Origin of the sequence: Paenibacillus sp. MMS18-CY102, from assembly GCF_009789195.1 — a bacterium.
Taxonomy (GTDB): Bacteria; Bacillota; Bacilli; order Paenibacillales; family Paenibacillaceae; genus Paenibacillus_T.
The window spans coordinates 1-57,671 of record NZ_WSTC01000007.1; the positions used below are offsets into that span (position 1 = coordinate 1).

Sequence of the window (57,671 nt, forward strand, 5' to 3'; positions counted from 1 at the left end):
CGGGGCCGCAGCATCGCCAGCCGTTGCGTCGCTGCGCGACGGCGCGGCCGCGGGCTGCGCTGCGCTGGCGGAAGCGCCTGCCGCGTGCAGCGTGGCGGAGCCGCCAGCGCCCGAGCGCTCGCGGTCGCCGCTTCGCGGCGCAGCTTGGGCGCTGGCGGTGAGCGGCGCTTGCCAGACGCCGGCCAACAGCGCTTGCGCCTTGGCCGCGGCGCCTTTGGCCGCCTTCGCCCCATCGATGATGGGCGAAGACACTTTCGTTGCTGGCGCATAGTCATTCGTTACGAGCGATAGCGCTTCTATTTCGCTGCGGCCCTGGCCGCCTGCTGGCTTGCGCTTGCGGTAAAAGCCTTGGCCGCTTTTTTCGCCCAAACGCCCTTCCGCCACCAACTGCTCCAAAACGGCTGGACGTGCGAAAACGCTAGCGTCCTCAGGATCATCGCTCCGCTCACGAACGTTGTCGACCACATGCAGCAGCGTATCTAAGCCAACGAGGTCAAGCATGCGAAACGTCGCCGTCTTCGGCCTTCCTAGCGACGGTCCAGTCAGGGCATCCACTTCCTCCACCGATAAGCCGAACCGTGACATCTCCTCAAGCGTGACGAGCATGCCGTACGTACCGACACGGTTAGCGATGAAATTCGGCGTGTCTTTGGCAATGACGACGCCTTTGCCCAACTGCCGCTCGCACACCTCGGACAACCTGCCCAGTGCAGCTGCATCCGTGTCCGGCGATGCTACGAGCTCAACCAGCTTCATATAGCGAGGCGGATTAAAGAAATGCGCAGCCAGAAAATGCTTTCGAAAGCTCTCGCTTCGCCCCTCAGCAAGTGCAACAACGGATAGCCCTGACGTATTCGTGCTAACGATGGAATCCGGCGCACGATGCTGCTCGACCAGATCCAGCACGGACTTCTTCACATCCGGCCGTTCGGTCACCGCCTCCACAATCCACTCGGCTTCCCCCAGCTTATGTGCATCGTCAGTGAGGCAGCCTGGCGTTATGCGGCTAGCAAATGACGGATCGTAAAGCGGCGCTGGCTTCGACGATTTGAATTTCTTAATTGCAGCAGCCGCCAGCCTGCGCCTCACTTCTGGGCGGTCCAGCGTTAAACCTGCCTTCTCCTCCTCAGCCGTTAATTGGCTAGGCGCGATGTCGAGCAACGTAACCCGTATGCCTGCATTAGCCAAATGCCCGGCGATCGCGGCGCCCATGACGCCAGACCCGATAACCGCCGCTTGGCGGACCGGTCGATGGGATTGACCCACACGAATCCCTCCTCCATAGTGCTAGATAGTGATACACGCTCGCTTCATCCAAACACCGAAACAGCAAGCAGCTCCGCGACATCGCGTGCCGACGTGTTTTCTTGTTCCAAATGGCGCAAGCCATCCTCCATCATCGTCAAGCAGTACGGGCAGCCAGAACCGATAACCGTTGGCTCCTCCGCTAAAGCCTGCGTCACTCTCGCCACGTTCACGCGTGCCCCCGCCCGCTCCTCCATCCACATCAGCCCGCCGCCTGCGCCGCAGCACATGGCATTGCGCCCCGAGCGTTCCATTTCAGCAAGCTGCAAAGCCGGAATAGCCCGCAATATGCGCCGCGGAGCCTCGTAAGCGCCGTTATAACGCCCCATGTAACAGGAGTCGTGATAAGCAACCTTTTCTTGCACAGGGTGAACCGGCGTTAACCGCCCTTCATCTAACAGCCGGGCAAGCAGCTCCGTATGGTGGACAACTTCCGTTTCGGGCGACAGCCCAAAATCAGGATACTCATTGCGCATCGCATGGAACGTATGCGGGCATGCGGTCACGATCCGCCGGATGCCATACCGCGTAAGCGTTGCAATGTTGTCCGCGCACAACTCTTGGAACAACAGCTCGTTGCCAAGCCTGCGAGGCGTATCGCCAGAATTCCGCTCCTCCGCGCCGAGCGCTGCGAACTGCACGCCCGCTGCATGAAGCAGCCGAACGAGCGCGAACAGCACCTTGCGGCTGCGCGTATCGTAAGCGCCCATCGAACCTGCCCACACGACCCATTCCGGCCGCTGGCCACGAAGCGCCATGTCCTGAACAGACTCCACCGCTATGCCAGTTTGCTGCTCGCACGCTTCGATCCAAGCAACTCGTTCTGCACGCGGCAGGCCCCACGGATTGCCCTGCCGCTCGATATTTTGCATCGCGCGCTGGCCCTCCGCTGGCATCCGTCCCTCCATGAGCACGAGATGGCGGCGCATATCGATGATTTTGTCCACATGCTCATTGCCGACGGGGCATTGGTCCTCACAATTGCGACAGGTTGTGCAAGACCATAGCTCTGCCTCCGTCATGACGCCCCCGATAAGCGGCGTCTCCTCTGCGGCCGAGCCCCCATCCTCAGGCAAAGCCCTTTGCCAGGCCTCCGCCTGCGCCTCCATCGTCGGGGCAATCGATGTATCCGCCGCGCTTCTCCCACCGTTCCATACCGGAACCGATGCCCCCATCGCATGCGCGCCTCCACCCGTTTCCCCTTCTTTGCCCCACAGCCATGCTGGCGCATTTGGCCGTTGTTTCGTGACAACCGCCCCCTTCTCCGTAAGATGGTCCCGCAGCTTCACGATCAAATGCATAGGCGACAGCAGCTTGCCGGTGTTAGAGGCTGGGCATACATTGGTACATCTGCCGCACTCCACGCAGGCATACAGATCAAGCAGCTGCTTGCGCCGAAAATCTTCAACACGCCCTACGCCGAACGACTCCGCTTCCTCGTCCTCCAGATTAATAGGCTCCAGCCTGCCCGGTTTTGCCCCACGCCGCAGCCAAAGGTTGGCAGGTGCCGTCAGCAAGTGAAAGTGTTTGGACTGCGGCACATAGACCAGAAATCCAAGCAGCACAAACAGATGCAGCCACCAAGATGATTCGTAGCCAGACGCTGCCGCCGTTGGCGTGACGCCAATTGCGGTTAAGAGTGAAGCGAATGCCGCTGATATTGGCGCATGCGCTGCCGCATGTGCAGCTTCCGGTTGCGCAATGCGTTCAAAAGAGAGCGTCAGCAGCACCGTTGCGCAAATGCCTCCGATGAACAAGGACACAATCGCCGGCTTCCAGCCGCGCTTCAGCCGCTCGACCCGCTCCCCATACCTGCGGTACACGCCATAGAGCACGGCAATGAACACGATGAACACCGTCATTTCCTGTACGAAGGGGAACCAGCCGTTACGGGCATAAGGAAGCGCGTGGCCCGTCAAGCCTTTCCAGATCAAATCCAACGCGCCGAACTGCAACACAATAAAACCGTAAAAAACGAGCAAATGCATGACGCCGCTTCGCACATCGCGCAGCAGCTTGCGATGGCCGAATACTTGCGCGCCAACGTCTCCGGCTTCCTTTACAAGCGCACGCTTTGCCAGCTTTGGCGGCGCTTCTGGCGTTGGCTTTTCCCCATTGGCGGGTTGAAGGGCTGGCGGCGGACGGAAAGTGCCTTTGCCGAGCCGCATATACGCAACCCGGCTGAAGACCGCCTGCACAAACCATCCCAGCCCTATGCCTGTTACGCATGCAAACAATAGCCATTTGACCGCCTTAACTGCCCATTCCTCTGTCAACGCAGCACCGCCCCTTTGCTCATGTCCCCAGATGGGACAAGTTGTTGAAGCGCTTTCACAACTGCGCGTTGTTCCCAGTATATGAGGCCCCCTACGCGAACATGCCGCCTAGGAGACGGCGCGGCTAAGCACCGCTAAGCAGTGGATTTTCGGGAATAAGACCCGAGCAGAAATGATAGGCAAGCACATGCCGATCAAGCCTTTGTAAGGCCAGGCGGTAGTCTAATCACGGGAAAAAGCTCATATCGTAGCACTGACGGACACGCGCCATTATGGAAAGAAAGTGAATGATTGCTGGCATTATTCGCACTGAGCCGAGGAGGCGAAAAACGTTATGAACATCGTTGTGCTGGTTAAGCAGACGTTCGACACGGAGGAAAAAATCGTCGTGCGCGGGGGGCAAGTTTCTGCCGAGGGCGTGAAGCACATTGTGAATCCTTACGACGAATATGCGCTGGAGGAAGCGCTGCGCATACGCGAGCGTTTGGGCGGCAGCGTCACAGCCATTGCATGCGGGCCTGAGCAAAGCGCCGAAGCACTGCGCACCGCCCTTGCGATGGGCGCGGACGAGGCGATTCGGATCGAAGCTGCCGCTGGTGACGATAGCGGGACCGTCGCCGCGGCAATCGCCGCCGTTGTCCAGCCACTGGCGCCGGACCTGGTGCTTGCAGGCTTATTCGCTGTTGACACCGGGTCTGGCAGCGTCGCCCTTCAGGTGGCGCAGCGGCTCGGTTTGCCCCACGTCTCCGCAGCGGTAAAACTCGACATTGCCGGAGGAACCCTCATCGCCGAGCGAGACGTTGAAGGGGATGCCGTAACGGCAGAGGTTCCCCTCCCCGCCTTGGCCACCGCGCAGCAAGGGCTGAACGAACCGCGTTACCCTTCACTGCCCGGCATTATGAAAGCAAAACGCAAGCCGCTTCGCGTCGTCAGCCGCAGCGAGCTAGGCTTAAACGCGGATGCCACTTCGCCCAAAGCTGTGCGAATGGCAGTCGATGCGGCTGCAGCGCGTGCTCCGGGCAAGCGGATTGCAGGCGACCCGGGGACGCAAGCGGCGGAGCTCGCCAAGCTGCTCCATAGCGAAGCTAAAGTGCTTTAGGGATGCGGACGAGGAACTTACCGTGCTGCTGCCTGGGATGGCTGCCCTTCGAGGCTTAGTGCTTCAGAATCTCTTCTACAAAAGGAGGATACACCCCCTATGAGCCTAACCTGCTTGGTCTACGCCGAAAGCAAAGACGGCCGGCTTCGCCGCGTAACGCTGGAGGCGCTTGGCGCAGCCAGGCTGCTTGCCGGCGACGGCGGCACGGTGCACGCCGTCATCGCCGGCACCGATAGCGCAGCGCTCGCCGAGGCTGCCGCGGAGCTGGCTGCGCGCGGCGCGGCCGTCGTCCACATTGCCGACGACCCCACGCTGCATGGCAGCGCGCCCGAGGCGGTGCAGGCTGTGATCGCCGCCGCCATAGAGGCGGTGCAGCCGAGCGCAGTGCTGCTCGGCCACACCGCCTTGGGGCGCGAGGTCGCGCCCCGCGTGGCCGCTGCCATCGGCGCGGCCCATATTGCCGACGTCACCGCCATCGAGCATAATGGCGATGGCGGTGACGCCGTATTCGTGCGGCCGCTCTACGCCGGAAAAGCCGTCGAGCGGCTGCGCATCATGCCGGGCGCACCAGCGGTGCTGTCGGTGCGCCCGAACAATCTTCCGCCGGCGGAAGTTCTTCCGCCCGGCGTTCCGCAAGGCAGCGTGGCGCCGCTTGCCTACCGGCCGCCGACGCTGTGGACGGTCGTCCGCTCCGTCGTTCGCAAGGCGAGCGGCGGCGTCGATCTTGCCGAGGCCGACGTCATCGTCTCCGGCGGCCGGGGCGTCCGCAGCGCCGAAGGCTTCGCGCCGCTGCAGGCGCTTGCCTCCCTGCTTGGAGGCGCAGTTGGCGCATCCCGCGGCGCATGCGACGCGGGCTACTGCGACTATGCGCTGCAGATCGGGCAAACCGGCAAAGTCGTAACCCCGCAGCTCTATATCGCATGCGGCATCAGCGGCGCAATCCAGCATCTCGCCGGCATGAGCAGCTCGCGCGTTATCGTCGCGGTTAACAAAGACGCCGAAGCGCCAATCTTCGGCATAGCCGACTATGGCATCGTCGGCGACCTATTCGAAATCATACCGCTGCTTACGGCGGAATTCAGGAGATCGCTGGGCAATGGGGCAAGCTAAAGCAGCTTAGAACCAAGCTCTAAACTTCTGGGATCGCACCTTCACTTAAACAAAATAAGTACAAAAAAGCGTTGCAGAGTTTCATCTGCAACGCCTTTTTACTGCTCCCCCTGTGCCCTCCCTCTATCCCACCAATAGAACAGGTTTCTCTTCCCTATCCCCCATGCCTGCCCGCTTTCATCCACCTACTCTCTTCCCCCGAAAAAACGCTTGCATTCCCTCACCCAGCTCTGCTATGATCTTCTTCCGCGCTCTACGCACTTTCACCTAATGAAATGTTTGGTCGGAGGTGTTACATGCTTTTCTACGTTTTGGCCCGCAAAAACTACGCCCGCAATCGGCAATACCGCGGCGCGCATCTGATCCACAACATCGCAAGTGCATTATTCGGTTTCATCTACATCTCAATCTGGACGGCAATTGCCGCTGGCCAGCCGCTTGGCGATTACGGCACTGCTGGCATCGTCAGCTACGTCGCATTTAACCAATGTTCCTTATGGGTCGCCGCCTTCCTAACGAACGGGCTTGGCATTGAGCAATCCGTTCGGACCGGGCAAATTGCCTTGGAACTCATGCGCCCGGCTAATTTGTTCTACCAACTGATGAGCAAGGAATGGGGGCAAGTCGCCTATCAATTCGTGTACAAATTCATCCCTCTTTACGCCTTGTACGCGCTCATTCTGCCCCTCTATCAGCCGCGATTATGGCCGACCTACGTTTGGACCGCGATCGCTTTGCTGATTGCCGCCTACATCTCCATCTGCCTAAATTACTTGATCGGCGCTTTCGCCCTCTGGTCGACGGAATCGCGCTGGCTATACTGGGTCAACTATGCGCTCAGCATGCTGCTATCCGGCTTTATGATTCCGCTCGAATGGCTGCCCGAGCCGCTCGCAACGATCGCACGTTATTCTTTTTACCCTTATCTGCACTACGTTCCTGTTCGCATTTATCTGGACATGGCTCCACGCAATGAGCTCATCGGTTCACTGCTCTGGGCGGCTGCACTTACGGTTGTTTGCTTGGCGATAACCAATGTCATGCGGCGAAAAGTGGAGGTGCAAGGCGGATGAACGGGCTTCGCATGTACGGATTGCTTGTCGCTGCAAGCTTTCGCAGCCGAATGCAGTATCGGTTTAACTTCTGGTTCTCGACAGCAATGTCTGCTTTAATTAATGCCGTTGAGTTTCTCATGCTCGCTGTTATTTTGCTAAAATTCGGCCACATTCAAGGCTGGAGCCTATCTGAAGCCGGCTGGCTCTATGCCGTATTAACCTTGTCCAAAGCGTTATACCGCACCGTCGCCTCTGATGTGCACAACATCGAGAGCTATCTGGTGAGCGGCGAACTCGACTCCCTGCTGCTTCGCCCCGTGCCAGTGCTCGTTGCACTTATGTCGCGAAATATATCGATTCGCGCAGGCGAACTCATTCAAGGCATTGCGATCCTATCGCTCTCCCTCTCCTCGCTGCTGCAGGAAGGCCAGCTCGGCTGGATTGCGATTCCATTATCGGTCATCGTCATCCTCTCCGGCGCCGTACTGCTCTTCGCAATTGGGTTGCTCACTGCAACCGTTGGCTTCTGGCTCACCCGGATTACGGAGCTGCAAAACATTACCGAGGATGCTGCGAGGACTGCCGCACAATATCCGATGTCGATTTATCCAAAGTGGCTGCAAGGGCTGCTGCTCGGCGTCATTCCGGTCGGTTTCGCCAACTATATGCCGGGCTTGTTCGTGCTGCGAGGGGAAACGGGCTGGTGGATGCTGCCGCTTGCCGCTGCTATTGCAGGCGTTTTGCTCGGACTATCGCTATTGTTCTGGCGGCTGGGCTTAAGCCGTTATCAAAGCACAGGCAGCTAATCGAATAAGCGTATGCTTTCGATGTGTTTTTGCTGTACAAAAACTTTAGCGTATGCTTTCGATGTGTTTTTGCTGCACAAAATCGTTAGGAGGTTTCCCATCCCGTGATCACCGTTTCTAATTTACATAAAAGCTTTCGCCTTCCCGTCGTGGCGCCGGAGGGTCCGTTCCGCGGCTTTCGCTCGCTTCTATCACGCCAATACGCGATGAAGCATGCAGTTAGCGGCGTTAACTTTACGATTGAATCCGGCGAATTCGTCGGCTATATCGGTCCCAATGGCGCAGGAAAATCGACGACAATCAAAATGTTATCCGGCATCCTGCACCCGACCTCCGGCGAAGTTCGCATCGACGGGCTCAACCCGCACCGCGACAGGCGGCGTGTTGCAAAGCGCTTAGGTGTGTTGTTCGGCCAGCGCTCCCAGCTATGGTGGGACTTGCCCGTTCGCGATTCCTACGACATTCTAGCCGCGATGTACGGGCTAACGCCTACTGCCAAAGCTAGCCGGATGCAAGAGCTGGCGAAGCTGCTGCAGCTGGACGAATTTATGGATACGCCCGTCCGCAAGCTATCGCTGGGCCAGCGCATGCGTGCGGATCTCGCAGCAGCCCTGCTGCATGATCCCGATATTTTGTTTCTCGACGAACCAACAATTGGGCTTGATGTGATCGCCAAGCGAAGCATTCGCGAGCATTTGCGCGATATTAATGCCACAATGGGCAAAACCATTCTGCTTACGACGCATGACATGGATGATATTGAACAGCTCTGCAGCCGAGTAATCGTCATTAACCAAGGGACGCTCGGCTTTGATGGGACGATTGACGAGCTGCGCCGCCGGATCGGCTTGCCGACCATCATACGCCTCACCTACCAGCAGAAGCCGTCACTGCCCGAGTCGCTAACTGCCAATTGCATGAGCATGCATGGCAATCCTCCCGGCTCTCAGGCCCAATCGGCATCTCCACCCCATCCCGCTGCATCTGCAGCCCCTTATGCCGAAGCCAGCGCACTGCAGCTTCTCGCCTTCGAAGGCCGTACAGTGACTATAGCCTGCAATCGCGACGAGCTCAGCGCCATGGATGCACTCCGTTTGCTGGAGCAATACGGCGAGATCGAGGATGTCCATATGGACGAGCCGAATTTTGAAGATATCATTCATACCATCTATTAATTGCACGAATCATTTACATGCTAAATCAAAAAAAGCACTGCCCTTCGCCACCAGCGAAAAACAGCTGTGGCGGGTGAGCAGTGTTTTTTCATGCCATTATAAGGAGGCTCACGCGGCTTGTAAATATATGCATTTGCTTGAATAGCTGCGCTCCTTGCTGCATATCGTTCAACGATAGGCTATCACTCATGTCCATCATAAAAAGGAGAGGATAAGTCATGTATCCTGGCCAACTGTCCAGAGACGACCGGTTGTACGGCATGCTGTGCCATTTGCTCGCTTTGGTTGGCATTATCATCCCGCTCGGTTCGATTCTTGGACCGCTTGTTATCTGGCTCATTAAGAAGGATGATTCCCCTTATGTAGACGCACAAGGCAAGGAATCGCTCAATTTTCAAATCAGCATGGCGATCTATGGCATCATATCCGCCATCCTCATCACGATCGTAATTGGCATTCTCACGTCCATTCTGCTCGGCATCGCTTGGATCATCCTCACGATTATCGGCGCTATTCGAGCCAATGACGGCAGCCATTACCGTTACCCGCTTACGATTCGTTTCCTCAAATAACCTGCCTTTCACCTTAGGGAGGGCAGACGCATAGGATAGGTGCAGACTCTACCCTATAGATGAGGTGCAGCTATGTTTATGCCTTCCCCTGGCGGGATGCCCGACACTACTTCCTTGGAGCAAAAAGCAAGCCTTCTCATCGGCCGCCCTGTCGGCGTGTCCATGCGCAACGGCAACGGCGTGACTGGCGTGCTATGCGCCGTCCAGAATGGCGAGATCTTCCTGCTTCAATACTTGTACCACTCGCAATTCGCAACGTTCCATTATCCGCTTATTCAAGTTGCAGATATTTTGGCATTCCCATCTTGCCGTTAACGGCAAACCCTTGCCAAACAACGAACAGGGCTGTCCCTATCGTCCATCTACGACGAAGGGGCAGCCCCGTTATACATATGGCTTATTCCGATTAGTTCGGCAGCGCAAGCACGTCTTCGATGCGGCGCAGCTCTTCTTCCGTAAACGCCAGGTTGTTCAGCGCTGCTACGTTATCGTCGATTTGCGAGACGCGGCTTGCGCCGATCAGCGCCGACGTTACGCGTCCGCCGCGCAGCACCCAAGCGAGCGCCATCTGTGCGAGTGTCTGGCCGCGCTCTTGGGCGAACTCGTTCAGCTTGCGAACCTTCGCCATTTTGGCCTCGGTCAGGTCGTTCGATTGCAAGAACACGCTTGCCCCTCCCGCACGGGAGTCAGCCGGCACGCCGCCGAGGTAACGGTCCGTCAAGACGCCACCCGCCAATGGCGAGAAGACGATCGAGCCGATGCCCTCTTGATCGAGCACATCTTGCAGCCCGTCCTCGATCCAACGGTTGAGCATCGAATAGGATGGCTGATGGATGAGGCAAGGCGTGCCAAGGCGTTTCAAAATCGCCGATGCTTCAGCCGTTTGCTCCGCAGAGTAATTCGAAATGCCGACATACAATGCTTTGCCGGAGCGAATGATCGCATCCAAAGCGCCCATCGTTTCTTCAAGCGGCGTGTTCGGATCTGGACGGTGGTGGTAGAAAATATCGACGTAGTCGAGCCCCATCCGCTTCAAGCTTTGGTCGAGGCTTGAAACCAAATATTTGCGCGAGCCCCATTCGCCGTAAGGGCCTTGCCACATATAATAGCCCGCTTTCGTCGAAATGATCATCTCATCGCGGTATGCTGCCATGTCTTGCGACATGATGCGCCCAAAATTTTCCTCTGCGGAGCCCGGAGGCGGACCGTAGTTGTTCGCAAGGTCGAAGTGCGTAATGCCCAAATCGAATGCATGGCGAACCATGGCACGGCCATTCTCGTACTTGTCCACGCCTCCAAAATTGTGCCACAGGCCCAGCGATAGTGCGGGCAGCAACAGGCCGCTGCGGCCGCTGCGGTTATATGTCATAGAGTCATAGCGTTTCTCATTAGCTGTATATGCCAAAATGTTCAGCTCCTTGTCCGTGATGGACTCATTGTAGCACTGCAAGTCATGTATTCCCAATGACAGAATGACTGCACTATATGGTATAATGTCAGAATATTTGAAAGCGCGTATTCTTCGAAAAATAGAAGCAGGTGAAGCAATTGAGCACAAAACGAACCAACGGCAGCATCCGAAATAAGCCTGCCGCACCCGCTGCCGCCCATGATTTGCAAATGATTTATTGGGGGGCGCAAGCCAACACGCCCGGCCAAAGCTGGGGACCTGGGGTCAAGGATCACCATAAGCTTTATTTTGCCCGGTCAGGCAAAGGCAGCCTTACTTATCGTGGACAAACCTATTCGGTCCATAGCGGACAAGGGTTTTATGCGCCGCCTAACGAGGTCTATTCTTATGCAGCAGACATGGATGACCCGTGGAATTATAACTGTATCGCCTTTGTCGGCGACCAGGCAGATTTGGTGCTGGAGCGCACAACCTTAACAGCCCAGCCGGTATTTGACCAGCCTGCGGAGATGGATAATAGCTGGTTTGCCCGATTAGCGGAAACAAGCGAGCGCCCTGGAGGCGACTTGCTGCAGCAGGCAACCTTGTATGAGCTGCTTGCAACCCTCATCCGTATTGCACCAGCTACCCAACAGGAGCCCGACGCGCGCAGGCCACGTGAGGAATATGTACGGCAAGCCGCTGACTTCATCCATCGCCACTACGACGAAGAGGTGACGATTCGCCAATTGTCCGACTATCTCGGGCTGGACCGCAAATATGTCGCCACGCTCTTCCGCGAAGCGCTCGGCATGCCGCCGCAGCAATATTTGCTCCACTATCGCATGAACAAGGCCAAGGAGCTGCTGCGCAGCACCGCGTTATCGGTTACAGAGACAGCCCGTTCCGTCGGCTACAAGGATGCGCTGCTGTTTTCCCGCATGTTCAAAAAAGTGGTCGGCGTAGCGCCCAGCCATTATGTCCAGCAACTAGTTAAGCTTTAGCACTCTGCCTCTCTTGGCCTGATTGCCCTTCATGGATGTGTACATGATCCTCGCGGCGAGCGCAATGCCTGCACCGTCGATAAACATATCAATCATCCGGCCGTCGCGCCCGAAGTACAGCTGAAGCACTTCCGTCAGCACTGCATATCCAGCAGCTAGAAGGACGCCCCTGCGAATAGTATGCAGTTGGCGGCCTCCAGCCGATATGATCAGCATAGTGAGAACGAAGAAGCCTGAAAAATGGCCGATTTTTTGCAGCAAATAAAGCTTGCTAGTCAGCCATACATCGTTCATTCGGAACAAGTCGCCAAGGTTTGGGTTCGAGTCCCAACGAAATTCAATGATAAAATGCTGCAACAGCAGCTTAAAGCTCATCGTACAGGTGCAGACGAATAGGACAGCACACCATAAAAGTGGAATGATTACCCTCATAAACCTACCTGCTTTCTAGCCGATCCCGGAATACAATGATCGGCTTCTTTACATTATGGCCTAGTTATCCGCCCTCTTAACCTCCAGTCCTCCCGGCGCATTGGCGTTCACACCACCATCACCTACGCACGCAACTGCATCCTCACAATCCCATTGCATTTCGTACAATGGGAACTCGTTCAACCCTCTCAGAAACATCTTATCATTGTAGTTCATGCAATGAGATAAGTCCCATAAGCATGTTTAAAGCAAATTTCGCTTAGATTCGAACTTTCCCATTGTACGAAATGCAGTAGGAGCAGCTTACAGCGCATTAAACTTAGTTGCCATTGTACGAAATACAATAGCATCGCAGAACAGCTCAGCGTTTCAGCGCCCCACAGCACAGCAAAGCCCCGAGCAAAGCTTCGCCCGGGGCCGATAGAAATGCTATGCCTACACCGAGCCGAACTTCAGCTCCATCACACAATCCGGCTGCTCGTACTTGACGTCGCTAACTGCATTTGTAACAGGGAACGAACGCAGCTGGAAAGGCTCCAGCGGCTGAATGTATGTACGCAATTCTGCAAAATCCGTTACCTCCGGATTCATCCAACGCTCGATGCCTTCCTCATCAAGGACAACGGGCAGGCGCTGCTGCCACGCGGCCATTGGGCCAGAGGAAGGGACCGTTAATATGGTGAACGCCCGCTCCTCTTTGCCCTGCGGATTAATCCAGCTATCATAGATGCCCGCCATGCCGAACAATGGCCGCCGCTCTACGATGATATGCATCGCGCGCGGATCACGCTCAAGCCCCTCCTGCTTCCAGCCGTAAAATCCAGTGCTTGGCACGATACAACGGCGGCTTTTGAGCATCCGATAAAAATGGCTCTTGGAGCCGATCCGTTCCCCGTCTGCATTAATAGAATCCTTCGCCCAGAATGGAAACAGCCCCCAACGCGCCTCATCGACCATCCGATAACGATGGCGGTCATTCATAACGATCGACACGCGCTGCGTCGGCGCAATATTAAATCGATTCGCTAAGCAGCTTCTCACATTCCACACCTTAAATTGGCCAACCACATCATGAATATCTGACTTTAACGCGAATCGCTCCACCCTCATACGCCTGCCTTCCAATCGAGATACGGTAGTATCTGGCATCGAAAGGGAATTTATGCAAATCAGGTGCAGCATTCTTAGTTAGCCTGTAAAACGCTTGCGGAATCGCAGCGGCGATAACCCTGTATGCTCCGCGAACAAGCGGGAAAAATGCGGCGTTTGCTGGAATCCCGTCTCCTCCGCCACTCGGGCAATCGGCCAGTCCGTCTTAATAAGCAGCAGCTTTGCTTGGTCTAGCCGATAATAGAGCAAAAATTGCTGTGGCGTACAACCAAACACTTCCGTCATGCAACGCGCAATATAGTTCGAATGAAGCCGCAGCGCTTCGCTAAGCATTCGATTGCTGATCGGTGTCCGGTAATGCAGCTTCAAATAGGCTGCTGTCCGCTCCGCGACCGATACCGCAGCCTTTGCTTCATCCGAGCGCCAGCCCTCATCGAGCATTTGCAACAGATGAAGAAACCGCTGCTGCCGATCCCAGAACGCCGCATGGGAGGAACCGCTTGCCGCTTCATGCAAGCCGGCAAACATCTCGCGTGCTTCCTCTGGATAGGATAGCGTCATATGCTTAGGCAGCCGTATTGCATAGGTATAGTAATCGCCCCGCAGCGTCCCCGGCTGGGAGCTATCCGTCTCCTCCCACTCGCCTGGCGCTTGGAAGTGGATCCAGTCGAAGACGGTCTCTTGCTCGCACGGCTTTACGGAGTAATGCCACCGATCCGGCCGAAGAATTAAAATTTGGCCAGGGCCAAGCGACCATTGCTTATCTTCTTCCCCAATGTAGAGCGTCCCCTCATGCAGGAACAGCATATCGAATACGCCGATATTCGAGCGGTTCGGATGCTCCTCTCCCACCGAATAGGTCACGCGATTCGATTCAATGAAATATGGAAGCGGCGGTGAACGAAAGGTGAGCAGCTGCTGGTTCGTCATGTCGGAGCAATCTCCTTCGCTGTGTGTAAATATGCAAAATATAGGATGAAATAATTACTATTTTATTATCATTCTATCAAATTAAAAAAGGTTGTAAAGGTGATAATCTTGCAAAATCGATCGATGGAAAGGACAGATCTATTAACCGCCTAAACATGCCTCCCCTGAGTTAGACAAAAAAAAGAACCTGCCAGCATAAACCGGCAGGCGAGGCCGCGTCGCGGCACATAAACGCCGCAGCCTACTCAAGGAAGGGGGTGTAGCAGTAATGCGAAATCACGATGATGCCTGAAAAGTGAGAGATTAGCGATTCTGCCTAGATCCGCTCATCGGCAATTAAGCCATTCACATGTCACAGCCTGGCAAACACGTTGGTGGAATAACCTTAACGGCACGCGCTCCTTCAAGCCAGGCAGTCGCCTCTGAGGGGGCAGGTGCGGCATTCGGCCACATCGCCCGATTTGCGTATGCCGCCCTCATCCATTTCGAATGAGAGCAGCAAGCGCAAGTAATCGACCGACGCACACACGCCTGCGGCGTCGGGCTGCCAGCTCTGGACGGTTCCGTCCAGCATGGCATGCACTTCAATTCGCGATGGCACCTGGCCAAACGCATAATAACAAAACACGGTTACGAGATGGCGAAACGCTTCGCTAATGTCACGGTCCTCATTGACCGTATATTTGCGTATGACAAGCTCACGTCCGCACGTGTCTCCGAATACCGTATGAAAAATAACGGACAACGTCGTCCCTAGCGGCTGCACATAAGTCTCGAATCGCTCAAACGCTATAATTGGATCGCCATTGATCCCATTATGATTGCCGTTTTCGAGCAGCAAATCGTACAGGCGCACCTTCAGCAAAGCTTTCACATGCTCATACTGGGATGCCGATTCGAAGCGGTTCACCTTATTCGTCCAGCGGCTATCCAACAGCTGATCAAGCGCTTCGCGCTTTCGGGATTGCGGCGGCAGTTGGTAAAAGCCATCAACGGCATGGCTGATCGCATATTGTGCCAATTGGCGCCAATGCAGGCGATCGGCTCGGCGGTCAGATGCACGTTTTCGTGCATATCGATACGGACAGCGCAGCCAGTCCTCCAAGCGGTAATCCTCAAGCATCGCTTTGCCTGGCCGTTGTTCTGCCATCGCCCCGTCACCTCCATGCGTCCACTAAGCTTTAGCCTGCCTCGCCCCTATACGCTAGCTGCGGCGAGCTCTGCAAGCCTGCGGCCTAGCGCTCGGCATTGCTCTGTCTCTTCATTGGTCGGATTCAGCTCCACCTTAATGCTGTCAGCTGCAATGGCCGCTCCGCGGTCCTTCAGCTTCTGCTCCAGCGTATCGACTGCCCCGCAGAAAATATCATATGCTGAGTCGCCTGAGCCGAAGACCGCTGCTTGCTTGCCATTCAGGTCGAGCCCATCCATTGCTTCATAGTAATCAAGCATTTCGTCGGGCAGTTCCCCATCGCCCCACGTATATGCCCCTATAATAATCGCGTCATACTGTTCCAGCTGCGACGCTTCGGTGTCCATCACATTTTTCACAACAGGCTCCAAGCCCGCCGCTTTCACGCCTTCCGCAATGGCATCCGACAGTTCCTCTGTGTTGCCCGACATGCTGGCGAATACGATAATGACCTTAGCCATCCTTTACGATTCCTCCTCTTGCTCTCCAGCGAGCGGCATCGCCTGAATCCCTTCGAACAGCGTGGCCATCATCAAGTGCTTGCCGTCTGAGTCCACATCAGTAACAGGAAAACCAAGTTTAACTGCGAATAGCGTAATCTGCCCTCTCAAGTAGCCGATGCGGTACAAGCCTTTGTCCGTGCAGGCATACACATGGCCAGCTTTCTTCACTAGCGTGAATATGATCCGATTGTCGAAGCGCACAACATCGAATCCGCCGCGTTTGTTGCCAACAATCAGCTCACCGCCAGCGCCTGCCCCGAGCAGATGCCCGTGAAAGACCGCCAAGGACGTCACCTCAACTTGCAGATGGAACTGGCTCCACTCATCCACGAATCGGTCGTATATCGCGATGCCTTCCTCATGCCCAACAATGAGAAATTGCGGCAGGTTCAAAAAGTCATACACCTTATTATCCGGGCATGCGACCTTCTCCCAAGCGCCGCCGCACCGATGCCATAGCCCATATTCCGTAGCCGCCCATCCGCATTGGCCTGCGGCTTTGTACTGATAACAGGGAATTGAGCTTCCCGGATGATGCCATTGCCCTTCCTCGTACGTGAACAGCCCTTCGTTCGTACATGCATAGAGCTTTCCTTGTGCAAGCTGCAAACGATTAACGACGAGCTCAGGCGGCAATTCCTCGCTAATTAGCGTCCAATCGCTCACTGAGCTGCTATGGTAAATTCCATTGCCGGGAGACGCCGCATATACATTATCGCCATCCGTCTTGACCGCAGAGAACGGAAAGAGCATCCAGTTCCACGGCTTCTGCTTGCTGACCGCTTCTCCGCCCTTCATGCTAACGGTCTCCTTCCATTACGGTCCGCTTGCAGCAGCTCCCGCGTTTGTTGATGATAAGCAAGCGCTGATCCGACAGCCGTTGAGAAGCCTTCAGCTGCGCTCCGCTCATTCCCTTCGGCAGCATGCCCATCCTGATTCGCCGCTCCCGACTGGCTTACAATTAAATCGTATAACAAGCCCATTACATGAAAGCCCCCTTTGCTTCGAACGTTTCTTCTTCATTGCTATAGGTGTAGGCCGATTCGTTTCATCAAAAGACCGGCACGATAGGTTGTTTAGAGTTCTTGATAATGATTATCATTATCCCAATACATTGAATGATAACGATTATCAGTCGCATTGTCAACCACTATTTCCAATTCATATACAAAAAAGCTATCCCCCATTTCCATGCCTAAACGGCACCATAATAAGGAATAGCTTCAATTATCCTATTCGCATAGCAGATCCGCCATCTGGCGCACTGCTTCGGTTATGTTCCTAATGCGTCGATTGCCTCGCCAATGCGAATGGCAAGATGGCTGAGCAATGGAACGACAAATCCTGGATCATACATAAAGTCAAACGAGATATCCAAATAGCCAACAATTTCGCCAGCTTCTCCTGCCCGTACCGGGCAACATACGCAATTCCATAACACGAATAAGTTAACCGTGTGCTCATCGCCTCGAACGACGACCGTCCGCCCCGTTTCCATCGCCAAAGAAATCGCGTTTAGCCCAAGCACATGCTTGTCCATTAACAATCCGGGCACAAGCCCCGCCTGCCTTGGAATCTCTGTCATCGATGGCGGACACGAGCTGTGAAGGAGAATGCCTTCCGGGCTGTTCCATAGAAACAAATACGGGTAAGATATCGTCCCTTCAACTGACTTAATCTCTTCCAGAAACAATTGGATATGCTTCTCGCTTCTAGCTAATGCTTCATCAAATCTAGGCTTATCAGCATAAGCACCCGAGTGGTTGCCCTTGCCAGTAGGATCAGGTATAAAATCGCCGTCAATCGCTGAGCTGTGCATATTAAGAATAGTGGACGGTTCTAAATCAGAAACTTCGAGCCAAGTGCGATTCAAACGAATACCGCGAAACAAGTGACTAATCCCTCTCCCCCGCGCCAATCGGCGCTTCCATCTATGAGAGATTTTATCATATCTGCGCTAAGAGCGTCATTATTAGATTTATTAAATTAAGGACAGTTCCCAACAGCCGCAACGTCATCCCACTTCCTATTTTGGATAAAACTGCTTGAAGTGTATGACTACACGTGGTACACTCCTTTTAACAAGAGGTGTATGGTCCATAGCCACACACTTCAATTACTATGAAGGACGAGGTGATGCGATGCCACCCGACATCACATGGCAATTGCATGATTTTCAGATCGATCCCTCCCGTCCGCTATACGAACAATTCGTGGAGCAGATTCGCGCTATGATCGCGAAGGGGCAGCTCCCGCCTGGCACCAGGCTGCCTTCTGTGAGAGATACAGCGGCTTCCTTGCGCGTGAATCCGACGACTGTCATGAAAGCCTATCAGGAGCTGGAGCGCTTATCGCTACTGGTCACCTTTCGCGGGCAAGGCACCTTCGTCACCGATGCGCCGGACGCCATTCAACGTTCCCGCCGCGAGTTGGCAAGAGCAGCTGTGAGAAGCGCGGAAGAGCTCGCCGCCTCGATCGGGCTCACACTTAACGAATTGATCGCATTAGCACAAGAGGAGGAGTAATTTATATGTCATTCCCATCGATTCTGCCTGATAGCCATCCAATCATCCGCTGCGATCACATAAGCAAATCGTATAAGAAAAAAGCCGTGCTGCATAACGTCACCTTTGAAGCGGAGCAAGGCTCCATCGTCGGCCTGCTTGGCCCGAACGGCGCTGGCAAATCGACGCTCATGCGGATTTTGACCGGCTTGCTTGAGCCCAGTGCAGGCACCGTCGAGGTGCTCGGGAGCAAGCCGAGCGTACAAACCCTGGCGCAACTGGCTTTCCTGCCGGATCGCGGCCAGTTGCCGAACTGGTTAACCGCAGAGCAATGGCTTAGCTATGCTGCTGGCATCTACCCGGATTGGGATCGGGCACGGGAGCGCGACTGGATTCGCAAGCTGGAGATGGGCCGGAGCCTCCGCATCGCAACGATGTCCCGCGGGCAAGAAGCGCGCTTGCAGCTGTTGACCTGCTTGTCCAGGCGCGCGCCACTCGTCATTCTCGACGAGCCGTTCACCGGCGTTGACCTGCTTTCCCGCGAGAGCATTTCGTCCGCCATCGCGGACGAAACATCCACAGGCGATCGGACATTCCTCATTGCCACGCATGATATTCGCGAGATGGAGCCGCTGTTTGACCGTATCGTGCTTATCGGGGACGGGACAGTGAAGGGCGTGTTCGATACCGAGCTGCTGCGCGCAAACGGGAAGTCCGTGGAATCCTGCTATAGGGATGTGTTCGCATGATTCGCCCATCATCAACTGGTTCAAACCGATTGAGCCCGCTGCTTAGGTTGGAAATGAGCGGCTTCACCCGTTATTTTCCAACCTCGCTTCTAATGGCTGCCCGCTGGCTCGCTGGCATGTTGATCGCATTGGCTGCATGCCAGCTTGCTTTCAAGGACCATTACCCTCCCACATCCATCTATGTGCTGGGTGCCATGCTGTCATGGTTCGTCTCTCTTACTTTCGCAGTGATGCGTACGGCCATGCAATCAACGAACCCGTTCCGTGAATGGGCCCTAACCCTGCCCCAGCCACGCACAGCGATTGCAAGGGCAAGGATAGTCGCGGTATTGTCTCTAAACGGATTAATCAGTGGAGCAGTATGGCTTGTCGTTACCTTCCATGCCCTCTTATCCGCTGCTTGGACGGAATCCCCTTTCTATTCATCGCCGGGAGATATCTTGATCGCAGCAATTGCTTATGCAGCCGTTTATGCAGGCGTCACGCTGCTGCTCACCTCGTTAGGCATGCTCGTTGCTACGCTTATGCAGGGCTGGCGGCAACTGCTGCTATTGCTTGTTTTGATTTTGTGGAGCGTTCCCTTTAGCTTCATCGGAGGAATGGAAGGGCTTGATGCATGGGCGAATGATTGGCTTGATGCTCCTATGGCATTCCTATATGGCGCTGGCACGCTAGCTATTGGATGGCTCGCCTACCGGCTTGCGATTAGCCTTGTTGCCAAGCATGGCCTGCTTTGGGCCATTACAGCCCAAAACCGCTACAAGGATGCATCGAAGCAGCCTGCGCAAGCATCGGCTGCCGCTGCACGGGCTGGCAAGCGCCGCTTTGCCGGCGTCGGCATTCGCAGCTTCTACGAGCTGGAACGCTCCAAATTTAAGTTCGCCGCAACGATAACTTGGGTTCGCATCGTTTATGTATCGCTGCTGCTTATTTTGGCGGTAGGGGGTTATTTTGCTTTACCAGACAATAATTTGGTCCAAATGGTTAAATTTCTGTTCATCTTCGCAGGCATCGCAGCTAACACCGTACTGACGACCCAAAACACGATGGACATGTCCAGTCGCCGAATCGAATGGCTGTTCAGCTTTCCTTACTCCCGAGTCAAACTAATGTTAGTTAGGACGCTTGCAACATGGGTTTCAATGTTCGCATGGCTCACCGGCGCCTTGCTCGCCATCGCTTTTGGCGCAGCTGTACGATACGCTGTTAATCCACCGGTACACATCAGCAATTCATCGGCATGGGAAGCCCTTGCGTATCTCTGTCTTGCATTCTTCTTGTACACCGTAATCATTAGCCTGTTCTGCTTCATTCAATATGTTCCTTCCATTGGGTTACTGGTGCTTCCCGTCATAATTGGCGTTTATTTCGGTCCCCTGTACCTGATCGAATACGTATTGCCCGACAGCCTGCGGACTAGCGGCGTGTCCGATGCCCGCTGGATAGGTTTACTGCTGTTTGGCCTCATTGGGCTGCCCATTGCCTGGTTAGGGTTCATTGCAGGCGCGCGCAATAGCCAAGCGCATCTGCTTGGCCAACAGGATAAGCAAGCAAAAAAAGGCGGCAGCATCGCAGGATAATGCCTCATCTGGGCAATCGCCGCTTGACAAAAGGCCCGTTCAGGCGTATAACAATACCAAATCGTTACATTCCATGAAGGGAACACGCTCTTCGCACCGCATCCCACAGAGAGTCGGCAGACGCTGCAAGCCGATGTTTGCGAACGGATGAAGCATCCTCCCCGAGAAGCCGCGCCGAATCTTGCTGCTTTATAACAGCAAGCCATAAGCGCAGACGGCCGTCCCCCGTTACCGGGAACGCGTATGAACACGTACGCGACAAAGCGCTATCGTCTAGCTGGCAACGCCGTACACCGCACTGATGCGGACGGTCCGGATGCACTTCCGCTGCCGGCCATTCGATAGAACGAGGGTGGTATCGCGAGTCTAATCTCGTCCCTATGAGGGACGGGATTTTTTTGTGTACAATGCTTATATCTATATTTGCCGATGGAAAGGATGTCCGCTCATGGCTACAACTAACCGGAATGAATCGCGCCGCGTCACATTAGAAGAAATCATGTTGGCCCAATTGCACCTGAAGGAAGTCGTCACGCGTACGCCTTTGCAGCATAGCCGCGTTCTATCCGAACGGTTCGAATGCGAGGTATGGCTCAAGCGAGAGGATTTGCAAATCGTCCGATCGTTCAAAATACGCGGCGCTTACCATAAAATTCGCTCGTTGCCTTCCGAGTTAACCGCGCACGGCGTTATCTGCGCGAGTGCCGGTAATCATGCGCAAGGCGTTGCTTACTCGTGCCATGCACTAGGCATTCCCGGAAAAATCTATATGCCAAGCACGACGCCGCGCCAGAAAGTAAAGCAGGTGTCCTTCTTCGGCGGCTCGCAAGTGGAAGTCGTCCTCGTCGGCGACACGTTCGATGACGCTTATGCGCAAGCCGTTGCCGAGAGCGAACGGACTGGAATGGCGTTCATCCACCCCTTCGACGACGAGAAAATCATCGCCGGCAACGGAACGATTGGGCAAGAGATCCTGGAAGCTTCCGAAGGCTCGCCTGATTATATCTTTCTCACCGTCGGCGGCGGCGGGTTAGCAGCTGGCGTTTCTTCCTACGTCAAAGCCGTATCGCCAAGCACGCGAATCATCGGCATTGAGCCGAAGGGCGCCCCTTCCCTGCAACGTTCGCTTGATGCGGGCGAGGTTGTTCCGCTCGATGAGATCGATAAATTCGTAGACGGCGCTGCTGTCAAACGCATTGGGGACCTCACTTTCGAGGTGTGCCGTGAGCTGCTGGATGATGTCCTGCTCGTGCCGGAAGGCAAAGTATGTACGACGCTGCTCGATCTCTACAATGAGAATGCGATTGTAGCGGAACCGGCTGGCGCGCTGCCGATCGCTGCACTTGACCTTTACCGTGAGCAAATCAAGGGAAAAACGGTCGTCTGTGTGATTAGCGGCGGCAACAACGATGTCGACCGGATGCAGGAGATCAAGGAACGTTCGCTCATTTATGAAGGGCTGAAGCATTACTTTACGGTCAACTTCCCTCAACGGGCTGGGGCGCTTCGCGAATTTCTCGATGATGTGCTCGGGCCAAACGACGACATCACGCGGTTTCAATATACGAAGCAGCATAACAAAGACAATGGGCCAGCGCTGGTCGGCATAGAACTGAAGCATCGGGAAGATTACGCCCCGCTCATTGAGCGGATGTACGCTAAGGGACTGACGTTCTATGAACTGAACAAGGATCCGCTTTTGTTCAATCTGCTCATCTGATCTTGAGGAGGCGGCCAAATGAATTCTATGAACGTTTCATCCCATAACGGGTGCGACGGAGATGGCGGCGAGGCGAGGAAATACGGGGACAACAGCGTGGACGGTGAAGCGCTAGCAGGCACTGATAGCGGCTGCTGCACGCAAGCTGCGACGGACTTGGACACTTGTGCTGCTGATGTGGCGGAATGCAGCGATGCTGCGGATGCAGCGGAGTGCTGTGGCGCTGCTCATTTGGACCCTGGCGCTGCTGATTCAGGCTCCCTCGTCATCGCCAGCTCCCCTCTCAAGCTGCCTGAGCATCGCGTCCATGAGCTGGTTCTGCTCAAAATCATTGCTGAGACGCTTAATCAAGCTAACGAGCTCTCGGGAATGCTTCACTCCGTGTTGGAAAAGCTGCTGGAATTAACGGGATTAACGACCGGCTGGATTTTTTTATCCGATGAATATATGGATTATCATTGTGCAGCGGAGCAGAATCTCCCTTCCGCCCTGAACGACGAGGAGGGCCAGCGCATGAACAACGGTTCATGCTGGTGCTTGGACCGCTACTGGGGCGGCAAGCTGAAAAATGCCGTTAATATTTTGAACTGTAAACGAATTGAGGATGCCGCAACATTCCAGTGGGGCGATACGAACGGCATCACGCATCACGCAACCGTGCCTCTTCGTGCAGGCAAGCGGCTTGTCGGGCTGCTTAATGTCGCCGCACCTGGCAAGGAGCGATTCAGCGATGAGGAGCTGGCGTTGCTCCAATCCGTCGCCTTCCAGATCGGCGGAGCAATTGACCGCATTCGGCTGTATGCAGCCGAGCAGCAGCGCGCTGCGCGGTTCGCCAAACTTGATGAGTTCAGCCGCGCGCTAGGCTCCCCTCTCCAAACATGCACACATCCGGCGCTGTTGGCGGAGTATGCGATCCAACTGATCGGCGAACAATTCCAATGGCCGATAGCCGCGCTATACGAGCTGTCTGGCGACGAGCTCATCCAGCGCGCCGCCTTCGTTAACGGGTCTACCAACCGCTGGCTCAGCCGAATGCCCCTCCCTTCGACTGGATGGCTGCATGAGTCTGCATTAAACCGCCAGCTAGCGATCGCATCACGCGAGGAAGCAGCCTCGCTCGCTTCTTGCACCCGCGAGCCTTACCGTTCGGCGAACAAGCCCGTCGCAGCGGCCGCTATTCCATTGCCATTCGGCAGTGCCGGAGACGGCGTGCTTGTATTAGGCAGCCACCGGCAAGGCGAATTCATGCTGGCCGACCGCCCTATCCTTGAAGCATTAGCCGAGCATATTGCCCTTAAGCTGCAAAACTCACGCTTAGCCGAGCAGCGCCATGAACTCGCCCGCTGGGACGAGCGCAACCGGCTCGCGCGCGATTTGCATGACTCTGTCAGCCAGCTTCTCTTCTCGCTTTCCATTACGTCGCGAGGCGTAGAGAGCCTGCTCACGAGCCCATCGCCGGACACGAATGCCGCTGTCTCTGCCGTACGTGACATGCAATCGTTGTCACAAAGCGCTTTGAAGGAAATGCGCGCGCTCATCCTTCAGCTTCGTCCCGCCGAACTTCAAGCCGGCCTCGTTACGGGCCTGCAAGAATACGGGCAGCGGCTCGGGCTTCACGTCCATACGCAGCTCGAAGGCGTGCGTGAACTGCCCCGCATGGTGGAGGAAGCGCTATGGCGCATCGGGCAGGAAGCACTCAATAATGTAAGCAAGCATGCTGGCACGAATCTCGCTTATCTCTCCCTTCTCCTCACGAGCGATCAGGCGAAGCTTTCGATTCAAGATAACGGAAACGGGTTGGATGAGGGAGCGATCGTTGAGGGAGATGCTTCTGTTAACTCCATTGGCTTATCCACGATGCGAGAGCGCGCCGAAGCGCTTGGCGGACAGTTCTCGCTAACTCGTCCTAGCGGCGGCGGAACGCTGGTGGAAGTTCGCGTGCCACTTTCTCCCCTATCAATTGAAAGGCCTGGAGGCGATTAACCGATGACGATTAAGCTGCTGCTCGCCGACGATCATGCAATGGTGCGCAAAGGGCTGCAAATGTTTCTCTCCATGCAATCCGATCTGCAAGTCATAGGCGAAGCGTCGAACGGGCAGGAAACGATCGAACGCGCGGCCGAGCTAGCGCCAGATATGATCCTCATGGATTTGAACATGCCCATTCTGGACGGCATTGAAGTGACTAAGCGGCTGAAGCAATCGCACCCGCATGTGAAAGTCATCGTACTCACTTCCTTTTCGGACGAAGCGCATGTTCTTCCAGCTATTCGAGCGGGAGCGAAAGGCTACTTGCTCAAGGACATTGAGCCCGACGAACTCGTCAGAGCTATACGCCGCGTATGGCAAGGGCAGGTCGAGCTGCATCCTGATGCCGCATCGCGGCTGATGAACATTTTGGCAGAGCCAGCATCTAACAAGGACGACCCCGATGAAGCTGCGTTGAGGCTCTCGGAGCTGACCAAGCGCGAGCACGAGGTGCTCCGATTGATCGCAACGGGCATGAGCAACAAGGAAATTGGCGATTCGCTCTCCATTACGGAGAAAACGGTTAAAACCCATGTCAGCCATGTGCTCGAAAAGCTAGGGTTTTCCGATCGCACGCAAGCGGCGATTTTCGCCGTGAAACAAGGGATTGACCGCACGTAACGAGAGGCTTGAACAGAGGCTAATGCGAGGCTTAATGAGGGAACCCCGGCACGATTGAAGCGTGCCGGTTTTTTTTTGCGACTGCGCCCACATCCGCCCGTTTCTGCTGAACTCAGACTTAAGTCTTAGAAAAAATGCAACCAAAGTAGAAGTGAAACAATTGGAAAAATCATACTTAGCAATGACGATTTCATCTTCGCGTTCCAGTAAGATGAGAATTATAAAAACCCCGTTTGAACCGGAGGAGGAAATTACGATGAACATTGTCATTATCGCTGGCTCTAACCGCAAGGATGCGACGAGCACCAAATTAGCCGAATATGCGAGCAAGCTGCTATCCAAGCAAGGGCATCTCGTCCAGCTGTTCGATCTTCACAAGCAGCCGCTTCCCTTCTACTCTCCGGATCTTACGCCCGAACCGGACGGCGCAGTAGCTGCGCTTCAGCAAGCAATGCTCGAAGCTGATGGCGTTATTCTAGCAACGCCTGAGTATCACGGCAGCATTTCGGGCGTGTTGAAAAATGCGCTAGATTTCCTTGGGCAAACGCATTTCAACGGCAAAACCGTGCTCTCCGCCAGCTCGGCCGGCGGCCCGATTGGCACTAGCTCACTCCTGCAGCTGCAAGCGATCGTTCGCAACCTGCATGGCGTGAACAGTCCGGAATGGATCTCCATCGGTTACGGCCAGCACAGCACATTAATGCAAGCATCCAGCGATTATGAGCAAAGCAATCCGCTCTTCGACCGCATTCACTTGGCTTTGCGTACGTTTACGGATTTGGCCGAGCGTTTGAGCGGCGAGCCGGTTCGCGCTTAATAGCATTGCTCAGCAATCGGCGATGGGCTTGGACGATTAAAAGAGCCAATAGGGCAGAGGATTCTATGCCCTATTGGCTCTTTTTGCGCGTGCGCCGGACTGTGGTCCGCTAGAAACTAAAGTTGCGTTTTCGCATCGAACAACGGTTCCCCGACCCATTAGCGGACACAAGCTCTTATGGACGCTCACTCAAGCGCCGACATTTGCACAGTGCATTTTCCCTAAAATGTAGCACGGCTAACGGACTCCAGAGCCGTTATTTGATGCAATAACAGCGAGATGGAAATCTAACGGACCAGAAGGTCCTTATTTACTCGCAATTGGCACATAAAACAGGGAAAAACGATGAATAAAGGCCATGGAGTCCGTTAGATTCTAAAAGTTGCGATTTCGCATCAAATAACGGCTCTCCGGTCCGTTAGCGCAAAAAGGAACGCCAGGCGCTCGCCGCCCCCTGCCACCCGACTGGCTAAACACAGTTACTTCACGCCCCGTTTATTCCCCGATTACAAATGCATTCTACACTTCCACTAGGAGGTGTGTTGCATGGATGCAAAACCGACATCTGCTTGGCCAAATGCGCCTTTTTCCCCGTCCACTCTTCCCCGTAATCCAAAGCTTCTCATCGTTTACGCCTCGTATGGGGAAGGCCATCTGCAAGCTGCTCGCGCTATTGAGGAAGCATTAGAACGGCAAGGCATCGCAGGCAGCAGCATTAAACTAGTTGATTTGCTAGCAGAATCGAATCCGTTCATAAACCAAATATCCCGCCGATTCTACCAAAATAGCTACACGCACATGCCTGCCTTATACGGCTGGGTTTATGACCGCACCCGCCCCATGAAGCATAACTCGCTGCTCGGCGGTTGGCTTCACTCCTTCGGCCGCGATAAGCTTCGCCGCATCCTCGCGGCAGAGCAGCCGGATGCTATCGTTTATACCTTCCCAATGTTCGCTGCGCCAGCCAATCGGCGCGGTTATCCTGTCCGTGTGCCAACGTCCGCCATCGTTACCGATTTTGACCTCCACCGCCGCTGGGCCCATCCTTGCGTCGACCGTTATTATGTTGCGACGGAAGAACTCAAACAAGAGCTAATTTCGCTCGGCATAGCGGAGCAGCGCATTATGGCAAGCGGCATTCCGATCAAACAGGGCTTCGCTGAAAACGGAACCCCCGGCCATTTCGAACGTAAACATGATTTCGAGCGCAAACATGAATTCACCCAAGACCGGCCTGCCCTTTATCGCCGCTATAACATCCCATCCAATCGCCCGATCGTCCTGCTCATGGCCGGTGCCCATGGCGTGATGCCCGACATTCCTGCGCTTTGCGATGCATTGCTGCAAGAGCCTAATCTAACACTCGTGCTCGTATGCGGGCGCAATGCACAACTGGCAGAATCGATGCGCTCGCAATACCAAGAAGCTTCCATTTCCAACGATTTAATGCCTAAACACGCCCTGAACCTGAGTGGCGCAAAAAGCCGCATTCATATTTTCGATTATGTCGACACTATCCATGAGCTCATGCAGCTCGCGGATTGCCTCATTACGAAGCCAGGCGGCATTACGCTTGCGGAAGGGCTGGCAGCAGGATTGCCGCTTTTGCTATATCGCCCAGTTCCGGGCCAAGAGAAAAACAACGCCTTGTATCTGCAAGCCAAGGGTGCAGCCACCATCGCCAACACGCCTGCCGAGCTGCGCCGCGCAGCAGCCGCCCTCCTTTCTAACCCGCAAGCCCTGCTTCAAAGCCGCGCCGCTTCCCATGCTTTAGGGCAGCCAAACGCAGCGAATAGGATCGCTTTGGATATTTTGTTCCATTGCCCTATAATGGAAGAGGCATCCTCCATTTTGTAAATGTAAGGAGCTAAAAATGCCGTGACCGGTACCGCAACAGCCAATCGATGGTTCGGTGCGGAGATGATTCTATTCTCCGCCATCTTGTTTCTCGTTGAGTTCATTCGAGGGGCAGGCGTGATCAGCTTCTTGCCGGTATACGGCGAGAAAACGCTTGGCCTCTCCCTCGACATTATTGGGGTAGCCGTGACCGCGCATTACATAACGGATACGGCATTAAAGCTCGTCATCGGCTATTTGCTAGACCGCATGTCAGCACGATTCGTCGTGCAAGGTGGCTTGCTGTTGACGACCATTGGCATCGCCCTTCTGCCGTATGCGACGTCCGCTTGGCTATTCATCATGGCCTCTGCGTTATTTGGCATCGGCATTTCGCCGATCTGGATCGTTTGTCTCACACGGGTATCAGAGGACCGGCGGGCCACACAGATGGGCTACTTGTATACGATTTGGTTCGTCGGGCTTGGGGCTGGGCCCATTGCAGCGAATCTGCTGCTGGACTACAGCCGCAAGTGGACCTTCATGCTGCTGCTTACGATGTCTGTTGCCGCGCTTGCCTTATCGCTGCTCATGCGTGCAGGGCGCGCCCATGGCGTATCCCAAATACCGCTGGGCCAGCAACTGGCCATCCTGCGCGATAAGCTGCGCCAAATGCGCCTGCTGCTGCCCGGCATGATCCTTCAAACGACGGGTGCCAGCATGCTCGTCCCGATCCTGCCCAGCTTCGCTAGCGATCAACTTGGCTTGACAGGCGCCCAATACTCGCTGTTGTTTGTCGTAGGAGGCGCTTGCACCGTTGGCGGCTTAATGCCGCTTGGGCGGCTATCGGACCGCATTGGCGGGAAGAAGTGGTTTCTTGTCATCGGCTTCGCCTGCTTCGCCTTGACGCTTTACTCACTTGCTTGGGCTCCATCGTTCGGCAAATGCCTGCTCCTTGCAGGCGCGCTTGGCCTTTCCTATGCTGCGGTGCTGCCTGCGTGGAACGCGCTGCTCGCCTCTTACGTTCCGCCGAAGCAGCAAGGGCTTGGCTGGGGGCTATTTTCAACAGTAGAAGGCATTGGGGTTATGATTGGCCCGATCGTCGGCGGCGTTATCGCTTCCCGAATCGGGGTTCCTTCCGTCGTCTGGTACAGCGCCGTCCTATTCGGCCTGATCGGGCTGTTCTATCTCTGGTTCCCTTTCCGCAGCTTTGCGGAGCATACGGAGCCACCCCGCTCCGGGGGCAATTCCCATACGAAAGGCTAAGGTGACCGTGCAAGCATGAGCCAATGGCAAGAATGGATCCATCATTTGAAAACACTCGATCTACAGCATATTGAACGAACGCTCCAAAGCTATTCCGCATACGGGCCCTTGCCCGGGGTGCTTATGCCGGTCGTGGAGGCGCTGATTCCAGCGCTTCCTCTGGTCGTCATTGTGGCAGCCAATGCAAATATATACGGTCTGTGGTACGGCTTCCTGCTCTCTTGGATCGGCGTAACCTTAGGGGCATCCCTCGTCTTCTGGCTCGCCCGAACACTCGGCAATCGTTTAGGCGCATGGTTTCAAAGGCGTTTCCCGAAGACGCAAAAGTTTTTCCATTGGATCGAACGCAAAGGCTTTACGCCCTTATTTTTATTCGCATGCTTCCCTTTTGCCCCTTCTGCGCTTATTAACGTAGTTGCAGGCTTTAGCGCCTTGCCCTTCCGAACGTTTCTCTTCGCGACGCTGCTCGGCAAGGCCGTCATGATCTTTAGCATTTCCCTTGTGAGCGCCGACATCTCTAACTTTACGCGAGAGCCTTGGCGCATTGCTGTCCTCATTGCCGTCCTCTTGGTCATGTGGTTCGGCGGCAAAAAGCTCGAAGCGCGTTATCAAGTCAAATAACAGGAGGCCAAGGCGACATGGCCATGAGCATCAATTGGTACTCCGCAGGCGCAACCGCCTTCGTTCTCTTTCTCGCTTTGGCCTTGGTAGGAACGATGTTTCTGCTGATCAAGCTGTCCAACGATGATTCGGACAAATATAAGGACCTCAAGGAAATGGTGGAAACGATCTTCGGTACGCCTGCCCATCTTCGTACGGGCAATGCCGCTTCGCAGGATGACGCCAACAAAGAAGCTGCTGCGCAATCGGCAGCGGCTGTTGAAGCATTCGCTGAGCCTTGCCCCGCCTGCGGCGAAACAGTCACCGAGCAGCATCGTGACTGCCCTTCGTGCGGCCTTCGATTACTGTAATTTTACATTCATCCCTCCCGCTCATAAGATCCCGCTTCCCGTGGCACACTGTTAAGGCAGCTTACGTTAATGCCGGAAGGTCCGGCTATGCCACGATGGAAGGAGGCTGTTGCACCATGTCCGGCAAATTGCCATCCGAGAAGCAAAAGGCAGCGAGCAAGAAGCAATCGCTTGCCGATCAAGGACAAGCAAGCAAAGCTGCTGCAAGCGAGCTGCAGTCCAGCGCCGATCACTCGGCGGTAACGAAGCACGGCCTGTGAGCTACGCATGGAAGGTCGTTCTTCGCTTGCTGACAAGGCTATATACGAGTGAATGACCGCATGATAAGGAGGGAGTTTCGCTTGTCCGAACACAATAAAAACAACGGCTATAACAAGATGGATCCGATATCCGGCGAACAGGTCGAAGTAGAAGGCGTGTACAAAAACGAATGGGGCCGCGAGGAGAAAATGGAGCGCGGAGAGCTGTTCCCATCCGATCCGATACTCGGAAACACGGAATGGGAGCTAGTGGAGCTTGATTTTGACAACCATCACAAAGGCCATACCGATCCTCGATTAGTGCCTAAAGATGATGATGACAATCCCGAGGCGCACATGCAGCATCCAAGGCGCCACCCGAAGGATACGCGAACTGAAAAATAACGAATGGCCGGCTACTCGCCCTCATTCGCCTTACGTGAAAAAAGCCGCACAGCCCACTTTGCCTCTACAGGCTTAAGCGGTGTGCGGCTTTTGATATTCCAAGCCTAGCTATCGCGTTGCTGCACTTGATCAATTAACTTCTCTAGCCGGCGTAAATGATACGCATATTCGAACATCGCCGACGCCACGAATACGAGCCGCTTCCGGTCCTCGTCCGCTTCTCCAAGATAAACTGTAAGCTGAGCAGCCAGCTTCGCCTCCCGTTCTTCCTCCGGCTCAATATGCGCGTTCGCTTTCATCTTTCCTTCAGACTTCAGCAAAATATGCTCGTGGTACTTCGTCAGCTCCTCAATATGCCGATCGAACTGATGTGCCCATTCGCCAGCCCCCGGAGCAGCAAAATAATGCTCCTCCACGATTTCCAGCAAATCGCAGCCTTTCTGAAGCGCCTTAATCATTCCCTTCGAAACGAGCAGCTGGCGCGCACGCGCTGCCTTGCTTACCGCACGAATCGCCCGCTCCTCCTCGAAGACGGAGAACCGCTCATCCAGCTTGCGCAGCGTGCTGTGAAGCCGTTCCTTCTCTGCGTTAAACACTTGCTCCTTCATCTCGTTGGAGATCGCTGTACGCAGCAGCAGCGACAGCTGATCAAACGCTTGATGCACCTGCTGGGAAAACTGCTTGCGCGGCCGCGGAGGGAAGATCGCAACATTAACAAGGAATGCCGCCCCCATGCCAGTCAATACCATCAAAAATCGGCTTATCGCCGCATCGTAGCCCGCATCATGCGCTTCCATAATCGCGACGACCGTCACGAGCGTCAAGCCAATGGTGCTCTCCATCTTCAGCTTGATACTGATCAGAATGACGAGAATACAGACCAACCCTACAGCAATCGGCGTATGGCCAAACAGCCGCAGCGCGGCAAGCGCAACAATCGCGCCAAGCACATTCGTCTGCAACTGGTCGCTAATCTGCTGCCAAGAACGGTAAATCGATGGCTGAATGGTAAAAATCGAAGCGACCGCCGCAATCAGCGGCGATGGAAATCCAAGCAGCCCGCTTATGTAAATCGCGAGTGCGACCGCCATTCCGGTCTTTAGGACGCGTGCGCCGATCGTCATTGCGGCTCCGCCTTCCCATCAACGTGCAGCATAATGCTCGTCGACTGTTGCTCCTTGCCATTAACCCAAAGCGAAATCCGATGCTCGCCAGGCCATAGCTTGCGCGTCGACAGCTCCTGCCATGTTATCTTTTTCTCGCCGGACAACCGCCTCGTCTCGCCCGTAATTGGCTTGTCCGCGATTAAGAAACGCTTATGTGACCGCTTGCCGTTCAACCGGACATAATCAACGCCGTATTCCAGCCTTATGCGGCCTTCAGCCTCCGGCGACAGCTGCACGCCATAACGCAGCATCGACGCTTCCCCGATGTGGACGTCCGTCCGATCCACGCTGATCGCAGCCGGCTCCTGCAGAAGCGCATGGCCAGTTGCAGCCGGCTCTGCCTCCCCGCCGGCAACGGTCGCCAGCAATGCTTCTGCCCCGTAACCGAATAACGCCATAATCGCTGGCTCCGCCTGCTTGACCAGCGTTCTGCAGCCCTTCCTTACAATCCAATCGGTTAGCGGATGCTGGCCGTACCAGCGCTGCGCAAGCTCGGCCACAACTGCAGGATTGTCCTTGCTTATGTCATTGAGATGATTCGCTACGCTCTTGCGAACATAAAGCGATTCGTCTGCCCTCAGCCGTTCCAATATCGGAATTGCCGGCGACGGATCGGCCTTAAGCATCGGAAGCGCAGGCGCCCAAGGCAGCCTCGGCCGGCAGCCTTCGCTCGCTAGCCGCCTCACATGCTCATCCTCACTGGCTGACCACTCCAACATCCGCGCTAACGCACGCTCTGGATTAGCCAGAATGAATGGCCGGATTGCAAACTCCGATGACGAGCGCTTCGTAAACCTCTCCAGCATCGCCATCGACAGCTCCCAATGCTCCTCTGACCCGCCATAGATTTCAATGAATTCAGGAAAAATCAAATATGGAAACCCGGTGCACTGCTCATCGATCAGGCATAGGATGCGAACCGCTTCCTCATAATCCGGCGGGAGCAGCTCGCCAAGCGTAACCGTTATTCGCCGCATGCGCCCCTTTAGCTCCAGCCCTTCCCAGCCATCACCTTCCACCAGCGCAACGAAGCGCTGCAGGTCAAAGGGCGGCCATGCTGCTTGCACGAGCGAGCCGAAGTTATGCGCAAATGGCGCGTTATACATTAATTTTAATGGCTCAGCCATCGTTTGCGTTCCCCCTGTATCTGTTCCAAACATGCGATGTGCTTTCGATTATACCGAACAATCGTTCCCTGTGCAAAGAAAAGCACATGGCAAAGCCCGAAGCTTGCCTTATGGCATGCCCCGGGCTCTTATGCAGCGTATGCTGCCTTTTCAATTACACATAACGCTGAATGATGTCAGCCAACTGATGGGCGATCGCATCCGGCCCTTGTTGGAGCTGGCCGTCTGAGAATGTCACGCGAACGAACGTCTCATCCATGTCCATCGCCTCCGACAGCCAGCCGCCTAAGCCACGCGCTTTGCGGTCGATCTGCAGAAGCAGCTCCAGCTCATGCCCACGATTGAAAAATGTAACCTCCAACTCGTCGAGCTGGCCACGGAATTGCGTCGTTGGCACGAATTCGAACTCCTGAACGAATGGCAACCGGCCGCCGAGACGAGCTGCATACTGGCATTCCGCCTCCCGCAGGCGGAATCCAATGCGCGAGAGTGCTTCCAGCACGACATGTTGCCCTTGCGAAGGCTGAACTTCGATCCGATCCGAATCGCCTGGGTCAACCGCACCCCGAACGTCAAGCTCTGTCTTGATCCATACTGGCGCACGGCCAATCGTCAGCGGCGTTTCATTAGGCAGCAGGAAGGAGAACGGAACTTCCTGGCGCTCATTGGGCTGAAGCGTGAACGGCTTCGTCACATGAAAACGCGCGATCTCAGCATGATGGCGGTGTTTGTGGTCATCCGTTTCGCGAATATATTCCGTCATGACAGACAGTTGCACCGTCTCGACCCGCTGGTCAACTGAACCCCCTTGCATTCGAACAACGCCCCGTACCTCTTCGCCTGGTGCATAACGTGATTTTTCCAAAACCGTATCAATCTTTGCATTACCGATCCCAATACTAGCCAAGAAACGATTAAACATTGATAAATCCCTCCCATAGTTGTGTGTTAAGCCGCGAAGGCTTCGCTTAGATATGTCATAGATACGAATCAGATAAGGAGCGGTTTCGTAAAATTATGGCTTTCGGCATTCACGCAAATTCGTTTCATCCAGCGAGCCATTCAACGTGCGCAGGACAGTCCCCTTTCCTGATGCCACGACGGTTCCTGGCGCCTGGCCAGCTTGCTCGCCTGTCAGCGGCGGAGTCGCATATGGGAACGAAATGACGAATGTCGCCCCTTCTCCCATCTCGCTATGCGCTTGAATCCTCCCCTGATGATTATCGACGATTTTGAACGTAACCATGAGCCCAAGCCCCGTTCCCCTATCCTTAGTCGTATAGAACGGCTGCCCCATCTTTGCAAGCTGCTCCTTCGGAATGCCCGGGCCTTGGTCAATAATCCGTGTAACGACGTTGCCATCTTCTAGCTTGCTCGATATGGCGATCATGCCGCCGTCTTCCATCGCTTCAATCGCATTCTTAATTACATTTATGAACGCCTGCTTAATTTGATTCTCAACCCCGAACACCCACAATGGGGCGGAATCCGTTTCTACGGCAACTTCCGTATTGTGCAACGATGCCTGCGCCTCCAGCAACATTACAGTATCATCCAATACTTGGCGCATATCAAGGTAGGCAAGCTCGTACACCTGCGGCTTCGAGAGCATGAGCAGTTCGCTCACGATCGATTCAATTCGGTTCAGTTCTGATTTCATAATATCAAAATAGTTGCGCCCATTGCTTCTGCCCGTTGAAATCAATTGTAAAAAGCCTTTCAGCGACGTCAGCGGATTACGGATTTCATGGGCAATGCCAGCTGCCAGCTGTCCCGCAACGTATAGCTTCTCGGAGTTAATGAGCAGCTCCTCGTTCTTCTTGCGCTCCGAGATGTCACGAACGATGAGTTGGAACGCAGGGCGGCCACGAAGGGTAGTCGACGCGATTACAACCTCGGTATACAGCTTCTTGCCGCTGACCGTGAACCATTCCAGCTCTTCCGGCGGAAACGTCTTTCCCGGTTCGAACGTCCCAATGCGGTGAGCAGTATCAGCATGATGCTTCGGATGCAGGAATAGGTAAATCGACTTGCCGACCATCTCGTCCCTCTCGGACGCATGGAACAGCCTAAGGCCTGATCGATTGATATACTCCCAATGATTGCCGTCCAGCACTGCGATCATATCGATGGAGTTCTCGACAAGCTGCTTATACCGCTGGTCCGCTTGGCGATAACGGCGATCAGACATCCTTGTCATCAAGCTAATGCCTAGAATCGTGAGTGTAGCAAGACCCAACATAATCGCGAGCACCATATAATACTCATTGAGCCTCTCAGCCGTCATGACCTCGCTGTATTCGATTGACAGCCCCCTCATCCCAAGCATATGCATCATCATGCACGAGCTGCCCAGAACGATGCTTGCGGGCCATACGGTAGATTCGGGATTCATCTCATGCAGCAGCAGCGCTATAGCGGAACCAAGCAAGATGATGGCAATCGATAATCCGAACATAACAGGATCAAAATGGAAGGCTTCGACAGGACCAAACATTCGGTTCAAGTAGTGCAGAAGTGCGCTTCCCGTACCTAACAGCAGGGCCGCTAGCCCTAATCGGGCGGAGAACGCCCCCATCCGCTCGCTTCCAAGCATTAAGAACGACAAGTAGGCTAACCCCGAAGAAACGAACAACGAAAGCAGCATTGGAACGTTAATAAAGGAGTAGTGGTTGGTCGACAGCAATGCAAGAAAATGCATGGACCAAAGGCCAATGCCATAAACAGCTGAACCGCCTAGCAACCATACATGGCGCCTCCGGGATAGTTCCCGTTTGAGATGGGTAATGAGCGTAAACATCGTAAAGGATGAAAAGACGATAATGACAAACGCAAGGACCAAAAAAACAAGCAGTTCCGTCCTCATATTCGTATCGATATATTCATTCATGATCCGGCCAGACCCTCTTTGTTTCGTATCTTTATCGTCGGTTTATTTTCGACAATTTTCCATAAAATCCTTTTTTATATACTTAGTTCTTTAGTCCTATTTGTTCCAAAAACCGCATTGTTATGCGCATTTTGCCTCATAGACCTGTTCGAAACCTGTCTATTGCGGGTATAATGTACTGTAAATTACGGGAGGTTCGTTCCTTCCAAGGAGGCATGAACTTGGGTTCTATACTAAAAGAATTTAAAACATTTGCTATGAAAGGCAACGTGATCGATCTCGCTGTCGGTGTCATTATCGGCGGAGCATTCGGCAAAATCGTCACATCGATCGTTAACGATATCATTATGCCGCCTATCGGCATGATACTCGGCAATAAGACTTTCAAAGATCTCTACATCAACTTGGACAATTTGACCAAAAGCGGCACGCTTCCTGACGGCAAAACGCCTATATCCTCGTTGTCGCTTGCCCAAGCCCAGCAGAACGGCATCCCCGTCATTGCCTATGGCCAGTTCATTAACGTCGTGCTTGATTTCTTGATCGTTGCACTCTGTATTTTCTTCATGGTCAAGGGGATCAACAAACTGCAGCGAAAACCAGCCGAAGAAAAGCCTGCTGTGCCGACCGAGAAGGAATGCCCGCACTGCTTGTCCCTCGTTCCGATTCGCGCAACGCGCTGCAAGCACTGCACCTCGCATCTGGAACAGGCGCAATCTGCACAAAGCTAGCTTGCTATCACGCGTTGGGATGGGAGAGAATCGGTTGTGAGCGAAGAATGGTTTGACATCTACGATGAGGATATGCAACTGCTCGGACAAGCTACTCGTGCGCAGACGCATGCGCTAGGACATTGGCATCAAACCTTTCACTGCTGGCTGACGCATCGCCAAGGAGATGACCGGTTTGTTCGTTTCCAACTGCGCCAGCTAACGAAAGATACGAATCCCGGCCATTACGATATTACGGCAGCCGGGCATCTGTCTGCTGGCGAGACGCTTGCGCATGCCGTCCGCGAGCTCGAAGAGGAGCTAGGCGTCATTGTGCCCTTCACCTCCCTTCATCCGCTTATGCAATGGCGTGAACAAGCAGAAGGCGAGGTCAATGGCCAGCCTTTCATCGACCGGGAGCTAAGCCATGTGTTTGGCTTGGTATGCGATTTGCCGCTCACCTCATTCAAGCTGCAAGCTGAGGAGGTGTCCGGCATCTATGAAGCAAAGCTGGAGGAGATGGCCGATTTGTTCGAAGGCAAGCTAGCGGAAATTGAAGCGGCTGGCGCCGAACTTGATGCAGCGGGCCACCTCATGCCAACTGTTCGAACGGTTACGGCTACGCAATTCGTACCGCGGGATTCGCAGTATTACATCGATATTTTCAACAAGCTTCGATCCCTTACATAATCATAATCGATAACAAAACAACAAGCCTGGCTGGCGCTCCCTATGCGGAAGCACTAGCCAGGCTTGTCGTTTGTTACGTGCGCTCATCCCGTTGAAGGAATGGCCGCCGCCCTGCCCCGCGCTGCCCTGTCGCTGCTTCCCAATTCGCGTACCACTGGTCAATTAAGCCATGAATGCTATAAAACACCGTGTTGCGCGGCGCAAGGTCAAAATCATTAATTTCAGGCTCGCGATAAATTCTTGCTGCTGTCTCATGAATACAGCCGTGAATTTGGCTCGACTCCAGAAATCTTCCTAGCTCATCTAGCGTTGCGAAAGATTGGGGCTGCGACACAATTCGGAATTCCGCAGAACGGTTATAGCAAGGTGCATTGCGAACGGCCTCAGGCACTTGCTGCCACGGCGCAACGAACCGGTTATCAAGCCCTTGCTGCCCATACCAATTCAATGCCTTGCGAATGAACTGCCGATGAAACCGAAGAAACCGCTCCCCCCAACCGAAGGGAACAAAGTTGCTTTGCACATGATTCGTATGATGCCAGATGCGATGCTCCTCCAGCAGCTGCGGCGGGAAATTCGGTATCGTTGGCATAAGTCACCCCTACGTTGGCCTATAGTCGTTAGCCATAGTTTATGCAGGCGGCGCTTCCCCTGTTCCGCATCCAATGGAAAACGGCCCCCAGCGGGAGCCGTCGATCCATGCCGATTTGCCGATGAACGATAATTAACAGTGGTTTTTAATCTTGTTGATACAGATGTCGAACGTCACTTTTACTTCATTCCATTTGCCGAATTGGCAGCACACGCGAACGCAATCCGAGTCATGCGTGCAGAAGAATGCAACCACTTTGCAGTCACAGCCGCATCGCTTCAGGATGCGTTGCACTTGTTGGCCGTCACGCCTGCGAATTGCCATTGCCAGCTCGTTAGCGACCCATCTGTTTTTCAGTTGGCCAAAAATGCAGCTAATTTCGTCCCCAGCTTCTTGAATGGCATCGACGGCAGGGTCTACTTTATCCCCGCAGCTGCGATTGCCGCTTGTATGCTCACAGCCACAAGAAGATGATGTGCGCGTACGGCGCTGGGCCGCACTTGTCACCCGTACTCGATTGATGCGAATTCCTGCTGATTTAAACGTCATTCTTTATTCCTCCCTTCAAACATGCTCACCATAAGATATGACGGGGCAGCCAAAAGGTATGGACAAGAACTATCCGTCATTCGCATATTATCGGACATGCATGGAAGCAAGGCGTACAAGCTCGCTATGGCAGTTGCCGCCCGGTACAAATGACGAAAGGGACAACCAACCCTAACGGCTGATTGTCCCTTATTCTTCGAAACCATTCTTCGAACGCTAATGCTTATTCGAGCTGACCGACGCTTCTGTCTGGGGCTTGCCCGCGTTGCCGCGGTTAGGAATAACCAGACGGTCATTGCCCATGTAGAATACCGCTGCTAGCGACAGCCCCGCCGGTATTGCCGCCCAGAGGAACGTGGTCGAGATCGACGATGAAAGAGCATCGACGATTTTGTCCATGACATCCGTCGGAATTTGTGCCCGGTTCTCAGGAGACAGCAATTGGCGCACATCGCCGAACTGCTCGCCACCAGCTCCCGGCGCGCCTCCCCCGCCGAAGGTGCTGCTTAAGTCATCCTTCAACAAATTGCGCTGCAAAATGCCGAATACAGTGAGGCCTACTGTCATCCCCAGCGAACGAAGAAATGCCATCGTCGAGTTTGCGGAGCCGCGCTGCCGCACATCGAAGTGATGAATCGCTGACATGCTAAGGACGGAGAACGAGAATCCGACGCCAAGCCCTACGATAATCAAATAGATCGACAGCAGGAAGCTTGAGGTGTCTGGCGTAATGGTCCCTAGCAGCAGGGCTCCGATCACGAAGATAACCGCTGAGAACAGCATGACATTCCGGTAAGAGGTTTTCCCTACCGACATGCCGCCCAACTGCGCCGCAACGACAGAACCGAGCGTCATCGGCAGCAGGAACAACCCGGATTGCGTCGCTGTTCCACCCGTCACGCCTTGAATATAGATTGGAATATACATAGCGAACGTAATGAATCCCGCTCCATATAACAAGCCGATGACCGTACTTGCAGCAAACAGCCGCTTGCGGAACATGTCGTATGAGATAATCGGCTCCTTGGCTTTCGTCTCAACATAGAGGAATACCGCCATCAGAACCGCTGAAATCGAGAACAAGCCAATAATGGCTGCCGAATCCCAAGCGTACTCTTGCCCGCCTAGCTCCAGCGCAAACATCAGGCTAACGATCGATCCGACAAGCGTCGCCGCGCCCCACCAATCGATCTGCTGTTTGGAATGCTCCATCGATTCCCGATAGAACAGATATACCAGCGCTAATGCAATAAGGCCAAGTGGCAGGTTGATGTAGAAAATCCAGCGCCAATGGATATGGTCGGTCAAATAAGCGCCAAGCAACGGCCCGAACAAGCTTGAGGTGCCGAATACAGCGCCGAACAAGCCACCCATTTTGCCCCGTTTCTCTGGCGGAAACACGTCGAATACAATCGTGAACGCAATTGGAACGAGCGCACCGCCGCCAATGCCTTGAATCGCGCGATAAATGCTAAGCTCAACAATGCTATGCGCAGTGCCGCACAAGATAGAGCCTAATAGGAACAAACCGATTCCGAGCATGAAAAACCGTTTCCGTCCATACATATCCGACAGCTTGCCGAAGATCGGCATCGCCGCCATTTCCGTCACTAAGTAAGCAGAAGTTACCCAGACGAACTTTTCCATTCCTCCTAAATCTGATACGATCGTAGCCATCGCTGTAGCAACAATCGTATTGTCAATCGCCGCGACGAATATGCCGAGCAGCAAGCCTGCTACGACGAATCCGAGCCGATTGCTTTGAGTGGCTGACATGATCCAAACTCCTCCCCGAATCTACAATTGAATTTCTGAATCGACGGCCGCGTGGCGAGCCACGTGGAGCGATTGGGTATATTCGACGCGGCCGATGCGGCATCCTGTTCCAATATAAATTCGGTTGCCCCGAACAACATCGGCACGGGTATGCTCCAAATGGATTTCGTCGCCCTCTATGGCCGATACCGATAATTCAGTATGCTTCTGCGGCACAATCCATCCCTTAATCGCTGTCCAGCGGCTGCGCCTGACATCGATGCGCCCCCCGCCGATCTCCTTCACTTGGCTGGGGCCATAAAGGCGCAACTCCACTTGCTCAGCATTCATGAGCCCATCGAGCGTTAACGCCCCTTTGACGGTCAGCCTCTCCGCCTCGACACTTTCAACTGCCGTCAGTTGCCCGAGCACGTTAATCGTTCTCCCGCGGACAGGCCCATCAACGGCCAATTGGCCCAGAACTTTTAGCTCGGCGCCGCTCCAGCCACCCTTAACCTTCACTTCACCTTGCAGTTTAAAAAAGCCAGCTTGAACGGGACCCAAAACGGCGCATGTGCCCGTACAGGTGAATGATTCGCAATGAAGAGGGCCTAACACCTCGCATTCGCCAACGATTCTGACCCGATCATACGCCCCGCTCGCAATCGAACCATTCCCCACAATGCTCATATTGCCTTGATAGGCTTGCTCCATCCTTTTCGTCTCCTCCCTTAGCCTTCACTTTAGCCGTTAGCCCATCAAGAGCTCGGCGCTTACACCTTTATCCGTTCCTTTACGACTGCTGTTTCATGGGCAACTAGCTTATTGGCATATTCCACCTTATCGATCCTTTCCCGGATGCGAATATCGGCTTGCAGCTTGCAGTGGAGATAAGCGACCAGCCAATTGGTCCAGCGAAAGGGTCTCCTTAAACTACACGATACGATCGATGCGGCTTAATATAAGTTGGCTCGGGAAAAACGTCTCCTGCCCCGTAAAGTCGCTTTGCGAATGATCCATTCCTCTGGAATGAGCTTCTTTCGCTTCCACCTGTATAATTGGCCATATGAGATTCCTGTGCGCTCAAGCAGCTCTTTTTTAGAAACAAGCTCTTGTTCCATGGCCATCCCCTCATTTCGATTGACGGCTCCAGGCGTCGTAACGTAACACTGTTACGCTAATTGTATGCAAAGCGAGGCAGCTAATACAGCGACGGAGGAACGAAAAAAGCTCAGTCCGGAGACCGAGCAAGCGTTGCGCTCCCTCCCCTCATTGCAAGCCTTGTTCGGGGGGGATATTATTGGGCGCATCTAAACAAATATAACAAAAAAACGCGGTTCCCAATGGGACCGCGTCTACGATTTAAAAGTGGTGCTGATGAAGGGACTCGAACCCCCGACCTACGCATTACGAATGCGTTGCTCTACCAGCTGAGCTACATCAGCATGCTTGCCGTTACGAAGAGTTTGTCTCATCGACGACTTTTATAATATACCTCGCAGGCAAATGAAAGTCAACAGATTTTGCGCAAAAAAGCCGAATCACCCTTCGACTGGTTCAGATGCCTCAGGCGGCTCGGATTTGAGCGGCAGACGCAGCGTAAAGACGCTTCCCTTGCCCTTCTCGCTACGCAGCGCCAATGACCCTCCGAGCAGCCGCGCCAGTTGCAAGCTAATGGATAAGCCGAGCCCTGTGCCGCCGTATTTGCGGTTAATAGCTCCGTCCTCCTGTTGGAACGCTTCAAAAATCAGCTGTTGCTTCTCATCGTCGATGCCAATGCCCGTGTCCTCGACGGCAAGCGTCAGCCACTGCTCCATCACCGCCTCTTGCTTGCGCGGCAGCCTTCTGGATAATTCACCTTGCTCGGCCGACAACACATCAAGCGATTTCGTGGCTGCCAGCGTGCCAGCAGCTTCGGTTGGCTGAACGTTTGCCCCCATAGGCGTTGCCGCCTCGGGACCTGCCGAATCCGGGCGCTTCTGCCCCGTACGGGCAAGCCCCGTCGTCGGAAAGGCGGCGAAGACGGTTTTGCGAATGCGGTCGGTCGTTGACTCGCTGCTGCGGGCCCCTAATCCGCCCCCCGCTCCGGTCCTGCCGCGGTACAGCACGCTCGTCCAATCCCGAAGCCGACGTTTGCCAACCGTATTCTCAGGCGCCAATTCGACGCCAACATGGAGCGTTACAGAGCCAGTCTCGGTAAATTTGAAAGCGTTGAACAGCAAATTGCGCATAATCTGATTAACCCGCAGCGCGTCGGTATAGAGCGTATCTGGCACATCCTCCGCGTATTCCACAAGAAAATCGACTGACTTCTGGTCCGCCATCGGCTGGAACATCGCCTGCATCATTTGGACGAGATCCAGCGGCGAGATCGGCTCGATGACAATGTCCATTTTGCCCGCTTCGACCTTCGATAGGTCAAGAATATCGTTAATGAGCTGCAGCAAATCATTGCCTGCCGAATGAATGATTTCGCCATAACGGACTTCATCCATCCCATAACGCTCATCATCATTGTCCCGGATCAGCTGTGAAATGAGCAGAATGCTGTTCAGCGGCGTCTTGAGCTCATGCGACATGTTCGCTAGAAATTCAGACTTGTACTTTGAGGCCAGCATCAGCTGGCGCGCCTTCTCTTCCAAATCACGCTTTGCCTCACGCAGTTCCTTGGTCTGCCGCCTTAAAATAATATTCATGCCGCGCAGTTCGCCGATCCTCAGCTGTTCCTTGTGAAAGTCCCGGATCATAAATACGAAAAAACCGCTGAGCAGCGTCGCTAATGGCAGTGTAATCGGCGCAACCTCCAGCCAATACACCCGAAATGGAATAACCCCCATAACGGCGATATCAAATGCGTTAAGTACGTTAATCGCAACGACAGCCGTGCATGCTTTCCAGAAAAACCGCCATTCGACGCGCTGCAAATACCAGTTAATCAACGCCGCAAACACGCCAAGCAGCGCCATATTCATACAGCCTGCCCAGGAGGCTTCATTCACGCCATAAAATAACCGTCCCGCCCCTATTCCTGCACCGATCACCAGAAACGCACCCGGACGGGCGAAGACGAGAATCGCCATAATGAGCGGCACGAACCGTAGATCGAACAGCTGCGTGTCGCCGACACGCAAGCCGAACAGCATCGTCACCCAGCCCGCTAGAACGAATACGAGCATGGAGATCGCATATTTGAGCCGATCCGACACGTTTGGGAACAAATATTTGTAACCAATATTGAACAGGTAAGCGATTGTAATGAGTACGCTCAAGTTAATGAAGAACACTTTAGAAAATGCCATTCTGCTCCCCCTCTAGTCCTTATTGTACACGATCCAAGGAATCGAATCACCGCCGGGCTATCGCCCGCATACGATAAGGCAACAGCACACGGGGAGGAGATTGCCCATGGAAAAGCTAGATAAGCATGATAAACATACGAAGCTCGAAAAACTCGAGAAAATCGAGAAGTCCGACAAATACGAAAAACTCGAAACATACCCTAAGCAAGTCGCCATTCATGATCACCAGAAGGTCATCTACAAGGCAGATGTGAACCACGCTAAGCATGTACGGGACATTCGAAGCAAAATCAATCCGGTCTGCGGCAGCTACATGCATCGCCACGTTTGTGTTGAGACAGTAGATGGCCACAAATATACAGGTGTTATCGTCCACGTTGACGAGCGCTGCCTCTATCTGCAATGCGCATGGCAAGATCCGCGCGGCTTCATGCCTTACAATGCCATATTGCCACTCGTCCTGTTCGAATTGCTCGTCATTGCACTGCTGTAATCAGTAATTCCTAAGCACCAGAAAGGCCTAGCCCAAAAGAACTGGGTTTGGCCTTTTTATAATGTAATGTGTAACGCAACATACCATCTTGACAGACCTCCCTATTTGATCCAGTATCATAATTGACAAAATATGCTTATACCAGCATTCATGGAGGGGTTTTAATGTCGGCAAAAACCGTTACTTTCGATCAATTAAAGGATGAGCTGCAAACCGGGGATATTTTCTTTGCAAGCGGCATCGGTGCAGGAAGCCAACGCATCGAGAAGCTTGAGCATTGTGAATGGTCGCATGTGGCCATGATCCTGCGCACGCCGGATGATCAACTGCTGCTGTGGGAGTCCACTTCGCTCGACAACCTTGAGGATGTGCGTTTCCATGACCAAAAACCCGGGCCTCAGCTAGTCCGGCTTGTTGATCGGCTCTCGACCGACGTCAGCTCTAAGTACGATGGGAAGTTTGCCATCCGCCGCCTGTATGTAGAACGTACGCCCCAGATGTTAGAGAAGCTCAACGCCTTCATCGCACAGGTTTATGACGCATCGTTCCCAAGCCATTTGCGCATGTATTTCGAGGTGCTGGAAGGAAAGCTCGGCATTCAGTCGTCGTTTAAAGATTTTTTCTGCAGCAAGCTGTTAGCTGAGACGTATATCCAGCTTGGCCTACTGCCTAGCCACCCGGTTCCAAACAGCTACGAACCAGCCAGCTTCACGCCGAGCCATCATCTTCCGCTTCTGTTGGATGCACAGTTGGGTGAAGAATTGCTGATCGATATTTCTTCGATTCCGGTCTCATGATTCGTATCGCCGTTTCCCTCTTTCTCCTGTTGACTCTGGGCGTAGGCGGACTAACGCCTGCGCCCAGCGATGCAGCAGCAGCGCAGCCTGTTGATGGCTCGCCAGCAATACATAATGGCAGTATTGACTTAGCCGACTGGGATGCTTCTGAGGATGGACCGGTCAAGCTGGATGGCCGCTGGTCCTTTTACTGGGAACAACTGCTGGTCCCTTCGGACTGGTCAGTGGCCAGCGCTCCTGCAGGCGAACGCTATATAAATGTGCCTGGCTATTGGAACGACCGCGTCGAGGGCGAGCCTAACCGCTCCGCCAACGGCTATGCCACGTATCGGCTCCATATCTCATCCATTCACAGCGAGGAGCCGCTCGCGATCAAGTTACGCAATATGTACTCCTCTAGTGCGGTATGGGCCAATGGCAAGCTTGTTTATTCCGCTGGGCGGCCAGGAACCGATGCGCAGTCTACGGAGGCGCGGTACACCCCTTCGGTTGTCATTCCGATTGGCGGGCTGGACGGCACGCTTGACCTTATTATCCAAACCGCCAATTTCACGTATCCCCGAGGGGGCATCAATAATGGGCTGTTGCTTGGCACGGCCGAACAATTGATCGCCTCGCGATCGAGCGAGATTGTACAGGACTTTATCCAATTCGGCGCACTTGGCATGATGGCGGTGTATCACCTGTTCTTGTTTGCGCTGCGGCGCAATGATCGGACAACGCTTAACTTCGCGATTTTTTGCTTATGCATGGCCGTACGCGCTTTGCTCGTCAATTCGCGTTATATTCTTGAAGTGTTCCCGGACATGTCATTCGAATGGTTCGCGAAGCTCTCTTATTTGACGGTTTATGCCGGTTTCTACTTCTTAGTGGCTTATGTGCATGGCCTGTTCCCGTCTCTCTTTTCTTCCTTTATTCGAAAAGGCTACGGGCTGTTCTCGCTGCTGCTCATCGGCGCCGTGCTTATTCTGGATGTCAAAGGGTATGACCGGCTGTTGATCCCGTTCGAAATCCTTACAGCAGCTGCAGTGCTCTATGCCGCTTTCGTAGCTGTTCGGGCCGCCAAGCAGCGACAATCGGGCAGCTTGCTGCTCATCGGAGGCTTCCTAGTTATATTCGCCACAGGCCTTAGCGACGCGCTGGTGCGCAAGGGCGGCCATTTTCCCGCTTTGCTATCGACGGGCGTGCTTCTGTTCGCATTTTTGCAATCCTTATTATTATCGATGAAATTTTCCAGAGCGTTCCGGCAGGTCGAACAGCTCTCTGAACGGCTCATGTCTCTAGACAAGCTCAAGGATGAGTTTCTCGCCCGAACCTCGCATGAGCTTCGAACGCCACTGCACGGCATTATCGGCTTGGCCGAATCGCTGCTGGACGGACCCGCTGGCAGCCGGCTTTCCGCTGCTGAAAACGGGCATCTTCAGCTCATTCGATCCAGTGGGCAGCGGCTCTCTCACCTGGTAAACGATATATTGGATTTCTCTAAGCTGCGAAATCACGAAATTCAAATCCATCCGGTGACGGTCAATGTCCATCAGGTCGTAGAGCTCGTTCTTCACCTGCTCAGGCCGCTAGCCGAAGGCAAAGGGCTGCTGCTCATTAACGAGGTTCCTGCTGCCCTGCAGGTGCGCGCGGATGAGAACCGGCTCCATCAAATCCTGCATAATCTCGTTGGCAATGCGACCAAATTCACTATGCAGGGGCATGTCACTGTTTCTGCCCGCAAGCAGGGACGGCACATCGCTATTTGCATCAAAGACACCGGAATTGGCATCCCGCCAGAAAGCCTTGAGGCCATTTTCGAATCATTCGAGCAACTGGATGGGGCAAACGAACGCGGCGGTGGGACAGGCATTGGCCTCTCGATTACGAAGAAGCTCGTCGAGCTGCACGGAGGGGAAGTCCGGGTTGAGTCCACACCGGGAATCGGCTCCGCCTTCTCGTTCATCCTTCCCGGACCGAATGAGGAAGAGGATGGATCGACCGCATTCAAAGGCTCGATTGCACGAATAAGCTTGCATGCGGAGCGGGACCAAGCAGACAGAACTTCCCTGTTCCAGCCATTGGCCATTCTCTCGGAGGACAGCCATGCGCCTGTTGCAATCACGGAGCCTCACGCGGATGGACCGTTGCAGATGGATTCGAAGAAGGCGAGTGAGGCACGCCCTTCCGTGTTGATCGTCGATGACGATCCGGTCAACCTCTCCGTGCTGGCGCAATACCTCGGCAATGGCTACGATATCCGCATGACGAGCAGTGGGCACGAAGCGATCGGCTGGATTCAAGCTGGCTATAAGCCTGAAATTGCGCTGCTCGATGTGATGATGCCGATCGTGTCCGGTTTCCAAATTTGCAACGAAATCCGGCAGTTATATAACTCTGGAGAACTCCCAGTGCTTTTCCTGACTGCCGTCAACCAAACGAATGACCTGCTCACAGCGTACCGCCAGGGTGCCAACGACTATATGATCAAGCCGATCGGCAAGCAGGAACTGCTCGCTAGGCTTGCCCTGCACCTGCGCATTGCCCGCTGGAACGCTTCCTTAGAGCAAGAGATCGCCGTTCGAATGCTTGCGCTGGAGCAAACCATGGAACAGCGCGCCCAAGCCATGTCGAACTTGTCCGTGCTAGAGGAGCGCAATCGGATTGCCCGTGACATCCACGACCATGTCGGCCATATGCTCACCGCCAGCATCGTCCAGTTGGAAGCCGGACTGGCGTTATTCGAGCATGATGCCGAACTTGCCGCAGAACGGTTAACGCTCGCAGCGGACCTGATGCGCCGCGGGCTGCAAGAGATGCGCCGTTCCGTTCGGATGCTTACAGATACGACGGAGGACACAGTCCGGCTCGAAGCTTCGCTAGAGAAGTTTATTGCAGAAGCAACCCGGTATGCCGGCATTACGATTGAGCACCGGATAGAACCATTGTCTACGCAGCTTCATCCCGAACAGGAGAAGCTCGTGTATCGCGTCCTGCAAGAAGGCATTACGAACGGCATTCGCCACGGCGATAGCCGGTATTTTCAATTCGAGCTGGTTGAGCGCGACCATGCGTTAATCGTAAAGCTGCTTAACAGCGGTGTGCCTTATTCTTCTTCGATGCTCGGCTTTGGCCTTGCGACGATGAAGGAAGCGGCAGAGCACTGGGGCGGCCAATTCCACATCGGCGCTGTCGAGGGCCAAGGCTGCCTGCTCGAAATTATTTTCCCTCTCCAAAGGAGTGATAAGCTTGCCTGACCCTAACATTACCATCGTGATCGTAGAGGATCAGACGCTGGTACGGGATGGCATCGAGATTATCTTAAATCTACAGCCTGATATGAAGGTCATCGGAACTGCGAATAATGGGAAAGAAGGCTATGAGCTAGTCAGCCGCCTCCGCCCGGATATCGTCCTGATGGACATCGAGATGCCTGTCATGAACGGCATCATGAGCACGCAGCGCATTAAAGAAGACTATCCCAACACCATCATCCTGCTGCTAACCACCTTCTCCGATGAACATTATGTAGTAGAAGGCCTGGCAGGCGGCGCAAGCGGCATTCTGCTAAAAGACTTCACAGCAACCAAGCTAACTGGAGCGCTCCGCGAGGCGATGCGGGGCGAGCTCCTTCTGCCAGCCTCCCTCGCGGCCAAACTTGCCATGCGGCTTCGTTCGGTCACGAGCCCAACATTCGCAGGCGCAGACTTTGCCCTGACACCGCGGGAGGTCGAAATCGCCCAACTGCTCATCGCCTACAAAAACAATCGCGAAATCGCAGAGGCGCTGCACATTACCGAAGGCACCGTCAAAAACTACATTAGCGTCATCTACGAAAAAGTCGGCATGAACGACCGCGCCAAAGTCATCGCAAGGCTCAAAGGCATGCTGGAGCACGGCTAGCCTTGGATTAAGGCCACACAGGCCCCCAAACCTGTGTGGCCTTTTTGCGTATAGGGCAGAATTACCGTTGGCTACCCTATTCGCTCGGTTGCCCCGCTTTCGCCCCATTAGGGCAGTTTTTTCTGCCCTATTCGCTCCGCAGTAACCGCACCAGAGACACTCTCCTCCGGATGTAAAGCCACATAGGGCACCCATAACCTGTGTGACCTTTTGACTTCCCCCTTCCCCCTTCCCACCCCACTCTGGGATGATGAAGGAGTAATTTGCCATCCTCAGAAGCATCGCAGCATGGCGAATGCTCCTGTAGAAGCAGCTTATGCTTCCGATGCAGCTTTCCTACGGAAAGCTTTTAAGCGTTCGCCTTTGTCCTCAGATTCAGACCGCCTAACGGTCTTATACAATCCAACGCATCCGGGGACACAGCGAACGGAAGGAACCATTCGCCATGCGCAGTGGCCGCGCCCCAAACGCCCTCCCTGACTCACCTGTCCACATCTCCATTACCCCAGTCACCCCACGTCATATGACATTCTCCTTACCCCAGTCACTTATCCCGCCCAGCCGCTCCGCTTATGATGAGGACGTAACCAACAAGCAACCAGCAACTCAAATACAAACCCATTTCTAAGGAGGAATTACAATGGCAAAAGTGCAGGCAACAGCAACAAACGATGGCTCCAGCGTCTTCGATGTAAACACGAACGATCCCGACCAACTAAAGTGGCAAGCGGACGCGATGATGTTCGTATCCGATCTGCAGGTGAACCAGACGCTCAAACAGCAATGGACGTCGCTGCTGGCGAACATGAAAGCGAAGCTCGACAGCAATCCGCCTCCAGCAGGCGACACAGACGCCGTCTACAAAGAGAAAATTAAGATCATTAACAATTTCTTGGCGCAAAAAGGGTATCAAACCGCAGCCGTCTTCGTGCTTGAGCTGACCAAAACCGACTTCTATACCGATCACCTGAAAGAAAGCGAGCCAAACGACGAGTCCGACCGTTTCGTCCAAGACATTTTGGCGAAGCCTGCCTTGCTCGCCGGCTGGCAGAAAGCAATGCAGACGGCACACGACTCCGATTCAACCGCGCCTGACCAATACTTGAAGAGCAATGGCTACGTTTGCTCCGCCCAACAAGTGGCAGCCTCCTTCAAATCGATGCGCAATGTTGACCTGAAGTTCTGGACTGGCGTTTATGGCAACACCGTCATCACGACGCAAGACGGCAAATCAGAGACCGGTCCAACCGTGCTCATCTACTCCAGCACGGACGGCATCTCAATTGGCAGCGACATGCTGGACAAAGAATTAAATAAAGTAACCTATGACAAAGGCGTGCTGAGCTGGACGAAGGATGATTTCACGATTAGCCACTCCGGGCAACTGACGTTTAGCCAAGTGACGCGTGCGGCGCAAGATGATAAGACCGGCTATGTCGGCAACGAGTTTTTCGGAACGATTACGTATTTCGAGAATGGAACCGAGACGAAGAAAAATATTTTCGGCCGAATTGGCAAGCCTCCCGTAGACAATAGCGGCTCGGGCGGCAGCGGCGGCGACCGCAAGAAGTGCCCTACGCCTCCTTCCGTTAAGCTGAGCGAAGTCGACAAAGCGATGAAATATATCGGCTATTTCATGGCTGCCGTCTTTATCGTGGACTTCATAGCTTCGGTGCCGAAGCGGTTCAAAGCGATTTCGGAGTTCGTAGAAAAAGTAAAATCGACTGTCACTGACGATAAGAAGCCCAACATGGAAGAAGAGCTTGATGATTCGTTTGAAATGATCGAAATTTCCAGCGATGAGCAATCGCTTAATGAGAATGGCTCATTTGACTCGAACGTAGATGGCGCACAGCCTGAGAACTACGATAACGCCCAAGGGCTCGATGGCATTAGCGACGAACAGCTGCCGCGTGCCGACGATGTGCAAGCGATGGAGCAAGGGCTGGATAACATCAATGAAAATGGCGAAATCGAGCAAAACGAAGATAACGTGAATGAGCAGGATGATTCCGTGCAAGACGAGGACGCTTACAGTGGCGAGAGCGAAGGCGAGTTCGAAGGCCTGTCTGATCTATTCAAAGAGTTGTAATCCCAACAACAATATAGGAGGCTACAAACCATGTCTAACAATGCAGTCACGCAGGATCAAGCCGCATTCTGGCAATTATTCGTAACCACAATCGCTGGGCAACTTCCCGGCACCGATCCGAAAAATTTCATCTCCGCAGCAGGGGCCATCAACTCCAACCTCGCGAGTGAGAGTGAAGTCGTTGCATTGACCGATGCTTACAACCTCGGCAATACGATACCAGACTGGGGCTTAACGTGGAACGGCGCTTTCAACACCCGTTTGTTCGATACGTACCAGCAATGGGTTCGCGATCTTGTTCCAACTGGCGGCTCGGACAGCTCTTCTGGCGGCAGCTCGGCTGGTGGCTCGGATAGCGACCTCGATACCCAGATCGATGCACTGCGCAGCAAAATCGCGACACTCAGCAACGATGTCTCCTTGATCTATCAAGGGTTTTATGAGGATTGGCTGAATGAGGTGTGCGCCGAGCTCGACGATTCTGGAAAAACATGCAAAATCTACATGTCCACGCCGCCAGACCCTACTTGGAGCTCCTATCGGACGGACCAATTGACGACGGATAATTATAAAGCGAAGGTCGAAGCGCTCGAAAGCACCTTTGGCGCCTTGCTCGGCGGCCTAACGACACAGCTCAACGCCCTTTTGCTGCAAAAGTTCGGTCCCGATTACCAAGAGCTTGCCGATGCATCCGAAGCGGTCGCGCTCGCCGATCCATTCGAACCGCACACGACGGACGAACTGCAGAAAACATCACAATTCCAGATGACCATCAAAGAGAATGACACGACCGCTTCGGTGCCAAGGTTCAAAACGAGTGAGTTGCAAAATGTTCGCGACTGGCTCCGCAAGCAGCAGGACGCCGTATCCGCCAATGGCTCCCCGCTCTTCGCCGACAAAGCGAAAGTGCAAATTACGCTCAATGACCAGCAAGTGACGGAGAAGGACAGCTCATGGAAATTCAGTGCAAACGTCGGCATCCCAATCGACTGGTTCTGGCTCGGCGGCAAGACGAGCGACTCCAGCAGCAGCCAATATCAAGAAAACTATTCGTATGACATGCTGATCACCTACCAAGACATCATTACGGTGAACATTAATCCCGGCGACTGGTATTTTGAAGGGCTGCTGCACACGTACGCGAATTTTAACAACTGGATGCCAGGGACCGGCTTTATCGGCAAGCAAATCTGGGGACCTAACGGCCTGATGAATGTCGTGGTCAAAGGGGTTGTGCTCGGCTATGCGCCGTACATGCGCTTCACCTCCAAAGACTGGAACAATACGACGACCAAGACGCAATGGTCCGCCAGCGCCAGCTTTGGCATCGGCCCGTTCAACTTCGAATCCGCATCTGCTTCGGGATCAAGTTACAGTTCCTTCACACAGCAGATCGAGAACGGCATTGAGATTCGCGATACGAGCGGCGTTCCAAAAGTGATTGGCCTCATCGTAGATACGCCAAACTTCTAAACCCAAATTTCTAAACCATCCATCCGCATCAATCGGTCCATCCACTCTCTAGTTTCATCGTAAACATTATAAACAGCCAAGCCCCTCCGAATAGGTGCTTGGCTGCTTTTTTATTGCATTCCACTGATAACAACGCTGTTAAAACGGCAACTGGCCCGGCCTTCCCAGCCAATACCCTTGACCTAGCGATACCCCCAGGCTTCGCGCCATCTCCCAATCCTGCTCAGTCTCCACGCCCTCGAGAATAAGCAAGGAATCGTGGCGGCACAGCTCGGCCATTAAATTAACGACACGCTGCTTCTGGCCTGATTCCGTCAATCCTTGCGCGAAATAACGGTCGAGCTTGACAATGTCCGGAGACAGCTCTACGAACTTCCGAAGGGAAGATGCTCCCTCTCCGGTATCATCCAACGCTAGCCGTATGCCGCATGCCCGCAAAATGCCGGTACCTTCAGCAAAGCTTGGTGTACTCCAAATTTGTGCTTCCTCGGTAGATTCGTTTAATTCAACAACGACCCGATCGAAGAAACGTACATAATGTCCCTCCATTCGTGACATAAATGACGGGAACGAAGGATGTGCCAGCGTCGATGGAAGAAGGTTGACAAATAAAATCGTTCGGTCGTCCGGCGAGCGGTCCCCGCCAAAATAAAACGCGATAGCCATCTCAAACGATAACGTATCCAAACGATATAGTTCCCCGCACTGCCTGGCGTTCTGGAAGAGTTCCCCTGGACCAATCCCTGCTCGGCTTCTAATCAGCGCTTCATACCCATAGACTACGTCGGACTGCCCGTCCACGATCGGCTGGTAATGGTGAAACAGATCCTCATATTCCAACGATCTCAAAGCTTTTGACATAGCGAAAATTCCTTTCTGGCGGCTACAAAGATTTAATTTCCGAATACTGCAGTCTAACGAACTAGTTCGATAGGTGATGCTGACTAGGGCAACAAACAACACTTACTGCCCTTTTCTTTTCGACATCAATCGACTAATTCCTACTTTATTCCTGATTATTTTTTATATTTTTCCTATAGACAATGAATCTGCCACTCCAATGGATAAAAAAAGCCGCAGCTATAGGCCTCAACCGCCTGAATCTCTCAGGCTTATGGTCGGTGTGGCCTAGCTGCGGCGCTATCTGATTAGTTTAATATATTAATGCTCTTCCGTATATTCCTCCAACGTCAATCCGCTCGTGTGCATAGCAACAGCCATATCTACGCCAACGTACCGAAGATGCCAGGATTCATGCTTGTAACCAGTCACTTTCTCTTTATTCTCAGGGTAACGAATGATAAAGCCGTATTCATAGGAATGATCCGCCAGCCACTTCGCCTCGTCCGTTTCCCCGAAGCAATCCTCCGCTGCGCATATTCCATTCGACCCAGACACATCCATTGCTAAACCTGTCTGATGCTCGCTAAAACCAGGACGCGCACTGTATCGTGCAGCAGCCGCTTCCCCGTCACGCTTCACGTAGTTGTTAAACAACGTCTTCTGGCGCGATTCCGAGCGGTAGCCCGATACGCCAGCAAGCGAGATGCCATCCTTAGAAGCTCCGTCGAACAGCTCTTTCAGCGCATCAGCGGCTTCCTTGCGCATTTTGCGCTTATCAACCTTTTCACTGAAAATAAATGGAACATCCGGATACACGAGGTCGCTTGGTACATAGCCAGCCGGCAAGCGATGTGTTTTGTTGACCAATACGCCAATTGCTTTAGGATCAGCAGCCGTTACAACCGAAGCATTACTGCCTGATGGGTTGCTAGCTGTGCCACCGCTTGGCGGCTTGGTGCTTGTTGGCTTAGTGCCTGTTTGGCTATCCGAACCGCTTCCAGCCTGGCCGTCGGCTTTGCCACCTGTCTTGCCATCGCCTTCGTTATCCGATTTGCCATCCGGCTCCCCCCCTGTCCCCCGCGGAACCTCAGGCTGAACTGGCTTGTCCGTCCCTGAAGGAGCCGTTGGCGCTGTTCCAGCCTCAGATTGCGCCTCTTGCGTTTGTCCGGCATTCTTTGTCCCTTTGCCGACTACTTCCGTGTACATCGTACCCGCTAGAATAATAGCGACTGCAAACGTTACTGCGATCATTTTTTTCATGTGGGATCCCTCGATTTCTAAGTTGTCTATGAACAAGATGCTGTTTACTAGACGACATAGGCGAGAGAATTGTTTCATAACCGCACATGGCATTTCACTTGAACATACTGGCAATCACTAGCTGTTACTGCCCCTTAATAAGCTGAAGTTCCCGGTCGCTGCCGGACATTTGGCCGAAAAATTCGGCATCTTCCTTCGCTAGCTGAAGCCATGCATCTACGCATGACGGGTCAAAGTGAACACCGCGTTCCGCTTCGATAATCGCTAGCGCCTCCTCATGCGACATCGCTTTCCGATAGGATCGCGACGAGGTTAACGCATCATATACGTCTGCAACCGCCGTAATGCGTGCGAGCAGCGGAATTTTGTCCTGCTTCAGCCGATCTGGATATCCCGTCCCATCCCAGCGCTCATGATGGGAACGAATAACTGTCAATTCCTCGGTCATGAACCCGATCCGTTTGCATAAGTTATAGCCAGATGTGGGATGCTCTTCAATAATGCTGCGTTCAAGCGCCGTCAACCGGCCTGGTTTATTCAGAATGGCATCTGGCACCTGCAGCTTGCCAACGTCATGGACGATGCCGCCCAGCGCAATTGCCCGCAGTTCCTCCGTATTCAAGCCCATGCGTTCGCCAAGCCGGAGCGCATACAAAGCAACACGGTAGTTATGGCCAGCTGTATACGGGTCCCGCGTCTCCGTCGTCATAATGAGTGAACGTACGCTCGGCGATAAACAGGTTTGAATCCACTCCCGTGGATTCGCCCGAAACAAGTGCAGCAATGACTCCCCAAACGTATCCCGAGCGGCATATTGGTAACGAATGCCTACTAGCGTAAACATAACTGAAATTAGCAATGTTATATGATAAATCCACCAGCTTAAACGCCACACTTCACCTGTCACCATAATAAATTGCGATACGATGAGAAGCCCCGCACTATACACCATTGCGATCTGCATAGGGGAGCGCCAAGCATGATAGGCCTGCCAGTAACGGCGCATCGCCCATCCGGCTAACACGAATGTGAAGCCAGTCGCACTCCACTTAAACCCATTTCCTGTTAGAATCTCCATGTTCATGAAGTGATGATTATGAAATAACAGCATGCAAGCAACGCCTAGAAGCAACGTCCAGATTGGCACGAGCCTCTTATTATGCTGTGAAAGCACCCGGATGACCACCTGGTCACTGGACAGCGAAGACAACCAAAGCCAGGTTACTGCGAGCACAATGCTAATTTGGGCCGCCAATGTCGGCAGGTTCGATGCATGCATAAGAAATCCCGGCGTTGCAAGCCCATGCAGCAGGAATACCTCCGCAAGCGATATGTAAGCGAGTGCTGCGAACGTCACTTTCACGTTTCGCAGGCGCACTCCTGCGACCCCAACAATAATGGCCATGGCCATAGCTAAGGCAGAGACGATGCTGACCAAATAAAAATGCCCGGTCGGCGCAGCTACTGTTCGATCAAGCGAATCAAAACTTCGCAGCATCGCATACACGAGCAATGGCAACAGCATGACGACAGCGAGCATGTAACGAGAGCTTGCTTTTTTACGCAACCGCTGGTACCTCCCATCTGTAACTACGACTCATCTAAGATATTGGCATTCCAATATACGCATCTATCTTGATTTATACCGGACATCCAGCGCGGCGTAAAGAGTAATTTTTCCATTATTCCTTCAAAACCTCCATTTGCCTGTCCGCTCCTGTATCAATCGTTCTATTAACCTCTCGAATAGGATGAAGAAAAGGACGAGTAGCACGTTGCCTCTTAAAGGCAGCATGCCGCTCTGCACCGTCCGAACCATTACTATTGAGAGGAGGCGAAAGGATGGACATCCCTTTCGCTATAACCGTACTTGGAAGCTCGGGAGGCGTCGCCCGGGCCCTTCTTACGCTGTTCGAGCACTCCCTTCTGGACGAGCATTCCCCCCTGCATGCCTGCTTGGCCAACAGCCGCATTCACGGCATCGACCGGGAGCAAAAACCACGAAGCTATTATCGAAGCTTTGCTCCTGAACTGTCCTCCCGCCTTAAGCTTCATCAGTTAGACCTAACGGATGCCGAGTCGTTAAAAGAGCACTGCGTCCGCACGAACACCCGGATGGTCATTGACCTGTCTTGGGCTGACACGCGGAGCATGATTGCCTGCTGTGACGAGCTCGGCATTAGCTACGTCAACACTGCGCTGGAGGACGAGGAGGTCGACGAGGAACCTGAATTGGAGTCGACAAGCTTGCTCGAACGAATCGATCGGTTCGATGCTGTGGAAAGCACTTATAAGCGCGTAAAAGCTATCGTTTGCTCCGGCATGAACCCCGGTGTTGTGCAGTGGATGGCCGTAAAGCTGATGAACGAAAGCCCAGACAAGAAACCCCGTGCTATTTATGTTGTCGAGAAAGACGATACGTTCTATGCAGATCCCTCGCTTGCTAAGCCTAATACCGTCTATGTGACGTGGTCGCCGGAATGCTTCCTTGAAGAAGCTGTATCCAACTTCCCGGTCTATTCCATCGGCAAGACGACGTATATGATTTATGGCAATGTCTACGATCGCGAATACGAAGTTCGAATGGGCGATGTAACGTTCTCTGGCTGTCTAATGGCTCATGAGGAGACGATTGCATTGGCTGAGGACTATCAAGTCGAGTCCGCTTTTATCTATCGTGTGAATGATTACACGACAAGTCAAATCCAATCGAATTTGGATGACCCTGACCGGCTCTGGGAATTCGACCAGAAACTGCTTCACCCTGATGATGGCAAACTCATTGGCTCCGATCTCATCGGCGTCCTGCTTGTCTATGACGATCATGAGCGTTACATGTACAACTCCGTAACGAATGAAGACGCCTATGCTGAATTCAAGACGAATGCTACGTACCTGCAAGTTGCAAGCGGCGTATATGCAGCCGCATCCGTCCTTATCCTTGATGATGTATCCCCTGGCGTTCATTGGGTACATCGCTTGGCAGAGGCGGAAGGCAGCCGTTATGGCGAATATGTCATGTACTACTTGCGCGAATTCGTCACCGGCACGAACGACTCCACTACTGGCATGCTCATGCAGCGGCTCGTCGAAGAAGGCCGCGGCGAACTGAATAACGGCAAGGATCAAACGCCTGAACTTCTATCAAGCCTCGAAGGCCCGAGCGGAGATGACTCGCCTCTCACGGAGTTGAAGTGACCAGGCGCAGGCGCAAGTTCAACAGGATGCAAACAACCCGCAAACGAAACGGAAGTCGTCTAATGCGCTTCTGGTCCAATGCGGGTTGTTTCGGTTGTTGCTCTTTTATTATTGCTCCTGCAGCGCTTCGAGCTCCATGGCAACGGATTCGATCATTTGG

54 protein-coding genes, 1 tRNA gene and 1 pseudogene (1 of these 56 running past the window's edge) are annotated in these 57,671 nt (G+C 53.9%); 30 read left to right on the top strand and 26 right to left on the bottom strand.

Annotated elements, in window-relative coordinates; genetic code table 11:
- Together GON22_RS26540 and GON22_RS06615 are read right to left on the bottom strand one after the other, a co-directional pair.
- The coding region (locus GON22_RS26540; protein ID WP_160395325.1) for a 3-hydroxyacyl-CoA dehydrogenase NAD-binding domain-containing protein at positions 1-1,266 on the bottom strand (1,266 nt) is incomplete at its 3' end.
- A 44-nt stretch (positions 1,267-1,310) separates the two neighbouring features.
- Positions 1,311-3,581 (bottom strand): (Fe-S)-binding protein, encoded by a 2,271-nt coding sequence (locus GON22_RS06615; protein ID WP_202113122.1) that lies wholly within the window; start codon positions 3,579-3,581, stop codon positions 1,311-1,313.
- Between the two features lie 334 nt (positions 3,582-3,915).
- On the opposite strand from GON22_RS06615, the gene GON22_RS06620 reads away from it, so the two are divergent.
- The 7 genes from GON22_RS06620 (at position 3,916) to GON22_RS06650 (ending at position 9,713) form a co-directional block, all read left to right on the top strand.
- Positions 3,916-4,680, top strand: a complete 765-nt coding sequence (locus GON22_RS06620; protein ID WP_160395326.1) for an electron transfer flavoprotein subunit beta/FixA family protein — start codon at positions 3,916-3,918, stop codon at positions 4,678-4,680.
- Between the two features lie 99 nt (positions 4,681-4,779).
- Positions 4,780-5,790 carry an electron transfer flavoprotein subunit alpha/FixB family protein gene (locus GON22_RS06625; protein WP_160395327.1) on the top strand — a complete coding sequence of 337 codons (1,011 nt, stop codon included), beginning with the start codon at positions 4,780-4,782 and terminating at the stop codon, positions 5,788-5,790.
- A gap of 296 nt (positions 5,791-6,086) precedes the next feature.
- Complete coding sequence (locus tag GON22_RS06630) at positions 6,087-6,863, top strand: ABC transporter permease (RefSeq protein WP_160395328.1); 777 nt, start codon at positions 6,087-6,089, stop codon at positions 6,861-6,863.
- On the top strand, positions 6,860-7,651 hold the full coding sequence (locus GON22_RS06635; protein ID WP_160395329.1) for an ABC transporter permease: 792 nt from the start codon (positions 6,860-6,862) through the stop codon (positions 7,649-7,651). The genes GON22_RS06630 and GON22_RS06635 overlap by 4 nt, the downstream gene beginning before the upstream one ends.
- A gap of 104 nt (positions 7,652-7,755) precedes the next feature.
- Complete coding sequence (locus GON22_RS06640; protein ID WP_160395330.1) at positions 7,756-8,826, top strand: ATP-binding cassette domain-containing protein; 1,071 nt, start codon at positions 7,756-7,758, stop codon at positions 8,824-8,826.
- 218 nt (positions 8,827-9,044) lie between these two features.
- On the top strand, positions 9,045-9,398 hold the full coding sequence (locus GON22_RS06645; protein WP_160395331.1) for a DUF4870 domain-containing protein: 354 nt from the start codon (positions 9,045-9,047) through the stop codon (positions 9,396-9,398).
- 72 nt (positions 9,399-9,470) lie between these two features.
- Positions 9,471-9,713 (top strand): hypothetical protein, encoded by a 243-nt coding sequence (locus GON22_RS06650; protein ID WP_160395332.1) that lies wholly within the window; start codon positions 9,471-9,473, stop codon positions 9,711-9,713.
- 91 nt (positions 9,714-9,804) lie between these two features.
- On the opposite strand, the gene mgrA is transcribed toward GON22_RS06650, so the two are convergent.
- On the bottom strand, positions 9,805-10,803 hold the full coding sequence (mgrA, locus tag GON22_RS06655) for an L-glyceraldehyde 3-phosphate reductase (protein ID WP_160395333.1): 999 nt from the start codon (positions 10,801-10,803) through the stop codon (positions 9,805-9,807).
- Positions 10,804-10,946: 143 nt separating this feature from the next.
- Between mgrA and GON22_RS06660 the strand changes: the two genes are divergently transcribed.
- Complete coding sequence (locus GON22_RS06660; RefSeq protein ID WP_160395334.1) at positions 10,947-11,792, top strand: AraC family transcriptional regulator; 846 nt, start codon at positions 10,947-10,949, stop codon at positions 11,790-11,792.
- Here the strand turns inward: GON22_RS06660 and GON22_RS06665 are convergent.
- From GON22_RS06665 to GON22_RS06700, 8 genes are all read right to left on the bottom strand, one after another.
- Positions 11,778-12,224, bottom strand: a complete 447-nt coding sequence (locus GON22_RS06665; RefSeq protein WP_160395335.1) for a VanZ family protein — start codon at positions 12,222-12,224, stop codon at positions 11,778-11,780. The genes GON22_RS06660 and GON22_RS06665 overlap by 15 nt on opposite strands.
- A 435-nt stretch (positions 12,225-12,659) precedes the next feature.
- Positions 12,660-13,334, bottom strand: coding sequence for an SOS response-associated peptidase (locus GON22_RS06670; protein ID WP_202113123.1), 675 nt, complete (start codon positions 13,332-13,334; stop codon positions 12,660-12,662).
- Positions 13,335-13,412: 78 nt separating this feature from the next.
- Positions 13,413-14,264: a helix-turn-helix transcriptional regulator gene (locus tag GON22_RS06675; RefSeq protein WP_160395336.1), complete on the bottom strand. Its 852-nt coding sequence runs from the start codon at positions 14,262-14,264 to the stop codon at positions 13,413-13,415.
- A 403-nt stretch (positions 14,265-14,667) separates the two neighbouring features.
- Positions 14,668-15,414, bottom strand: a complete 747-nt coding sequence (locus tag GON22_RS06680; protein WP_160395337.1) for a hypothetical protein — start codon at positions 15,412-15,414, stop codon at positions 14,668-14,670.
- 47 nt (positions 15,415-15,461) lie between these two features.
- A complete protein-coding gene (locus GON22_RS06685) occupies positions 15,462-15,914 on the bottom strand; it encodes a flavodoxin (protein ID WP_160395338.1) in 453 nt (150 codons plus the stop codon).
- 3 nt (positions 15,915-15,917) lie between these two features.
- Positions 15,918-16,754, bottom strand: coding sequence for a hypothetical protein (locus GON22_RS06690; RefSeq protein WP_160395339.1), 837 nt, complete (start codon positions 16,752-16,754; stop codon positions 15,918-15,920).
- A complete protein-coding gene (locus GON22_RS06695) occupies positions 16,751-16,939 on the bottom strand; it encodes a hypothetical protein (protein ID WP_160395340.1) in 189 nt (62 codons plus the stop codon). Before GON22_RS06695 ends, GON22_RS06690 begins: the two co-directional genes overlap by 4 nt.
- A gap of 290 nt (positions 16,940-17,229) precedes the next feature.
- On the bottom strand, positions 17,230-17,847 hold the full coding sequence (locus tag GON22_RS06700; protein WP_160395341.1) for a hypothetical protein: 618 nt from the start codon (positions 17,845-17,847) through the stop codon (positions 17,230-17,232).
- A gap of 250 nt (positions 17,848-18,097) precedes the next feature.
- Here GON22_RS06700 and GON22_RS06705 point away from each other — a divergent pair, with 250 nt between their 5' ends.
- From GON22_RS06705 to GON22_RS06760, 13 genes are all read left to right on the top strand, one after another.
- Entirely contained in the window at positions 18,098-18,481 is a 384-nt protein-coding gene (locus GON22_RS06705; protein WP_160395342.1) for a GntR family transcriptional regulator, read from the top strand.
- 5 nt (positions 18,482-18,486) lie between these two features.
- Entirely contained in the window at positions 18,487-19,209 is a 723-nt protein-coding gene (locus tag GON22_RS06710; protein WP_160395343.1) for an ABC transporter ATP-binding protein, read from the top strand.
- The gene (locus GON22_RS06715) at positions 19,206-20,789 is read left to right on the top strand and encodes a hypothetical protein (RefSeq protein ID WP_160395344.1); all 1,584 of its coding nucleotides are present in this window, start codon (positions 19,206-19,208) and stop codon (positions 20,787-20,789) included. The genes GON22_RS06710 and GON22_RS06715 overlap by 4 nt, the downstream gene beginning before the upstream one ends.
- 448 nt (positions 20,790-21,237) lie before the next feature.
- Positions 21,238-22,509: a threonine ammonia-lyase IlvA gene (gene ilvA, locus GON22_RS06720; RefSeq protein ID WP_160395345.1), complete on the top strand. Its 1,272-nt coding sequence runs from the start codon at positions 21,238-21,240 to the stop codon at positions 22,507-22,509.
- Positions 22,510-22,527: 18 nt separating this feature from the next.
- On the top strand, positions 22,528-24,492 hold the full coding sequence (locus tag GON22_RS06725; protein ID WP_237179055.1) for a GAF domain-containing sensor histidine kinase: 1,965 nt from the start codon (positions 22,528-22,530) through the stop codon (positions 24,490-24,492).
- A 3-nt stretch (positions 24,493-24,495) separates the two neighbouring features.
- Positions 24,496-25,158, top strand: a complete 663-nt coding sequence (locus tag GON22_RS06730; protein WP_160395346.1) for a response regulator — start codon at positions 24,496-24,498, stop codon at positions 25,156-25,158.
- Positions 25,159-25,414: 256 nt separating this feature from the next.
- On the top strand, positions 25,415-25,975 hold the full coding sequence (locus GON22_RS06735) for an NADPH-dependent FMN reductase (protein ID WP_160395347.1): 561 nt from the start codon (positions 25,415-25,417) through the stop codon (positions 25,973-25,975).
- Between the two features lie 546 nt (positions 25,976-26,521).
- Complete coding sequence (locus tag GON22_RS06740; protein ID WP_160395348.1) at positions 26,522-27,832, top strand: MGDG synthase family glycosyltransferase; 1,311 nt, start codon at positions 26,522-26,524, stop codon at positions 27,830-27,832.
- A 21-nt stretch (positions 27,833-27,853) separates the two neighbouring features.
- Positions 27,854-29,077 (top strand): MFS transporter, encoded by a 1,224-nt coding sequence (locus GON22_RS06745; RefSeq protein ID WP_160395349.1) that lies wholly within the window; start codon positions 27,854-27,856, stop codon positions 29,075-29,077.
- Positions 29,078-29,092: 15 nt separating this feature from the next.
- Positions 29,093-29,698 (top strand): TVP38/TMEM64 family protein, encoded by a 606-nt coding sequence (locus GON22_RS06750; protein ID WP_160395350.1) that lies wholly within the window; start codon positions 29,093-29,095, stop codon positions 29,696-29,698.
- A gap of 17 nt (positions 29,699-29,715) precedes the next feature.
- Positions 29,716-30,048, top strand: coding sequence for a hypothetical protein (locus GON22_RS06755; RefSeq protein WP_160395351.1), 333 nt, complete (start codon positions 29,716-29,718; stop codon positions 30,046-30,048).
- Between the two features lie 116 nt (positions 30,049-30,164).
- Entirely contained in the window at positions 30,165-30,308 is a 144-nt protein-coding gene (locus GON22_RS25680; RefSeq protein WP_202113124.1) for a hypothetical protein, read from the top strand.
- Between the two features lie 81 nt (positions 30,309-30,389).
- The gene (locus GON22_RS06760) at positions 30,390-30,692 is read left to right on the top strand and encodes a transposase (RefSeq protein WP_442954359.1); all 303 of its coding nucleotides are present in this window, start codon (positions 30,390-30,392) and stop codon (positions 30,690-30,692) included.
- A 104-nt stretch (positions 30,693-30,796) separates the two neighbouring features.
- Here the strand turns inward: GON22_RS06760 and GON22_RS06765 are convergent, their stop codons facing one another.
- The 4 genes from GON22_RS06765 to GON22_RS06780 form a co-directional block, all read right to left on the bottom strand.
- Positions 30,797-31,816: an FUSC family protein gene (locus GON22_RS06765; RefSeq protein WP_160395352.1), complete on the bottom strand. Its 1,020-nt coding sequence runs from the start codon at positions 31,814-31,816 to the stop codon at positions 30,797-30,799.
- A complete protein-coding gene (locus tag GON22_RS06770; RefSeq protein ID WP_160395353.1) occupies positions 31,813-32,985 on the bottom strand; it encodes a DNA alkylation repair protein in 1,173 nt (390 codons plus the stop codon). Before GON22_RS06770 ends, GON22_RS06765 begins: the two co-directional genes overlap by 4 nt.
- Before the next feature lie 154 nt (positions 32,986-33,139).
- Positions 33,140-33,907 carry a sporulation protein gene (locus GON22_RS06775; protein ID WP_160395354.1) on the bottom strand — a complete coding sequence of 256 codons (768 nt, stop codon included), beginning with the start codon at positions 33,905-33,907 and terminating at the stop codon, positions 33,140-33,142.
- A 93-nt stretch (positions 33,908-34,000) separates the two neighbouring features.
- On the bottom strand, positions 34,001-35,875 hold the full coding sequence (locus tag GON22_RS06780) for an ATP-binding protein (protein WP_160395355.1): 1,875 nt from the start codon (positions 35,873-35,875) through the stop codon (positions 34,001-34,003).
- Positions 35,876-36,090: 215 nt separating this feature from the next.
- Here GON22_RS06780 and mscL point away from each other — a divergent pair, with 215 nt between their 5' ends.
- Together mscL and GON22_RS06790 are read left to right on the top strand one after the other, a co-directional pair.
- Positions 36,091-36,606: a large conductance mechanosensitive channel protein MscL gene (gene mscL, locus GON22_RS06785; RefSeq protein ID WP_160395356.1), complete on the top strand. Its 516-nt coding sequence runs from the start codon at positions 36,091-36,093 to the stop codon at positions 36,604-36,606.
- A gap of 36 nt (positions 36,607-36,642) precedes the next feature.
- The gene (locus GON22_RS06790) at positions 36,643-37,275 is read left to right on the top strand and encodes an NUDIX domain-containing protein (RefSeq protein ID WP_160395357.1); all 633 of its coding nucleotides are present in this window, start codon (positions 36,643-36,645) and stop codon (positions 37,273-37,275) included.
- A 73-nt stretch (positions 37,276-37,348) separates the two neighbouring features.
- Here the strand turns inward: GON22_RS06790 and GON22_RS06795 are convergent, their stop codons facing one another.
- The 7 genes and pseudogenes from GON22_RS06795 to GON22_RS06825 all read right to left on the bottom strand — a co-directional run bounded on the left by GON22_RS06795 (position 37,349) and on the right by GON22_RS06825 (position 43,470).
- Positions 37,349-37,867 carry a hypothetical protein gene (locus GON22_RS06795; RefSeq protein WP_160395358.1) on the bottom strand — a complete coding sequence of 173 codons (519 nt, stop codon included), beginning with the start codon at positions 37,865-37,867 and terminating at the stop codon, positions 37,349-37,351.
- Positions 37,868-37,999: 132 nt separating this feature from the next.
- A complete protein-coding gene (locus GON22_RS06800) occupies positions 38,000-38,416 on the bottom strand; it encodes a hypothetical protein (protein ID WP_160395359.1) in 417 nt (138 codons plus the stop codon).
- Positions 38,417-38,632: 216 nt separating this feature from the next.
- The gene (locus GON22_RS06805) at positions 38,633-40,192 is read right to left on the bottom strand and encodes an MDR family MFS transporter (RefSeq protein WP_160395360.1); all 1,560 of its coding nucleotides are present in this window, start codon (positions 40,190-40,192) and stop codon (positions 38,633-38,635) included.
- Between the two features lie 21 nt (positions 40,193-40,213).
- On the bottom strand, positions 40,214-40,885 hold the full coding sequence (locus GON22_RS06810; RefSeq protein WP_160395361.1) for a hypothetical protein: 672 nt from the start codon (positions 40,883-40,885) through the stop codon (positions 40,214-40,216).
- 237 nt (positions 40,886-41,122) lie between these two features.
- A pseudogene (locus GON22_RS06815) lies at positions 41,123-41,298 on the bottom strand (DUF4004 family protein); the annotation flags it as partial.
- Positions 41,299-41,540: 242 nt separating this feature from the next.
- A tRNA-Thr gene (locus tag GON22_RS06820) sits at positions 41,541-41,616 on the bottom strand.
- Positions 41,617-41,712: 96 nt separating this feature from the next.
- Positions 41,713-43,470 (bottom strand): ATP-binding protein, encoded by a 1,758-nt coding sequence (locus GON22_RS06825; RefSeq protein ID WP_160395362.1) that lies wholly within the window; start codon positions 43,468-43,470, stop codon positions 41,713-41,715.
- A 106-nt stretch (positions 43,471-43,576) separates the two neighbouring features.
- Here GON22_RS06825 and GON22_RS06830 point away from each other — a divergent pair, with 106 nt between their 5' ends.
- The 6 genes from GON22_RS06830 (at position 43,577) to GON22_RS06855 (ending at position 52,210) form a co-directional block, all read left to right on the top strand.
- Entirely contained in the window at positions 43,577-43,963 is a 387-nt protein-coding gene (locus tag GON22_RS06830; RefSeq protein ID WP_160395363.1) for a hypothetical protein, read from the top strand.
- 164 nt (positions 43,964-44,127) lie between these two features.
- The gene (locus tag GON22_RS06835; protein WP_160395364.1) at positions 44,128-44,760 is read left to right on the top strand and encodes a hypothetical protein; all 633 of its coding nucleotides are present in this window, start codon (positions 44,128-44,130) and stop codon (positions 44,758-44,760) included.
- Complete coding sequence (locus GON22_RS06840; RefSeq protein ID WP_160395365.1) at positions 44,757-47,999, top strand: ATP-binding protein; 3,243 nt, start codon at positions 44,757-44,759, stop codon at positions 47,997-47,999. The genes GON22_RS06835 and GON22_RS06840 overlap by 4 nt, the downstream gene beginning before the upstream one ends.
- On the top strand, positions 47,983-48,645 hold the full coding sequence (locus GON22_RS06845) for a response regulator transcription factor (RefSeq protein ID WP_336604271.1): 663 nt from the start codon (positions 47,983-47,985) through the stop codon (positions 48,643-48,645). The genes GON22_RS06840 and GON22_RS06845 overlap by 17 nt, the downstream gene beginning before the upstream one ends.
- A 640-nt stretch (positions 48,646-49,285) precedes the next feature.
- Entirely contained in the window at positions 49,286-50,737 is a 1,452-nt protein-coding gene (locus tag GON22_RS06850; protein WP_160395367.1) for a hypothetical protein, read from the top strand.
- A gap of 30 nt (positions 50,738-50,767) precedes the next feature.
- Positions 50,768-52,210, top strand: a complete 1,443-nt coding sequence (locus GON22_RS06855; RefSeq protein ID WP_160395368.1) for a hypothetical protein — start codon at positions 50,768-50,770, stop codon at positions 52,208-52,210.
- Positions 52,211-52,348: 138 nt separating this feature from the next.
- Here the strand turns inward: GON22_RS06855 and GON22_RS06860 are convergent, their stop codons facing one another.
- From GON22_RS06860 to GON22_RS06870, 3 genes are all read right to left on the bottom strand, one after another.
- Positions 52,349-53,071, bottom strand: coding sequence for an EAL domain-containing protein (locus GON22_RS06860; protein ID WP_160395369.1), 723 nt, complete (start codon positions 53,069-53,071; stop codon positions 52,349-52,351).
- A gap of 300 nt (positions 53,072-53,371) precedes the next feature.
- Positions 53,372-54,313: a M15 family metallopeptidase gene (locus GON22_RS06865; RefSeq protein ID WP_160395370.1), complete on the bottom strand. Its 942-nt coding sequence runs from the start codon at positions 54,311-54,313 to the stop codon at positions 53,372-53,374.
- Between the two features lie 124 nt (positions 54,314-54,437).
- Positions 54,438-55,880: an HD-GYP domain-containing protein gene (locus GON22_RS06870; RefSeq protein WP_160395371.1), complete on the bottom strand. Its 1,443-nt coding sequence runs from the start codon at positions 55,878-55,880 to the stop codon at positions 54,438-54,440.
- Positions 55,881-56,155: 275 nt separating this feature from the next.
- Here GON22_RS06870 and GON22_RS06875 point away from each other — a divergent pair, with 275 nt between their 5' ends.
- Positions 56,156-57,511, top strand: coding sequence for a saccharopine dehydrogenase NADP-binding domain-containing protein (locus GON22_RS06875; protein ID WP_160395372.1), 1,356 nt, complete (start codon positions 56,156-56,158; stop codon positions 57,509-57,511).
- 108 nt (positions 57,512-57,619) lie between these two features.
- Here GON22_RS06875 and GON22_RS06880 read toward each other — a convergent pair whose 3' ends face one another.
- Positions 57,620-57,671: the 3' portion of a globin-coupled sensor protein gene (locus tag GON22_RS06880; RefSeq protein ID WP_160395373.1), read on the bottom strand. Its footprint extends 998 nt past the window's final position; the window shows 52 of its 1,050 coding nt (coding positions 999-1,050); its start codon lies off the right edge, out of view — the gene reads right to left on this strand; its stop codon occupies positions 57,620-57,622.

Bases quoted from the DNA above. Each gene is read 5' to 3' on its own strand.
- GON22_RS06780 (WP_160395355.1), bottom strand. From the start codon at position 35,875: ATGAATGAATATATCGATACGAATATGAGGACGGAACTGCTTGTTTTT.
- GON22_RS06850 (WP_160395367.1), top strand. From the start codon at position 49,286: ATGGCAAAAGTGCAGGCAACAGCAACAAACGATGGCTCCAGCGTCTTC.
- GON22_RS06860 (WP_160395369.1), bottom strand. From the start codon at position 53,071: ATGTCAAAAGCTTTGAGATCGTTGGAATATGAGGATCTGTTTCACCAT.
- GON22_RS06705 (WP_160395342.1), top strand. From the start codon at position 18,098: ATGCCACCCGACATCACATGGCAATTGCATGATTTTCAGATCGATCCC.
- GON22_RS06685 (WP_160395338.1), bottom strand. From the start codon at position 15,914: ATGGCTAAGGTCATTATCGTATTCGCCAGCATGTCGGGCAACACAGAG.
- GON22_RS06755 (WP_160395351.1), top strand. From the start codon at position 29,716: ATGGCCATGAGCATCAATTGGTACTCCGCAGGCGCAACCGCCTTCGTT.
- GON22_RS06715 (WP_160395344.1), top strand. From the start codon at position 19,206: ATGATTCGCCCATCATCAACTGGTTCAAACCGATTGAGCCCGCTGCTT.
- GON22_RS06725 (WP_237179055.1), top strand. From the start codon at position 22,528: ATGAATTCTATGAACGTTTCATCCCATAACGGGTGCGACGGAGATGGC.
- GON22_RS06695 (WP_160395340.1), bottom strand. From the start codon at position 16,939: ATGGGCTTGTTATACGATTTAATTGTAAGCCAGTCGGGAGCGGCGAAT.
- GON22_RS06775 (WP_160395354.1), bottom strand. From the start codon at position 33,907: ATGTTTAATCGTTTCTTGGCTAGTATTGGGATCGGTAATGCAAAGATT.
- GON22_RS06795 (WP_160395358.1), bottom strand. From the start codon at position 37,867: ATGCCAACGATACCGAATTTCCCGCCGCAGCTGCTGGAGGAGCATCGC.
- GON22_RS06645 (WP_160395331.1), top strand. From the start codon at position 9,045: ATGTATCCTGGCCAACTGTCCAGAGACGACCGGTTGTACGGCATGCTG.
- GON22_RS06805 (WP_160395360.1), bottom strand. From the start codon at position 40,192: ATGTCAGCCACTCAAAGCAATCGGCTCGGATTCGTCGTAGCAGGCTTG.
- GON22_RS06800 (WP_160395359.1), bottom strand. From the start codon at position 38,416: ATGACGTTTAAATCAGCAGGAATTCGCATCAATCGAGTACGGGTGACA.
- GON22_RS06665 (WP_160395335.1), bottom strand. From the start codon at position 12,224: ATGAGGGTAATCATTCCACTTTTATGGTGTGCTGTCCTATTCGTCTGC.
- GON22_RS06680 (WP_160395337.1), bottom strand. From the start codon at position 15,414: ATGGCAGAACAACGGCCAGGCAAAGCGATGCTTGAGGATTACCGCTTG.
- GON22_RS06830 (WP_160395363.1), top strand. From the start codon at position 43,577: ATGGAAAAGCTAGATAAGCATGATAAACATACGAAGCTCGAAAAACTC.
- GON22_RS06810 (WP_160395361.1), bottom strand. From the start codon at position 40,885: ATGGAGCAAGCCTATCAAGGCAATATGAGCATTGTGGGGAATGGTTCG.
- GON22_RS06840 (WP_160395365.1), top strand. From the start codon at position 44,757: ATGATTCGTATCGCCGTTTCCCTCTTTCTCCTGTTGACTCTGGGCGTA.
- GON22_RS06875 (WP_160395372.1), top strand. From the start codon at position 56,156: ATGGACATCCCTTTCGCTATAACCGTACTTGGAAGCTCGGGAGGCGTC.
- GON22_RS06770 (WP_160395353.1), bottom strand. From the start codon at position 32,985: ATGGCTGAGCCATTAAAATTAATGTATAACGCGCCATTTGCGCATAAC.
- mscL (WP_160395356.1), top strand. From the start codon at position 36,091: ATGAACTTGGGTTCTATACTAAAAGAATTTAAAACATTTGCTATGAAA.
- GON22_RS06670 (WP_202113123.1), bottom strand. From the start codon at position 13,334: ATGAGGGTGGAGCGATTCGCGTTAAAGTCAGATATTCATGATGTGGTT.
- GON22_RS06730 (WP_160395346.1), top strand. From the start codon at position 24,496: ATGACGATTAAGCTGCTGCTCGCCGACGATCATGCAATGGTGCGCAAA.
- GON22_RS06690 (WP_160395339.1), bottom strand. From the start codon at position 16,754: ATGAAGGGCGGAGAAGCGGTCAGCAAGCAGAAGCCGTGGAACTGGATG.
- GON22_RS06865 (WP_160395370.1), bottom strand. From the start codon at position 54,313: ATGAAAAAAATGATCGCAGTAACGTTTGCAGTCGCTATTATTCTAGCG.
- GON22_RS06735 (WP_160395347.1), top strand. From the start codon at position 25,415: ATGAACATTGTCATTATCGCTGGCTCTAACCGCAAGGATGCGACGAGC.
- GON22_RS06825 (WP_160395362.1), bottom strand. From the start codon at position 43,470: ATGGCATTTTCTAAAGTGTTCTTCATTAACTTGAGCGTACTCATTACA.
- GON22_RS06835 (WP_160395364.1), top strand. From the start codon at position 44,128: ATGTCGGCAAAAACCGTTACTTTCGATCAATTAAAGGATGAGCTGCAA.
- GON22_RS06740 (WP_160395348.1), top strand. From the start codon at position 26,522: ATGGATGCAAAACCGACATCTGCTTGGCCAAATGCGCCTTTTTCCCCG.
- GON22_RS25680 (WP_202113124.1), top strand. From the start codon at position 30,165: ATGTCCGGCAAATTGCCATCCGAGAAGCAAAAGGCAGCGAGCAAGAAG.
- GON22_RS06620 (WP_160395326.1), top strand. From the start codon at position 3,916: ATGAACATCGTTGTGCTGGTTAAGCAGACGTTCGACACGGAGGAAAAA.
- GON22_RS06855 (WP_160395368.1), top strand. From the start codon at position 50,768: ATGTCTAACAATGCAGTCACGCAGGATCAAGCCGCATTCTGGCAATTA.
- GON22_RS06750 (WP_160395350.1), top strand. From the start codon at position 29,093: ATGAGCCAATGGCAAGAATGGATCCATCATTTGAAAACACTCGATCTA.
- GON22_RS06675 (WP_160395336.1), bottom strand. From the start codon at position 14,264: ATGACGAACCAGCAGCTGCTCACCTTTCGTTCACCGCCGCTTCCATAT.
- GON22_RS06765 (WP_160395352.1), bottom strand. From the start codon at position 31,816: ATGACGATCGGCGCACGCGTCCTAAAGACCGGAATGGCGGTCGCACTC.
- ilvA (WP_160395345.1), top strand. From the start codon at position 21,238: ATGGCTACAACTAACCGGAATGAATCGCGCCGCGTCACATTAGAAGAA.
- GON22_RS06630 (WP_160395328.1), top strand. From the start codon at position 6,087: ATGCTTTTCTACGTTTTGGCCCGCAAAAACTACGCCCGCAATCGGCAA.
- GON22_RS06650 (WP_160395332.1), top strand. From the start codon at position 9,471: ATGTTTATGCCTTCCCCTGGCGGGATGCCCGACACTACTTCCTTGGAG.
- GON22_RS06625 (WP_160395327.1), top strand. From the start codon at position 4,780: ATGAGCCTAACCTGCTTGGTCTACGCCGAAAGCAAAGACGGCCGGCTT.
- GON22_RS06710 (WP_160395343.1), top strand. From the start codon at position 18,487: ATGTCATTCCCATCGATTCTGCCTGATAGCCATCCAATCATCCGCTGC.
- GON22_RS06635 (WP_160395329.1), top strand. From the start codon at position 6,860: ATGAACGGGCTTCGCATGTACGGATTGCTTGTCGCTGCAAGCTTTCGC.